General features: G+C 58.3%; 56 protein-coding genes, 3 tRNA genes, 1 pseudogene and 1 riboswitch. Of the genes and pseudogenes, 35 read left to right on the top strand and 25 right to left on the bottom strand.

Annotated features, from left to right (window positions below; translation table 11 throughout):
• The first annotated feature begins 155 nt into the window (after positions 1-155).
• Positions 156-656: a C-GCAxxG-C-C family protein gene (locus KJ624_03615; GenBank protein MBU2008925.1), complete on the top strand. Its 501-nt coding sequence runs from the start codon at positions 156-158 to the stop codon at positions 654-656.
• Positions 657-1,410: 754 nt separating this feature from the next.
• Here the strand turns inward: KJ624_03615 and KJ624_03610 are convergent.
• Positions 1,411-2,835 (bottom strand): SBBP repeat-containing protein, encoded by a 1,425-nt coding sequence (locus tag KJ624_03610; GenBank protein MBU2008924.1) that lies wholly within the window; start codon positions 2,833-2,835, stop codon positions 1,411-1,413.
• Positions 2,836-3,279: 444 nt separating this feature from the next.
• Here KJ624_03610 and KJ624_03605 point away from each other — a divergent pair, with 444 nt between their 5' ends.
• A complete protein-coding gene (locus KJ624_03605) occupies positions 3,280-3,600 on the top strand; it encodes a zinc-ribbon domain containing protein (protein ID MBU2008923.1) in 321 nt (106 codons plus the stop codon).
• 262 nt (positions 3,601-3,862) lie between these two features.
• Here KJ624_03605 and KJ624_03600 read toward each other — a convergent pair whose 3' ends face one another.
• The 7 genes from KJ624_03600 to KJ624_03570 form a co-directional block, all read right to left on the bottom strand.
• The gene (locus tag KJ624_03600) at positions 3,863-4,231 is read right to left on the bottom strand and encodes a cupin domain-containing protein (protein MBU2008922.1); all 369 of its coding nucleotides are present in this window, start codon (positions 4,229-4,231) and stop codon (positions 3,863-3,865) included.
• A 100-nt stretch (positions 4,232-4,331) separates the two neighbouring features.
• A complete protein-coding gene (locus KJ624_03595) occupies positions 4,332-5,192 on the bottom strand; it encodes an ATP-binding cassette domain-containing protein (protein ID MBU2008921.1) in 861 nt (286 codons plus the stop codon).
• Positions 5,171-6,121: an ABC transporter ATP-binding protein gene (locus KJ624_03590; GenBank protein ID MBU2008920.1), complete on the bottom strand. Its 951-nt coding sequence runs from the start codon at positions 6,119-6,121 to the stop codon at positions 5,171-5,173. The genes KJ624_03595 and KJ624_03590 overlap by 22 nt, the downstream gene beginning before the upstream one ends.
• Positions 6,122-7,540 (bottom strand): ABC transporter permease, encoded by a 1,419-nt coding sequence (locus tag KJ624_03585; protein ID MBU2008919.1) that lies wholly within the window; start codon positions 7,538-7,540, stop codon positions 6,122-6,124.
• A gap of 2 nt (positions 7,541-7,542) precedes the next feature.
• Positions 7,543-8,586, bottom strand: coding sequence for an ABC transporter permease (locus tag KJ624_03580; protein ID MBU2008918.1), 1,044 nt, complete (start codon positions 8,584-8,586; stop codon positions 7,543-7,545).
• Positions 8,587-8,611: 25 nt separating this feature from the next.
• Positions 8,612-11,182, bottom strand: coding sequence for a hypothetical protein (locus KJ624_03575; protein ID MBU2008917.1), 2,571 nt, complete (start codon positions 11,180-11,182; stop codon positions 8,612-8,614).
• Positions 11,179-13,425 (bottom strand): glycoside hydrolase, encoded by a 2,247-nt coding sequence (locus KJ624_03570; GenBank protein ID MBU2008916.1) that lies wholly within the window; start codon positions 13,423-13,425, stop codon positions 11,179-11,181. Before KJ624_03570 ends, KJ624_03575 begins: the two co-directional genes overlap by 4 nt.
• A gap of 107 nt (positions 13,426-13,532) precedes the next feature.
• Between KJ624_03570 and KJ624_03565 the strand changes: the two genes are divergently transcribed.
• Positions 13,533-15,824 (top strand): hypothetical protein, encoded by a 2,292-nt coding sequence (locus tag KJ624_03565; GenBank protein ID MBU2008915.1) that lies wholly within the window; start codon positions 13,533-13,535, stop codon positions 15,822-15,824.
• A gap of 71 nt (positions 15,825-15,895) precedes the next feature.
• Here KJ624_03565 and KJ624_03560 read toward each other — a convergent pair whose 3' ends face one another.
• The 3 genes from KJ624_03560 to KJ624_03550 all read right to left on the bottom strand — a co-directional run bounded on the left by KJ624_03560 (position 15,896) and on the right by KJ624_03550 (position 19,111).
• On the bottom strand, positions 15,896-17,134 hold the full coding sequence (locus KJ624_03560) for an ATP-binding cassette domain-containing protein (GenBank protein ID MBU2008914.1): 1,239 nt from the start codon (positions 17,132-17,134) through the stop codon (positions 15,896-15,898).
• 1 nt (position 17,135) lies between these two features.
• On the bottom strand, positions 17,136-18,137 hold the full coding sequence (locus KJ624_03555; protein ID MBU2008913.1) for an iron chelate uptake ABC transporter family permease subunit: 1,002 nt from the start codon (positions 18,135-18,137) through the stop codon (positions 17,136-17,138).
• A gap of 71 nt (positions 18,138-18,208) precedes the next feature.
• A complete protein-coding gene (locus KJ624_03550; protein ID MBU2008912.1) occupies positions 18,209-19,111 on the bottom strand; it encodes a cobalamin-binding protein in 903 nt (300 codons plus the stop codon).
• Between the two features lie 81 nt (positions 19,112-19,192).
• A riboswitch (cobalamin riboswitch) is annotated at positions 19,193-19,333 on the bottom strand.
• Between the two features lie 99 nt (positions 19,334-19,432).
• Between KJ624_03550 and KJ624_03545 the strand changes: the two genes are divergently transcribed.
• The 4 genes from KJ624_03545 to KJ624_03530 all read left to right on the top strand — a co-directional run bounded on the left by KJ624_03545 (position 19,433) and on the right by KJ624_03530 (position 20,685).
• Positions 19,433-19,514, top strand: a tRNA-Leu gene (locus KJ624_03545).
• 3 nt (positions 19,515-19,517) lie between these two features.
• Positions 19,518-19,593 (top strand) — tRNA-Arg (locus KJ624_03540).
• Positions 19,594-19,598: 5 nt separating this feature from the next.
• Positions 19,599-19,674, top strand: a tRNA-Val gene (locus KJ624_03535).
• A 147-nt stretch (positions 19,675-19,821) separates the two neighbouring features.
• A complete protein-coding gene (locus KJ624_03530) occupies positions 19,822-20,685 on the top strand; it encodes a tyrosine-type recombinase/integrase (protein ID MBU2008911.1) in 864 nt (287 codons plus the stop codon).
• A 166-nt stretch (positions 20,686-20,851) separates the two neighbouring features.
• Here the strand turns inward: KJ624_03530 and KJ624_03525 are convergent, their stop codons facing one another.
• The gene (locus KJ624_03525; protein MBU2008910.1) at positions 20,852-21,133 is read right to left on the bottom strand and encodes a hypothetical protein; all 282 of its coding nucleotides are present in this window, start codon (positions 21,131-21,133) and stop codon (positions 20,852-20,854) included.
• 572 nt (positions 21,134-21,705) lie between these two features.
• Here KJ624_03525 and KJ624_03520 point away from each other — a divergent pair.
• The 3 genes from KJ624_03520 (at position 21,706) to KJ624_03510 (ending at position 24,137) form a co-directional block, all read left to right on the top strand.
• Positions 21,706-22,029 carry a hypothetical protein gene (locus tag KJ624_03520; protein ID MBU2008909.1) on the top strand — a complete coding sequence of 108 codons (324 nt, stop codon included), beginning with the start codon at positions 21,706-21,708 and terminating at the stop codon, positions 22,027-22,029.
• Positions 22,030-22,072: 43 nt separating this feature from the next.
• Positions 22,073-22,381, top strand: a complete 309-nt coding sequence (locus KJ624_03515; protein ID MBU2008908.1) for a hypothetical protein — start codon at positions 22,073-22,075, stop codon at positions 22,379-22,381.
• Between the two features lie 88 nt (positions 22,382-22,469).
• Entirely contained in the window at positions 22,470-24,137 is a 1,668-nt protein-coding gene (locus KJ624_03510; GenBank protein ID MBU2008907.1) for a hypothetical protein, read from the top strand.
• A gap of 758 nt (positions 24,138-24,895) precedes the next feature.
• On the opposite strand, the gene KJ624_03505 is transcribed toward KJ624_03510, so the two are convergent.
• Entirely contained in the window at positions 24,896-25,588 is a 693-nt protein-coding gene (locus KJ624_03505; GenBank protein MBU2008906.1) for a methyltransferase domain-containing protein, read from the bottom strand.
• Between the two features lie 394 nt (positions 25,589-25,982).
• Between KJ624_03505 and KJ624_03500 the strand changes: the two genes are divergently transcribed.
• The 7 genes from KJ624_03500 to KJ624_03470 all read left to right on the top strand — a co-directional run bounded on the left by KJ624_03500 (position 25,983) and on the right by KJ624_03470 (position 31,764).
• Complete coding sequence (locus KJ624_03500) at positions 25,983-26,432, top strand: YIP1 family protein (protein ID MBU2008905.1); 450 nt, start codon at positions 25,983-25,985, stop codon at positions 26,430-26,432.
• A gap of 246 nt (positions 26,433-26,678) precedes the next feature.
• Complete coding sequence (locus KJ624_03495) at positions 26,679-27,002, top strand: GYD domain-containing protein (GenBank protein ID MBU2008904.1); 324 nt, start codon at positions 26,679-26,681, stop codon at positions 27,000-27,002.
• A 435-nt stretch (positions 27,003-27,437) separates the two neighbouring features.
• Positions 27,438-27,695: a hypothetical protein gene (locus tag KJ624_03490; protein MBU2008903.1), complete on the top strand. Its 258-nt coding sequence runs from the start codon at positions 27,438-27,440 to the stop codon at positions 27,693-27,695.
• A 15-nt stretch (positions 27,696-27,710) separates the two neighbouring features.
• Positions 27,711-28,961, top strand: a complete 1,251-nt coding sequence (ftsA, locus tag KJ624_03485; protein MBU2008902.1) for a cell division protein FtsA — start codon at positions 27,711-27,713, stop codon at positions 28,959-28,961.
• A gap of 34 nt (positions 28,962-28,995) precedes the next feature.
• The gene (locus KJ624_03480; GenBank protein MBU2008901.1) at positions 28,996-29,523 is read left to right on the top strand and encodes a hypothetical protein; all 528 of its coding nucleotides are present in this window, start codon (positions 28,996-28,998) and stop codon (positions 29,521-29,523) included.
• Between the two features lie 495 nt (positions 29,524-30,018).
• Complete coding sequence (locus KJ624_03475; GenBank protein ID MBU2008900.1) at positions 30,019-30,567, top strand: hypothetical protein; 549 nt, start codon at positions 30,019-30,021, stop codon at positions 30,565-30,567.
• 201 nt (positions 30,568-30,768) lie between these two features.
• Positions 30,769-31,764 carry an SDR family oxidoreductase gene (locus tag KJ624_03470; GenBank protein MBU2008899.1) on the top strand — a complete coding sequence of 332 codons (996 nt, stop codon included), beginning with the start codon at positions 30,769-30,771 and terminating at the stop codon, positions 31,762-31,764.
• Positions 31,765-31,807: 43 nt separating this feature from the next.
• Here KJ624_03470 and heR read toward each other — a convergent pair whose 3' ends face one another.
• The 10 genes and pseudogenes from heR to KJ624_03420 form a co-directional block, all read right to left on the bottom strand.
• On the bottom strand, positions 31,808-32,551 hold the full coding sequence (gene heR / locus KJ624_03465) for a heliorhodopsin HeR (protein ID MBU2008898.1): 744 nt from the start codon (positions 32,549-32,551) through the stop codon (positions 31,808-31,810).
• Between the two features lie 310 nt (positions 32,552-32,861).
• Positions 32,862-33,947: pseudogene (locus tag KJ624_03460) on the bottom strand (IS3 family transposase).
• A gap of 420 nt (positions 33,948-34,367) precedes the next feature.
• Positions 34,368-35,150 (bottom strand): hypothetical protein, encoded by a 783-nt coding sequence (locus KJ624_03455; protein MBU2008897.1) that lies wholly within the window; start codon positions 35,148-35,150, stop codon positions 34,368-34,370.
• A gap of 170 nt (positions 35,151-35,320) precedes the next feature.
• Positions 35,321-35,494, bottom strand: a complete 174-nt coding sequence (locus KJ624_03450; protein ID MBU2008896.1) for a hypothetical protein — start codon at positions 35,492-35,494, stop codon at positions 35,321-35,323.
• 361 nt (positions 35,495-35,855) lie between these two features.
• On the bottom strand, positions 35,856-39,140 hold the full coding sequence (locus KJ624_03445) for an N-6 DNA methylase (protein MBU2008895.1): 3,285 nt from the start codon (positions 39,138-39,140) through the stop codon (positions 35,856-35,858).
• 482 nt (positions 39,141-39,622) lie between these two features.
• A complete protein-coding gene (locus KJ624_03440) occupies positions 39,623-39,793 on the bottom strand; it encodes a hypothetical protein (GenBank protein MBU2008894.1) in 171 nt (56 codons plus the stop codon).
• 517 nt (positions 39,794-40,310) lie between these two features.
• Complete coding sequence (locus KJ624_03435) at positions 40,311-40,964, bottom strand: hypothetical protein (GenBank protein MBU2008893.1); 654 nt, start codon at positions 40,962-40,964, stop codon at positions 40,311-40,313.
• A 123-nt stretch (positions 40,965-41,087) separates the two neighbouring features.
• A complete protein-coding gene (locus KJ624_03430; protein ID MBU2008892.1) occupies positions 41,088-41,987 on the bottom strand; it encodes a DPP IV N-terminal domain-containing protein in 900 nt (299 codons plus the stop codon).
• A gap of 239 nt (positions 41,988-42,226) precedes the next feature.
• On the bottom strand, positions 42,227-42,880 hold the full coding sequence (locus tag KJ624_03425; GenBank protein ID MBU2008891.1) for a hypothetical protein: 654 nt from the start codon (positions 42,878-42,880) through the stop codon (positions 42,227-42,229).
• Positions 42,881-42,885: 5 nt separating this feature from the next.
• Positions 42,886-44,130 (bottom strand): hypothetical protein, encoded by a 1,245-nt coding sequence (locus tag KJ624_03420; protein MBU2008890.1) that lies wholly within the window; start codon positions 44,128-44,130, stop codon positions 42,886-42,888.
• Between the two features lie 283 nt (positions 44,131-44,413).
• On the opposite strand from KJ624_03420, the gene KJ624_03415 reads away from it, so the two are divergent.
• The 18 genes from KJ624_03415 (at position 44,414) to KJ624_03330 (ending at position 55,246) form a co-directional block, all read left to right on the top strand.
• A complete protein-coding gene (locus KJ624_03415) occupies positions 44,414-44,764 on the top strand; it encodes a metalloregulator ArsR/SmtB family transcription factor (protein ID MBU2008889.1) in 351 nt (116 codons plus the stop codon).
• A 252-nt stretch (positions 44,765-45,016) separates the two neighbouring features.
• Complete coding sequence (locus KJ624_03410) at positions 45,017-45,220, top strand: hypothetical protein (protein ID MBU2008888.1); 204 nt, start codon at positions 45,017-45,019, stop codon at positions 45,218-45,220.
• A gap of 143 nt (positions 45,221-45,363) precedes the next feature.
• A complete protein-coding gene (locus KJ624_03405; GenBank protein ID MBU2008887.1) occupies positions 45,364-45,642 on the top strand; it encodes an AbrB/MazE/SpoVT family DNA-binding domain-containing protein in 279 nt (92 codons plus the stop codon).
• Between the two features lie 20 nt (positions 45,643-45,662).
• Positions 45,663-46,493 carry an arsenite methyltransferase gene (gene arsM / locus KJ624_03400; GenBank protein ID MBU2008886.1) on the top strand — a complete coding sequence of 277 codons (831 nt, stop codon included), beginning with the start codon at positions 45,663-45,665 and terminating at the stop codon, positions 46,491-46,493.
• 198 nt (positions 46,494-46,691) lie between these two features.
• Complete coding sequence (locus KJ624_03395) at positions 46,692-47,051, top strand: metalloregulator ArsR/SmtB family transcription factor (protein MBU2008885.1); 360 nt, start codon at positions 46,692-46,694, stop codon at positions 47,049-47,051.
• Between the two features lie 55 nt (positions 47,052-47,106).
• Positions 47,107-48,162 (top strand): permease, encoded by a 1,056-nt coding sequence (locus tag KJ624_03390; GenBank protein MBU2008884.1) that lies wholly within the window; start codon positions 47,107-47,109, stop codon positions 48,160-48,162.
• Positions 48,163-48,209: 47 nt separating this feature from the next.
• Complete coding sequence (locus KJ624_03385) at positions 48,210-48,458, top strand: TM0996/MTH895 family glutaredoxin-like protein (GenBank protein ID MBU2008883.1); 249 nt, start codon at positions 48,210-48,212, stop codon at positions 48,456-48,458.
• A gap of 35 nt (positions 48,459-48,493) precedes the next feature.
• A complete protein-coding gene (locus tag KJ624_03380) occupies positions 48,494-48,931 on the top strand; it encodes a putative zinc-binding protein (protein ID MBU2008882.1) in 438 nt (145 codons plus the stop codon).
• 115 nt (positions 48,932-49,046) lie between these two features.
• Entirely contained in the window at positions 49,047-49,406 is a 360-nt protein-coding gene (locus tag KJ624_03375; protein MBU2008881.1) for a putative zinc-binding protein, read from the top strand.
• A gap of 44 nt (positions 49,407-49,450) precedes the next feature.
• Positions 49,451-49,885, top strand: a complete 435-nt coding sequence (locus KJ624_03370; GenBank protein ID MBU2008880.1) for a permease — start codon at positions 49,451-49,453, stop codon at positions 49,883-49,885.
• Complete coding sequence (locus tag KJ624_03365; GenBank protein MBU2008879.1) at positions 49,882-50,433, top strand: permease; 552 nt, start codon at positions 49,882-49,884, stop codon at positions 50,431-50,433. The genes KJ624_03370 and KJ624_03365 overlap by 4 nt, the downstream gene beginning before the upstream one ends.
• A complete protein-coding gene (locus KJ624_03360; GenBank protein ID MBU2008878.1) occupies positions 50,430-50,825 on the top strand; it encodes an arsenate reductase ArsC in 396 nt (131 codons plus the stop codon). The genes KJ624_03365 and KJ624_03360 overlap by 4 nt, the downstream gene beginning before the upstream one ends.
• Positions 50,826-51,431 (top strand): DUF169 domain-containing protein, encoded by a 606-nt coding sequence (locus KJ624_03355; protein ID MBU2008877.1) that lies wholly within the window; start codon positions 50,826-50,828, stop codon positions 51,429-51,431. It begins immediately after the preceding gene.
• A 138-nt stretch (positions 51,432-51,569) separates the two neighbouring features.
• Complete coding sequence (locus KJ624_03350; protein MBU2008876.1) at positions 51,570-52,403, top strand: tetrahydromethanopterin S-methyltransferase subunit A; 834 nt, start codon at positions 51,570-51,572, stop codon at positions 52,401-52,403.
• 71 nt (positions 52,404-52,474) lie between these two features.
• Complete coding sequence (gene arsB, locus KJ624_03345; GenBank protein ID MBU2008875.1) at positions 52,475-53,560, top strand: ACR3 family arsenite efflux transporter; 1,086 nt, start codon at positions 52,475-52,477, stop codon at positions 53,558-53,560.
• Positions 53,561-53,604: 44 nt separating this feature from the next.
• On the top strand, positions 53,605-54,477 hold the full coding sequence (locus KJ624_03340; GenBank protein MBU2008874.1) for a universal stress protein: 873 nt from the start codon (positions 53,605-53,607) through the stop codon (positions 54,475-54,477).
• 77 nt (positions 54,478-54,554) lie between these two features.
• Positions 54,555-54,728 carry a hypothetical protein gene (locus tag KJ624_03335; protein MBU2008873.1) on the top strand — a complete coding sequence of 58 codons (174 nt, stop codon included), beginning with the start codon at positions 54,555-54,557 and terminating at the stop codon, positions 54,726-54,728.
• Between the two features lie 83 nt (positions 54,729-54,811).
• Complete coding sequence (locus KJ624_03330; protein MBU2008872.1) at positions 54,812-55,246, top strand: hypothetical protein; 435 nt, start codon at positions 54,812-54,814, stop codon at positions 55,244-55,246.
• A gap of 321 nt (positions 55,247-55,567) precedes the next feature.
• On the opposite strand, the gene KJ624_03325 is transcribed toward KJ624_03330, so the two are convergent.
• Positions 55,568-55,762, bottom strand: a complete 195-nt coding sequence (locus tag KJ624_03325; GenBank protein ID MBU2008871.1) for a YwbE family protein — start codon at positions 55,760-55,762, stop codon at positions 55,568-55,570.
• Positions 55,759-56,337, bottom strand: a 579-nt coding sequence (locus KJ624_03320) for a hypothetical protein (GenBank protein MBU2008870.1), incomplete at its 5' end; no start/stop codon positions are given. The genes KJ624_03320 and KJ624_03325, both read right to left, overlap by 4 nt.

Genomic DNA, 56,337 nt, shown 5'->3' with positions numbered 1-56,337 from the left:
GTTACCCCCCGGCTTCTAGAGCAGCAGGGCCTTGTCAATTCTGCTATAAATGCGGCTACCCTGACGCAGTGATATAATTGCCCGAACTTGCGTGACCTCGGCACGGGGACTGGAGGCAGAAGATGAACATGACCGGGAGGGCATAAGGAGGGACCATGGGGGACAAGTTTCAGGCCGATGCGGTGACCCGGAGGGCCCTCGAACTCATGCACAAAGGCTTCCATTGTGGCCCCGCGGTTATGACCGTGTGTCAGGAGACCTTCAAATGGCCGGAGAAGGCCAACTGGGCGGCTATCAACTTCATGACCGGAGTCGGTGGCTACCAGTTCGCCCCCTGCGGTAGCCTGTCCGCTGCAGCGGCGGCTCTAGGAATGATGTTTGGCAAGGACACTGGCACGCGGGAGCAGGCCAGGGAGGCCAGAAGGAAGTCCCGGAGCGCTGCTCGGCGCGTCTTTGAAGACTTCCGGCGGGAATTTGGCAGTACCGTGTGCCGTGGGCTGGTCAAGGTGGACTTCGACCAACCTGGGGCCTTTGAGAAGTTCGTAGACGAGGGCGGCTTTGAGCAGAAGTGCGACCGATATGTGTCCTGGGTGGTCAACAGGCTGCTCAATGTCGCGCAGGAGGAAGGCGTACAGCCCGCTGCGACTACCACTTAACTATCTAGCTGTCCTGCTCACCGAGACAGACATCTGAAGGTCTGAAGTTGTCTGGTTCCAGACACTCAATGTATATGTTCCAGGAATAGCCGCAAAGAAACTTGTGCTGGCTCCTCCCTGCGCGTAGGCAATCTGTCCCGCAATATAGTCGTCGTTCGGGTCATACACATCAAAACCTGCAGCCTGTGCCTGCGGGAGTGCAGCGACTGCCCCCAGCCTGACGGAAATCAGGTCAAGATAGTTTGCAGCAATCGCAGACTCGTAGTATTGCCCCGCCGGCACAGTGACCGTACCCGTGACGGCAACCGGAGAACCTGACCAGGGCAGAGCTCCTCCCGTTCCTGCCGGCCCTTGGGGTCCCGGAGGGCCTGCCGGTCCTGTAGCGCCTGTAGCGCCGGCTGGCCCAGCTGGCCCCTGCGGCCCTGTAGGCCCAGCCGGTCCCCTCTCACCCTGGGGCCCCTGCGCGCCCGTCAGCCCCGCCGGGCCCTGGGTACCCGCAGGTCCCGCGCAAGCGAGAGCGCCGAACAAGAGCAACGACACTACCACGCCTACCAAAACTGACCTGTTCATCTTGGCCTCCTTCTCTCCCAGAAATCCTGCACTTCCTCTTCTCTTCCGGGCCTGTCCCTGCCGGGATGACCAGGGGTAATGGGGCCGGCAGAGGGACCGGGCCCGGGCCTTCAGGGGCAGGCCCCAGATGCCGGTACACCTGGCGAATGGGCAAGCTGCCCGCTTGAGTAGATTTGCCACCCGGTCATGAGGCAGACTGCCGGCCAAGGCAGACGACGAAGGCATCCCAATCGCCGGCGTTTGTCTGGCCGGGCAGCGTGCCCATTGTATGGCCCGCAACGACAGTGTTCCCCATCCCGTCCACCGCTACCCCCAAGGCCTCATCCGGAGCAGCGGAGCCGAACTGAAGGGTCCAGAGCTCTATGCCCTCCGGGCTGAACTTCCGCACAAAGGCGTCATCTTGGCCGATGGGGGTCCGGCCTGGCAGCGCGCCATACACCCGGCCAGCCACGATGATGTTCCCCATCCCGTCTACGGCCACCCCCAAGGCCTCGGAAGTCAGGGCTGAGCCAAACTGGCGGGTCCACAGCTCTGCTCCCTCCGGGCTGAACTTCCGCACAAAGGCATCATCGTAGCCAGCCCGGGTCTGTCCGGGCAGTGAGCCCATTGTACTGCCCGCCACGATGATGTTCCCTGCCCCGTCCACCGCCACCCTGGTGGCCACATCCGGAGCTGGAGAGCCAAACTGGCGGGTCCACAGCTCCGTTCCATCGGGGCTGTATTTCTGCACGAAGGCATCCCAGGAGCCCGCGCTGGTCTGGCCGGGCAGTGTGCCCTGTGTTCGGCCCGCCACGACGATATTTCCTGACCCGTCCAATGATACGCTCCAGACTCTGTCTGAAGCGGCGGAGCCGAACTGGCTCGTCCACAGCTCGGCGCCCTCGGGACTCAGCTTCTGCACAAAAGCATCTTCGCCGCCAGCGCTGGTCTGGCCGGGCAGTGCGCCACTGGCTGCGCCAGCCACTATAATGTTCCCCGACAAGTCCAAGGCCACCCCAAAAGCCCAATCCGAATCGGCGGAGCCGAACTGGTGCGTCCACAGCTCTACGCCGTCGGGACTAAGCCTCCGCACATATGCGTCATCCAGGCCAGCGCCGGTCTGGCCGGGCAGCTCACCCTGTACATGGCCGGCGAGGATGATGTTTCCTGCCCCGTCCACTGCCACTGCCAGAGCCCCAACCGAAACGGAGTTGGTGAACTGCAGGGTCCACATCTCTGCGCCAGTTGGGCTGAGCTTCCGCGCATAGCCATCCCAATAGCCGCCCAAAGTCTGGCCGGGCAGGGCGCCCTGTGTAGCGCCCACAACGATGATGTTCCCTTCCCCATCCACTGCCAGCGCATTGCCCCTGTCCAAAGCGGGGGAGCCGAACTGGTGAGTCCACTCTGCAACAGGGACTGCTGCAGCCGTGGGCGCAGGCCCTGGCGTGGGTGCTGGGGTCGGCACGGGTGTTGGAGTCCGTGGGGGTGTCGTAGCGGCCGTGGCTGTTGGGGAGGCAATGGGGGTAGGGTTGTGAGTGGGGGCGGTGGTGCGGGGAGTACATCCGGCCAGAGCAAGCAAGAGGAGAACCCCGGTTGCCCCGGCCAGGCGATAGCCAGCACTACTCCTCATACTTCCCCCTTCTTGCCTCTGGAAGACAAGCTATGGCCTTGAAGCTCTGTCCGTGCTTCCCTACAATGGTTTTGGAAAAGGTCGGCAGTGTTGGAAACACCTTGTGCGTCCTCAATCATAATGGCCGAATATTAAGAAGTCATTAAGATTTGAGGGGAACGTTATGGTTTTTCACCAACCCCAGCGATATGGTCAAACGCGTTCCACAAGAGTAGGGGACTCTATGGCATCGTATGAGAGGTAGTACTAGTATCCCTTCATCATTCTAATGGGCATTGGTGGGTGAGTGTTGCATTTCATTATGGTTTGACAGACCGCCAATTCCATGATACTCTATAGGCACCGGTTAGAGGTTTGCAAGTCCCAATCTGCGGAAGTTCTCACAAGCTGCCCAGGCCATGGATGACCAAACTGGAGCCGAGTCATATAGAAAGGAGGTCATCCATGAGCTTTGTTGACAAGAGCCTGACGTGTGCGGACTGCGGCACCAGTTTCAGTTTCAGTGCCTCCGAGCAGGAGTTGTTCGCTAGCAGAGGCTACACCAATGAGCCCAAGCGCTGTATGGAGTGTCGAGAGACCAGGAGACAACAGCGTGGTGGTTCGTCTGCTGCCCCGAATAGCTACGGCTACCAAAGGGTCATGCATTCTGCCGTCTGCGCGTCCTGTGGGAAAGAGGCGCAGGTACCGTTCGAGCCACGAAACGGGCGACCAGTCTACTGTAGCGACTGCTACTCCCGGGTAAGAGTCACCTCAGGCGGCCGCTAGAAGCGACGCAAAGGCAAGAGGGGCGGCCCCGCTGGGGTCGCCCCTCACTTTTTGTTGCAGGCCGACAGGCTAGTGCCAGGATACCCAACCCATAGCCGACGCGTTACGAGATAGCCAACCGCAGGAGAGTTGGGGGCAATGAGGCAATTGCGAGGAACGTCGCCTCGAGACGCTCAACTACTTCATAGCGGGAAGTGCCACAGAACCTATTGGCGTTTCCGGGCTTGAATGTGCTGCCATCTCCCCGCCGGGTCACTGTGTGCTATTTTTTGGCTGATTCCCTGGCGTAATCCACCATGCCTTGAAAGTCAACTACAACTGCGGGTTCATTGCCAACAACCCAGGCGTCATGTCCCGGTGGAAGCAAGGAAACATCACCGGCTCTTAAGTCTCTCTCTGTGCCATCGTCCATAACAACATGTAATGTTCCTGAGACGTGGTACTGGAAGTGGGGAGCCTCGCAGGACTTGGTCTTGGCTATTGGCTGGACATGCTTTGACCACTTGAATCCTGGCTGGAATACTGCTCGTCCGACTGTGGCACCGCCGATTTTCACCAGGTCCAGCTTTCCTTTTTCAAACTGTCTCACTTCATCCGGGGAGCTGAAATTTCTGACTTCCATTTTCGCCATCTTGCCCTTATCTCCTTACCTGTGTTAGCTGCATTTTATCGGTTGTCATAAAGAACATAGGCGGTCCAAGTGAAGGCGCGGTTCTCTTCTCACCATTTCCCTATTCCCTGGTGGTTTCCTGGAAGCCGACCCGGCGCTCCCGGAAGCGGTTGGAGGGGTCGGGCTGGGGCACCGCCTCGAGGAGGGCCCGGGTGTAGGGGTGCTGAGGCTGGGTGATGACCTGAGAGGTGGGGCCGGTCTCTACAATTTTTCCCCGGTACATGATGGCGATGCGGGGGGCAAACTGGCGCGCGGTGCTCAGGTCGTGGGTGATGTAGATGAAAGTCAGCTTGTGGCGGTGCTGGAGCTCCCGGAAGAGGGAGAGGAGCTCGGCCCGGCTGGAGGCATCCAGCAGGGACACGGGCTCGTCGGCCACGATGAGCCGGGACCGGAGGACCAGACACCGGGCTATGGCTACCCGCTGGCGCTGGCCGCCGGAAAGCTGATGGGGGAACTTCAAGGAAAACTCTTTCACCGGGATAAGCCGCACCTCCTCCAGCGCTTGATAGACCAGCTCCCGGCGTTTCTCTCTGTCTCCTATCCGGTGGATGATAAGGGGTTCCTCCACCGTGTCAAAGACCCGCATGAAGGGGTCCAGGCTGGAGAAGGGGTCCTGGAAGATGCCCTGGGCCTGCTGGCGGAACCATTTCAGCCGGCCCTCGGGCAGGCGGGCGATGTCTGTCCCGTCAAATAAGACCTGTCCCGAGGTGGGGCGGAGGAGGCGGAGGCTTACCCGGGCCAGGGTGGTCTTGCCACTGCCCGACTCCCCCACTATCGCCACCGTCTCCCCTTCGTCCAGGCTGAGGGAGACCCCGTCCAGGGCGGTTACGGGCACGAAGCCGAAGAGCCCCTTCCTGGCCTGATAGACCATCCTGATATCCTCCAGGGCCAGCAGGGGTTTCATCGCAGCAGAAGCCAGCACCGGGCCCGGTGCTCATTGGCGGGGAAGGGTGGAGGGGACTCCACCCGGCAGCGGTCAAAGACATATGGGCAGCGGGGGTGGAACCGGCAGCCGGGAGGGGGGTTGGTAAGGTCGGGCGGCGAACCCGAGATGAACTCCGGCTCCTTCTCCTCCATGAGCAGGGGCACTGCCGCCAGCAGTTTCTGGGTGTAGGGGTGGCCCGGCCGGAGCAAGACCCCGTCGGCTCCCCCGGTCTCCACCACCTCCCCGGCATACATCACCGCAATCCGGTCGCAGAGGTCGCTGGAGAGGGCAATATCGTGGGTGATAAAGAGGATACCCAGGCTTAGCTCCCGCTTGAGACGCTTGAGCAGGTTCATCACCTCGGCCTGGACGATGACGTCCAGGGCTGAGGTGGGCTCATCCAGGATAATGAGCTGGGGGTGGAGGACCAGGGCCATGGCGATGAGGGCCCTCTGCTTCATCCCCCCGCTCAGCTCGTGGGGATAGCGGTCAAAGGTCCGGGCCGGGAGCATCACTGCATCCAGGAGGGCCATTGACTGCTTTTCTGCTTCCTTGCGTCCCACCCTTCTCTGGAGGAGGGGCTCAATTATCTGTTCCCCCACCTTCAGGACAGGGTTGAAGGACTCCATGGCCCCCTGGAAGACCATGGCCAGCTTCTCCCACCGGAAATGTCGGCGGAACTCCCCTTCGTCCAGCCGGGAGCATTCTACCCCGTTCAGGAGCACCCGGCCGGAGAAATGGGACACATTGCGGGGCCGGAGGCGCATCAGGGCCAGGGCCACACTGCTTTTCCCCGAGCCCGATTCCCCCACCAGGCCCAGGGCGGTGCCCGCCTCCACGGAGAAGGATACCCCGTCCACTGCCCGGACCTCCCCGCTCGCCCCCTGGTAGTGGAGCTTGAGCCCCTCTACCTCCAGGAGTGGCATCTAGAACCGGCTCCTCAACCGGGGGTTGACCACGGGTTCCAGGCCGAGGACCAGGAGCATAAAGGTCATGGCGGTGAGGACGATAAGGAGCCCGGGGGGCAGGACCCACCACCAGTAGCCTACATACACCGCACCGGTGCGGAAGCCCTGCTCCAGAATCTGTCCCCAGGTAGGGATGGAGGGGTCCCCCAGCCCCAGAAAGCTGAGCCCCGCCTCGGCCAGGATAGCGGATGGGGTTATGAAGATGAGCTGGGCCAGGATGAAGGGGGCCACCTGGAAGAAGAGATGACGGAACATAATCCGCCACCGGGAGGCCCCCAGGGACTGGGTGGCCTCTACCAGTTGCCCGGAGCGGAGCTGGAGGACCATGGACCTGGTGACAATGGTCAGTCCGGGCCAGCCGAAGGCCACCAGGATGACCAGCACCAGCCACAGCTTCTGCCCCAGGATGAAGATGAGAAAGATGAGGATGGGGAGGAGTGGGATGTTCACCAGAATATCGCAGGAGCGCTGGATGAGGGTGTCCACCCGGCCCCCGCTGAAACCGCTCAGCATCCCCAGGAAGGCCCCGATGGCGGTGACCAGGAGGGCTGTGGAGAGGCCGATGATGAGGCTTACCGGGAAGCCGAACAGGAGCCCCGAGGCTATGTCCCGCCCCACGGCATCGGTGCCCATAGCACCAAAGCTGGAGCCCCCCACCACCAGCTTCACCTGGCCTACCTGGTCCCTGGGGTCTGGTGTCAGGACCTGGACGGTGATGGTGTAGTTTCCCTGAAGGGGACGGAAGCCCTCCCCCTGGGGGATGCCGAAGAGCACCCCCTCAACCTTCCCCAGGAGCTCGGGCGGGCCCACCTGGAGGCCAAACTCCTGCGAGAGGAAGCGGGAGGTGGACCGGAGGAGGCCCTCATCCCGGGAGAGGAGGAGGCGGTTGGGTGTATCCTGGAACCGGGCCATGGGGGAGACCTCCCCCGGCCTGGGCCCGGGGAGGGAATAGGAGAACAGGCCCACCTCTTTGCCATCGGGCCGGCCGAGCCGGAGGGAGAGGAGGGGCGGGTCCGTGTAGTAGAGGACATCGCCGAGGGAGAGGGAGAGGAAGGTGGGCACTTCCTGGGGGCCCAGGGAGAAGGGGAAGGTGTAGAAGCGGGCTTCCCTTTCCCCGGCGGGGGTTACAGAATCGGGGCGGGCCCTTTCCCAGACCCGATGGGGAGTTGTGTCTGTCCCCAGGAGATTGACCCAGCGGGGCGGGGCACTCTTGGGATTATCGGCCCAGTAGGCGGGGTTGTTCCAGCGGGAGAGGCCGAAGTCGTGGGGATAGGTTGCCACCACATAGAGGGAAATGGCTACCAGGGCCAGGAAGAAGGCCAGGCCCACCCTCCCCGAGCCACTGCTGAGGAGAACCTTCCAGATTTCCCTGGGCATGGTTAGCTGTACCTCACCCTGGGGTCCAGGGCTATGTAGAGGACCTCAAGTAGGAAGCGGGCCGCCACATAGATAAGGGCGAAGATGAAGGTGAGGGCGATGATGACCCCTTCGTCGGCGGCCATGACGGCATCGTAGTAGAGACGGCCCATCCCGGGCCAGTTGAAGATGGTCTCGGTGAGGATGGCCCCGCCCAGGGAACCGGCCAGCCCTAGGATAAGATTGGTGAGGATAGGGGGGGCGGCCACCCGCAGGATGTAACGGCGCTGGACTGCGCTCTCGGGCAGGCCCTTGGCACGGGCCACAGTGACAAAGAACTCCTGGGCTGTATTGAGCACCATGGTGCGCACGGTGTAGACCCAGGACCCCAGCGACACCAGCACCAGGGTCAGTACTGGCAGGGTGGCATGCCAGGCCAGGTCAAGGAGCCTGGCCCACCTCTCTTCAGGGGGGGGCAGGCTGTAAAGTCCCCCGGAGGGGAAGAACCGGAATTTGAAGGCGAAGAGCAGGATGAGCAAGATGCCCAGCCACCAGCTGGGTAGAGCGTGAGAGACCGCGGAAAGATAGGAAAGAAGGCGGTCCACCCGGCTGGTAACCCGGGTGGCTAGGCTTACGCCGATGAAGAGCCCCAGGAGGGCAGTAATAACCGTAGCGGTAGTGACCAGCGCCAGGGTAAGGGGGAGGCGTTCCCTGACGATATCAGCCACCCGGGCGCTACCGGCGAAGCTGCGCAGGGTGCGGGCTTCACCCAGGTCCAGGCTCACCACCCGCCAGGCGGTGCTGGGGAGGCGGTAATACCAGGGGCGGTCCAGCCCGTAGAAGCCGACAAGCTCTTCCCGCCGCCCCTCCAGCGCTGTCTCAAGTTGAACCGGGTCCCGGATGGTCCGGGCCAGGGACTCCCTGATGCCCTTCATCTCCTCCCGGATCACTGCCTGGAGGATACTGTCGGAAAAGCCGGTGGCCCCCAGGGTGACCACCACCAACAGCAGGACCACCACCAGCACCCCCAGGAGGGTGGCCGCCCGAGCTGCCAGGGTGAGGAGCATACCTTAGTTAGCCCCGGAGGCTACCTCAGGAAGGCTTTCTCCGCCGGATAAGGAGCAGGGCCACCACGACTACCAGCGCCCCAATAGCGATAAGCCAGGGCCAGGGTATCCGGCTGGGTGCCCCGGAAGGTGGCGGGGTAGGCGTCAGCCCGGGGGTCCCGGTGGGGGTCAGCCCCGGCGTTGCGGTGGGCGTCGCGCCCGGTGTGGGGGTGGCCTGTCTGGGGATAGCCACTTCCAACTCCACCCTCTCTTCAGTTGGGGCGGCTACCTCGGAGCTGGAGGCCAGCAGGAAAAGCTGGTAGAGGCCGACTTTCAGCGAGGAAGTCTGCTCCGGGCCCAGGGTGATGGCAAAATCCTTAGCCCCTCTCTTCTCTGCCTCCCCGGAGAGGAGGTTCTTCCGGCCCACCGGGTCATAGAGGGAATAGCGCAGGGATAGGGGTGTGGGCCCCTCCAGGCTTACCAGCACTTCGGCTTTGGCCCCGGGCGCTATTGGTTTCACATCCACTTTGGCGATGGCTACCCGGGGGATGGAGCCGTAATAACCGTCCCCGGGCTTGAAGGGGTAGGTGGGGTCCCGGAAAGCCTGCAGCTCGGCGAACTGGGCCGCAGGGTCAAAACGGACCATTTTGAAAGGGCCGTTGCTGATGACGGCCATCTGGTAGGTGTCTATCCACTGGACGGCAGCATTGTAGCGGGCCAGGGCCTCTTCCCGGGTGAGGAAGGTCTTTCCCCCTACCTGGAAGACGCTCTGAGGCACAAAGGCCTTCTCCTGGAAGTCCAGCAGGACTCGCCTTACTTGGAGGGCGTCTCTCTTCACCAGGTTGAGCCAGGGGACCCCCAGGCGCTCGGCGGCGGTATCGGAGTAGGCGGCCCGCCGGTCCTCAAAGACCAGCCTGTCCGTGGCCGCCAGGATTTCCCAGGGCATGGTCAGCCCCACCACGCTGGCATAGGAGGCAATATAGCTGGTGTCAAAGTGCCAGTTGTCAACATAGACTTCCAGCTTGTTCCCGTCAAGGCGGAAGCCCCGGAAGGTGTCCAGATAGGGCTTGCTGGTAAGGGCCAGGGCGGGCTCAATGCGGGCCTTGTTCTCGTCGTAGACAAGGTCAAAGGTCTGATAGAGGTTGTAGAGGATATCGGCGGCAGTGATGGGCTGACCGTGGTGCCAGTTGGAGCCCAGGTAGAGGGAGTAATCAAAGGTGACCACGCTTATGGCCTGCCGCCCCGCTCCTACCGGGCTGAAGGCTTTGGCCTTGGCATCCCAGAGGAAGGCATCGGAGGGCACGTCTAGTTTTCCTTGCGGCCCTGAGGTCTTTACCTGGAAGGTGGCCCGGTAGGGGAGGGGGGTCCCCTTGAAGGGATGGGTGGCCAGGGGGGGGTCAAAGATGTTCTTCCAGATGTCAACGCTATAGACATCCCCGAAGCCGCCTATGGGGTTCCAGATGCTGCGCCCCGAGTCTACCCACAGGTTGCCTATGGTCAGGGTGTCCTTCCCGGGGACATAGGCCTCTCTCAGGGTCCACAGGGACCTGGGGCCGGAGGCCACATCCTCGGTAATCCCCCTCACCTCCTCCCGGCTGGGGGTGCTGTTGACTACAGTAGCCAGCCAGACGCGGACCGACTCCTCCGTGCTGAGGCGGGCAATCTGGCGGTAGAGGTCGTCCCTCTCCTGCTGGTTGGCGAAGTCTCCTCGGAAGAGGCGCTGGCCCAGCTGGTCCAGGGTGGGGTTCTCGTACTGCCAGAAGCCAACCTCCTGCCAGCCGGGCATATTGCCGAGCCAGGGGGCGGCCATAGAGTTGGCGTTGGCGTAGTCATAGCGCTCGGCAGCCCCCTTGCCCCAGCCCTCGGTATAGAGGTGCCACTGGAAGAGCTGGGGGTCGGTGCCATAGACGGTGAGGATGGCGGGGGCGAACTGCTGGTAGCTGGTGGCAACGGAGAACCCAGCCTTTTCCAGCTCCACCCTGACCAGGTCACCCACCTCCCGGCGCTCGTCCTCTGTCCGGATGATGAACTTGACCTGAATGGGCTTGTCCCGGTAATTCCAGCGCCCATCCTTCAAGGTGGCCCCGGCTTTCTTGAGGGCGTCGGCCATCATCGCTCTGCCCCGCTCCGCATCATAGCCCAGGTCAAATTCCCGGACCAGGTCGGAGACGGTAAGGTAATCGTAATCCGTGGGGCTTACATAGGTGACCATGGGCTGGGCCAGCCCCTTGTATATCTCCTGGGAGACAAAGGCGCGGTTGACCAGGTAGTTCATCGCATAGCGGACCTCCCGGATGGAGAAGGGGTTCAATTGCCCCTCGGCGGCGGGGGCGGGGTTGAGGATAAGGGAGATGGTGGTGGCGGGGGCCTCATAGACCTTTACCCCCTGTACCCCCTTCAGGGTGGCCGCGGCCTCCTTTTTGAGGCTGTAGAGATACAGGTCCATGTCCCCCCGGCGCAGGCTGGCTGCGGCAATATCCACATCGAAGGCCTTAAACTGGAGCCGCTCGGCGGCAGGGCCGGGCTTCTGGTGAGGAGGGACATAGGCCACCTGGGCGGAGACCGCCCCGGGGATGAGCAAAAGCCAGGCCAGGGCCAAAAGACAAAGCTTCTTCATCGTGCCCCCCTTCGGGAGAGAGCCAGGAGGGCCACCAGCAGTGCCAATGCCGCCACTACCAGCGCCACCACCAGCGGCCAGGAGGAGCCCTGGCTTGCCGCTGGCGCAGGGGTCGCCGGGGCGGTGGCAGCAGGGGCTGGGGTGGGGGTGGCTGCCGCAGGGGCGGCGGTAGGCTGTGGGGCGGGCGTCTTCTGGACTATTGCGGCTATCTCGGTGACCCTGTCCTGAAGGCTGGTCACGACCTTCTGGAAGCTGTCAAAACCAAACTCCGTGAAGAAAGAAGTGGTAGCCATATTGCCGGAGGTATCCATCACGCTCATCGGAGCCGCCCCCTCCCCGGCAATTGGGATGAAGAGGGGGATGGAGAAGGTCCCGTCATCCCGGGCCCGCCCTGCAGAGATAACAACACCACCCAGCACCACATATATCTCCGTGTCCGGCTGGTAATTGTTGCCCTGGACAATGACATCCCGGCCGCTGGGCCCGGAGGGGGGGGAGAGGAAGATGGAGGGGGCGGGCATGAGCTTCTTCCGGGCGAAGGCAATCTTCTGGTTTATTCCGCCCATTTCCCCAAGGCGGCTATCGGCCCAGACCATGTAAACATCATCCTTGGTCGCCTTGATGGAAAAATAGTCCCCGATAAACCCGCCCCCGGGGAAGGCGAAGTTGGGATTGGAAGGGAAGTCGCTGACGCGGCTGTTCAGTTCCCAGGTCCTCCCCGCATCCTTGGAGGTGGAGTAGTAAATATGATAGGAAAGCTCGGAGGGGTCGTTCCTCATGTCCCCCCACATCATGTGGAGAACCCCGTTAGGGTCCACGGTCACCGAGGGGAAGAACTGGAAGCGGCGGCTAGCGTCATCGTTCACCCTTACCGACCGCTCCCAGGTCCTGCCTTTGTCCAGAGAGCGGACAAGGAACACGTCCCCCACGTCATCAGGGTTATCGGGAGGGGGAGCAGTGTAGGCGATGTAGATTTCGCCCTGGGGGCCGACTGCTATCTGGGGGAAGCAGGTGCCCCAGACGCGGAATGAGGCGGAACGGGGCAGATAGGGGCCTTCAACGAAGGTGGCCGCCAGACGGGGCGTCTGGAAGGAAGCCCCCCCGTCATAAGAAGCAGCCGCCCATATCTCCCCCCGGCCCTCGTTCATATCGTCCTCAGTGCTATCAAACCAGGCCACATAGAGGGTGCCGTCGGGGCCTGCCACCGGCTGGGACCCCTGGACTACCCGCCGCGTTTGCTGGCCCACGTTGAAGACGGCAGGACTTACCCGCACCGGCTTGCTCCAGGTCAGGCCCCCGTCCTCCGACCGGACCATCTCTATAGAGGTTGTCTCAGAGGCGATCATTATGAAGGGGACCTCATCCGACCAGGCGAGCACCCACTGGTCGGTAAACTTCGTGTAGGTGAGGTAAATAATGTCCTTGCTGGGGTCTTTGGGGTTGGGGCCTACCGTCATCCAGGGCTTATCAACAAGCCCCACCTCTATATCCGCCCGCGGCCGGCCTGTCGCGTCGGTAGAGTTCTGAACGGTAGCATACGCCGGGGCTGCAGTGAGGGTGTCTTTCCAGGTGTAGCCGCTGTCTTCTGAATGGCTCACATCCACATTGAGGACACCCACGAAGACCTGGAGCCCATCCAGCCAGAGGGTTATGAAGTCAACGGAGAGTTGGGCTGCGTAGATATTGGCCTTCCGGTCAAAGGCCAGCACGGGGTCTCCTGCCCCGGCCAATGCCTGTCGAGATACCTTGGCTATGAAGGGTCCCTCCCAGGTTGCCCCACCATCAATGCTGTTATAGGTGGCTATCCCCTGGAAGTTGTAGTCTATCGTGGCCATCACGATGTGGTTGGGGTCCTTCGGGTCAACAGCCAGATGGGGTTCGGTCTGGATGGGTGCGCGTCCCTTGTCCCGGCTGACCAGGATGTTGCGGCTGAACTTGGCCGAGGGGTCCCGATAGGGTATGAGGGCGGTGGCCGCCGCCCCGGGGGCCTGAAGCAGGACCCCTCCCCCTCCCAAGCCCGGGCCTTCCAGTTTCTCTTCCGCTTCCCTTCCCGGCAGTCCGGGTGGCACCGGGCGCAGGAGCGGGTCCTGACCGGAAAAGACCATCCCGGCCCTTCCGGAAATGGCCTGTGGCTGGGGCGGGAGAAGGACCAGCGGCTCCAGCTTCTTGGGGGAGCCTGTCTCGGCCTGGGCGAAGGGGACCATCACCAGCAGGACTGAAAACGCCGCCAAAATAGCCAGCAATCGTCTTGCTCTTAGTCTCATCGCCCTTCCCCCCTAGAGTTAATGTTGACACATTATAGAGTGAGAGCCTACAATTGTCAAAGTATAATTTCCGTTTGGAGGGGCTGGTGAAGAGAGCCATCTGGATACTTGTTCTCGTTGGGCTTGTTGCCGCTGGCCTCTTTTTTGTTTTCCGCTCGGCCCCCCCTCCGACCCCGGCCCCTACGCCAACCCCCACGCCTGTGGTCACTCCTGCCCCCGCCCCCACTCCTACTCCTGCTCCAACCCCTACCCCAACTCCTGCTCCAACCCCTACTCCAACTCCTGCTCCAACCCCTACTCCCATCCCGACACTGGTGGCTACCCCAACCCCTACTCCCATCCCGACACTGGTGGCTACCCCCACCCCTACCCCTCGGCCTACTCCGACCCCAACGCCCACGCCGACCGCTACTCCCGCTCTGACCCCCACGCCTGTCCCTTTCCCCCTCGCCCGCTATGAGAACAGCTTTCTTGGTTTCAGCCTGGCCTATCCCGTCGGCTGGGTGGTCAATGAGACAGGTATCCTGGCCCCCGTGGTCGCTGTAGGTCCCCTGGGCGAGACCTCCACTGGTCTGACCGTCTATGTGGAGTACACGAACGAGGTGCTTTCCCCCGCCAAGGCGGGTGAGCTGGTTATAGCCCAGGGCCTGAGCGTCCCCGGTGCCAGGTTGCTCTCCGAAAGGGAACTGGAAATAACCGGGGGCTCAGCCTATGAGTTAGTCATCGCCGTTGGCCGTGGGGAGGGGGAACAGCGGTGGCTGGTGCTGCTGGCCCCGCGGGGCACTCAGCTCCTTACCACTCTTCTTATGGCCCCTCTTGCCACCTTTGAGGAAAGGGCCCAGGAATACATGGCCATCCTGAGGCAGCTTCGGTTGGAGGAGGCCCGCCCCTTTGGTATCTCCCCCCGGGAAGCCCTCACTATCTACTACCCGGAGCCCTTTGCCCTGGACCCCGCCCAAGCTGTGGAGTCTTATACTGTCCAGTATGTCACCCAGGTCTTCGGTGGCTTGGTGGCCCTCTCCCCGTCCCTGGAGGTGGTAGGCGACCTGGCGGAGAGATGGGAACCTTCTGCCGGTGGCACCGTCTATACCTTTTATCTCCGACCCGATGCCCGTTTCCATGACGGAAAGCCGGTTACGGCGGCGGATGTCAAGTATTCCTGGGAGCGGGCGGCCATGATGGGGTCCATTACCGTTCCTACCTATCTGGGAGATATTGTCGGGGTGAAAGAGGTGGTGGAGAAGAGGACCAGGGAAATCAGCGGGGTGGAGGTGGTGGGGGAGAGGACGCTGCGGGTGAGGATTGATGCCCCCAAGGCCTATTTCCTGGCCAAGCTGACCCATCCTGTGGCCTATGTCGTGGACAGCAAGAACGTGGAACAGGGGCTGGAGTGGTGGAGACAGCCCAACGGCACCGGCCCCTTCCGCGTGAAGGGGTGGGAACCAGGGATGGCCATGGCCCTGGAAGCCAATAAGGCATACCACCGGTCTCCCCCCCAGCTTGCCTATGTGCTCTTCCTCTTCCTGGGGGCAAACCCCTCCAGGATGTATGAGAGCGGTGAGGTGGATGTGGCCTTCCCCTCCCTAGAGGAGGTAGATGAGATAAAGGTCTCCGCTAGCCCCCTGGCAAAAGAGCTCCAGGAGAAGGCCCAGCTCAGTATTTTCTATGTAGCTTTCAATACCGCCCGACCCCCATTTGACAACGCTGAGGTGCGCCGGGCCTTCCTCCTGGCTACTGACCGGCAGCGCCTGCTGAAGGAGGTGTACGGGGACCTGGTGGCCATGGCCCAGGGCTTCATGCCCCCCGGCCTGCCAGGCTACAACTCCCAGCTTAACCCCCTCCCCTATGACCCCGCGGAGGCCCGCCGTATCCTGGAGTCCGTCTATGGCACGGGACAACTGCCCCCCATCATCTTCACGGCCCCAGGGCCGCTTGCCCCTCCCCCTGAAGTGGGGGCCCTTGTCCAGATGTGGCGGGAGAACCTGGGGATAACGGTGCAGGTGAGACTGGTGGACCCAGGCATCTATTTCAACCTTCTGCAAAGCCAGCCGGACAACATCTTTGAGTTTGGGTGGGTGGCGGACTACCCGGACCCCGAGAACTTTCTGGACATCCTCTTCCATTCCGATTCCTACAACAATAACGGCGGATATCACAGCGAGGAGGTGGACCAGCTTCTGGAGAAGGCCCGTGTAGAGCCGGACCTCCAGGCAAGGCTCCAGCTTTACCAGAAGGCGGAGGAGACCCTGCGGAAAGACGTTGCCGCTATCCCGCTACACTTTGGCAAGGCGTATTTCCTGGTCAGCTCCCGGGTGAAGGGGTTTGCCCTCAGCCCCCAGGGGCTGATGAACCTCTGGCAGGTCTCCCTCACCCCTTAGCCCGAAAGGGGGCAATGCCCCCACCCATAAGCCTCGGAGACAGGCTGGCCTTTGGCTGAGGAAAGGCCCATCTAGTCCGGCCTCTCGCATAGCAGGCCCTTAACCGAAGGGAGAAGCCCATCGGGGTTAGTGCCAGTAGCCTGGGCCTTGAGATTGAGGTAGATGGCGGCGGCGCTGCCCCCGGTGAAATCCCGCTCCTGGATGGGCGTCTCATCCAGGAGGACCAGCCGGCGGGCCTGAGCAGCTGCCTTGAGGTTGAGGAGGTTGGCCCAGCCGAAGGGCACCTCGGCCATCACCACCACCTCGGCCTCAGCAATCAGCTCCAGGTTATGCTGGTAGCTCTTCCCGTCTATGCCGGAGAAGGCAGGGATGGCCACTGCAGGGACCCCCAGGGCCCGGGCCGCCGCCAGGTCGGTATCCCCTTCGTTCAGCACCCCGATGCTCAAGCGGTAGCCCTCGGCATGGAGGGCCTGCATTACCCTGGCGGCTTTGCCCCCGCCCCCGATGATATGGATGCGCCGTCCGGTCCTGGGCCTGCGGGGGATGGGGTCAATCACGGGATGGCCGCCGAGGAGGTGGGGATAGACAAGGGCCTCGACCCCGAAGGCTGCCTCTATGTTCTCCGGCGTGAGCACCTCTTCTGGCAGGCCCTGGGCCCGGATGGAGCCGTCTTTCAAGAGCACCAGGCGCTTGCAGAACCGGGCGGCCTGGGTGAGGTCATGCATGGCGACAAGGCTGCTGAGGCCCCGCCGGGCCAGGTCCTGCACCAGGGCTATCGTCTCCAGCTGGTGCTGGAGGTCCAGATGGGCCAGGGGCTCATCCAGCAGCAAAAGCTGGGGCTCCTGGGCCAGGGCCCGGGCGATAACCAGTCGCTGTCTTTCCCCTCCCGAAAGCTGGCCCACCGTCCGCTGGGCTAGCTGCTCCATCCCTGTCTTCTCCAGGGCCTCCCAGGCCAGGGCCAGGTCCTTCTGCCCCTCAAAGCCCAGGAAGCCCAGGTGGGGATAGCGGCCCATGAGGGCAATCTCCAGAGCGGTAAAGGCCACGGGGAGGGAGGGGTTCTGGGGCACCACCGCCACCAGGCGGGCCAGGGCCAGGCGGGACATCCTGTGGAGGCTCTGGCCGTTGAGGGCTATCTCTCCGGCCCAGGGGCGGAGCACCCCGCTGATGGCTGTGAGGAGGGTAGTCTTGCCTGAGCCGTTGGGGCCAAGTATCCCCAGGACCTGGCCCGGGCCCACCTCCAGGCTTAACTGGCGGAGGACCACCCGGCTGCCATATCCCAGGGTTAAATCCTTTATCCGAAGGGGGAGCACTCTAGAATACCGCCCTTTTCTTCTGCCTCAGCAGATAGAGGAAGAAGGGTGCCCCGACAAAAGCGGTGACCACCCCCACAGGGATTTCGGTGGGGGAAAAGATGGTGCGGGCAAAGGTGTCGGCCAGGATAAGGAAGATGGCCCCCGCCAAACAGGAGAGGGGGAGCAAGAAGCGGTGGTCCGGCCCCCAGACCAGGCGGACGGCATGGGGGACGATGATGCCCACGAAGCCAATGGTCCCCGCAAAAGAGACAGCTGTGGCGGTGACCAGGGTGGCCGCTATCAACAGGGTCACCTTCACCCGCTCCACATGGACACCTAGCTGCTGGGCCTGCTCTTCGTCCAGCTGCATCAGGTTAAGGGGTTGGCTGTAGAGGTAGATGGCCCCAGCCCCCACTATCACATAGGGAAGGAGGACCTTCACCTCGCCCCAGTGGCTCAGGGAGAAGCCGCCCATCAGCCAGAGGAGGATGCCGTGGAGCTGATGCCCGGATATGATGAGGAGGTAGGAGGTGATAGATGCCAGGAAGGCCCCCAGGGCCACCCCGGCCAGGATGAGGGTGGTCATGGGGAGGGCCCTGCCCACCTGTGCCAGGGCGTAAACGGTGGCGGCGCTCAGGAGCCCTCCGAGAAGGGCCAGGACGGGGACCAGCCCCAGCCCCATGACGGTGCCGGAGAAGGGGAGGAGGAAACCGATGGTGGCCCCCAGGGCCGACCCCTGGGCCACCCCCAGGAGATAGGGGTCGGCCAGGGGGTTGCGGAAGAGGCCCTGGTAGGTGGCCCCCGCCATGGCCAGGGCCGCCCCCACCAGCCCCCCCAGAATGACCCGGGGCAGCCTTATGTCCAGGACGATGGTGGCCAGGGTCTCCGGTGTCCGTGGGGGGTCTATCCAGGGCAGCCAGGAGAAGAGCAGACCGCCGACGGTGGCCCAGGGGATATCCACGCTGCCCACCGCGGTGGCCAGTGCCACACTAGCGCCAAGAAGGATGAAGAGCCCCAGGATGGCGTAGGCCCGCCGGCGCCTCTCGGCACGGAGGGCCAGGCCTATCTCCTTCACCTGTTCAGCTCCGGCCTTCACCTGTTCAGGTCCGGATGAAGAAGCCGGAGCATCTCTTCCAGGCCCTCCACCAGCCGGGGGCCGGGGCGGGAGACAATATCGGCGTCAATTTCATAGACCCTGCCCTTCTTGAGGGCCTCGGTCCCCTTCAGCCTGGGCTCGTCCCGGGCCCAGAGGTAGGGCGCTCTCAGCGCCTCCCCGTGCCCGCTACTGGCAATGATGACCTGGGGGTCCCTGTTCAGCACCATCTCCAGGTCCACCGTCTTGTACCCCTCCAGGTCGGGGAAGAGGTTCTGTCCCCCGGCCATGGAGATGAGCTGGTCTTCCCATGTCCCCTTCCCTGCCGTCCACAGGGGGTCATGCCAGGTGATAGAAAGCACCCGGGGCCTCTCTTGGGGGGAGAGCCCGGCAACTCTCTGGGATACGGCTCCAATTCTTATCTTCATCTCCTCCACCAGCCTCGCTGCCTCGGCCTCTGTGCCGGTCGCCCGGCCCAGGAGGACGATGGACTCCAGCACCTGGTCCATGTTTCTGGGGTCAATGACGAAGACGGGGAGGTTCCTCCGTTCCAGCTCAGGGACGACCTCTTTTTCGTGGATCTGGTCGGCAACAATAAGGTCGGGGGAGAGGGCGACCAGCTTTTCCAGGTCGGGGTTGGAGAAGCCCCCTATTCTTGGCTTGTTCAGGGCTTCTGGGGGGAAATCGCAGTAATCGGTGACCCCCACCACCCTGTCCCCCAGCCCCAGGGCAAAGAGGATTTCGGTGTTGGAGGGGGACATGGATACTATCCTCTGGGGGGGGCCATCCAGACGGACGGGCCTGCCCAGCTGGTCGGTAATCTCACCGGGGGCGGGCGCTGGCAGGGCGCAGGCAGAAAGAAGGAAGACCAGCGCGAGAACAACCAGGGCCAACTTTCTCATAGAACCTCCCTAAAAACAAAATCCCCTCACCGCTGAGGTGAGGGGCCGGGCAAAATAAACTCCTACCCCTCTCCTGCGGAGGCATGTAGGATATTCAGAGGCGGACGTTCTGGCTTGTCGCCTGGGGCGACTCACAGCGGCGCGACCGCGCCGGTATTTCACCGGCTTGCTGCCCAGTTAGGCCCTCGGTCACCCTCGGGCACCTCTGGCTATCGCTTATTCAATTGGCCTGATTATACCCTGTCCTCCGGGGAAATCAAGGGGCCTTTGGGAAGTCAAAGAGATTGACCTGGGGGCTGGGACCGGGGTAGAATTCAGTGGGCCGAGGTGGCGGAATGGCAGACGCGCTGCGTTCAGGGCGCAGTGGGCATCGCCCATGGGAGTTCAAATCTCCCCCTCGGCACTGGCGCTTGTAGCTCAGCGGATAGAGCGCAGCCCTGCGGAGGCTGAGGCCGTGGGTTCGAATCCCGCCAAGCGCGCCATTCTCGGGCGGTTAGCTCAGCGGTTAGAGCATCTGCTTTACACGCAGGAGGTCACAGGTTCAAGTCCTGTACCGCCCACCATTTGACTTGTAGGCGCACTTCCTCTAATCTGAAACTGGCGGAAAGAGGAGGTGCGTTGTGAAAACCGGCAGACCTAAATCGCATATATATGCGCCTAATGTTCAAGCTGAGCCTATCTCAAATGAAGACATAATTCGCAGCTTTCTATTGAGCCTGGGAGGCTCGGGGAGGGTGGAGCGGACACTGGAGACTTACGGGCAGGCTTTGAGGATGCTGGTGGAGTTCGCCAAGAGGGAGGGGTTGCCCGCGCTGGTGGAGATGGAGCCGGACCACCTGCGTTACTGGCTACAGAGTCTATACAAGCGAGGCAACAAGGCAAGCTCGGTTTCCGTGAGATACCGCGCTCTAAACCGCTTTTACCGCTGGGCCGTGCGCGAAGGGGAGTTGGATGAAAATCCTCTGGCCAAGGTGGACCCGCCCCGAATCCCAGACGAGATTCAACCGTGGTATCGCCCGGAGGAGGTGGAGAAGGTGCTAAGGGCGGTGGGGCGGGAGCCGGGTGTCAAAGCATTTGAGTACCGCGACACAGCGCTGATTCTCACCCTCTACGATGCTGGCCCGAGGGCGGCAGAGGTCTGCGGCATGAAGGTGTCCGACATCGACTGGAAGCACCGCACTGTTCTGGTGATGGGCAAGGCAGGGAAGCAGCGGAGAATCAGCATCGGGGCCAGGGCGGCAGAGGCCATTGACCGCTACCTCAGGAGGCGGGGGGTTAAGTCCGATATCCTGTGGCTGGCCAAGGGGACCAAGTCCTTCACCACGAACGGGCTGCGGATGATGCTGGAGCGGCGCTTCAAGATAGCCGAAGTCCAGTTCCGCGGCGCCCATGCCTTCAGGCGGGGCTTCGCCATGTCCTACTTGGCTGCCGGTGGGCAGGAAGGAGACCTCAAGGAGTTGGGTGGGTGGGAGTCTTACGCCATGGTGAGCCGCTATGCCAGAGGAAACGCAGCCGAGAGAGCTGTAGACGCCCACAAGAAGTTTAGTCCCGGCGACCGCCTGAACGTGCACTAGAAGAGCAGACCTTCTGCACCCAAGCGTCTGCGTGGCCTGATGCAGGCCCAAGTTGTGGTGCCCCGTGCCTTGGCGGCTTCCCCGTTCAGGAGGGCCGGACTAAGATGGCAGCACCGAAGGGCCGCAGGAAGATGCCCGCGGGTGGGCCTCAACGGGAGAGACCCTATCACGCCTCGCGCGGACTGCTACCAGTATTCGAGCCAGACCAGAGTTTCTCGTACCACTCACGGTGTTCCCGACCGCTCACTTTCCGGTACTTGGCCGTCGTATTGAAGCTGGCGTGCCCCAGGTGCTCTTGGAGAAGGCGGAGCCCGTCGCCGGAATCATCCACCTTCACCGCATGGACCGCAAAGGCGTCCCTAAGCCGATGGGGACTCACACCAAGAGTCCTGCCCGTTTCCGCGCTAACCAGGGGAGGCAGCCCTGCCCTCTCGGAACAGTCCCTCACGACCCTCCATGCCTGGCCATAGTGAAAACAATATTCCTATTTGCCAGAGGTTAGACCTGACGAGGGCGGGCCACCGCAGGGAGGAGGCTTAGGTGGGCCGGGCTGTCACCCAGGAAGGAGCTGAGGTAGCCAGTAGTGCGGCCCCGACGGGGATTCAACCCTTAACTGCCACAGCCTATCCAGTATCTACGCTCATACCTGACTGGAAACCATCTAGTAGAGCCCCTGCGCTAGCGACCTCTCCGGAGAGTGTCGCTGCTCTCACAGGACGCCCGGCTAGCGGAAATGGCTGCAGCAAACTAGCCGCCGAGACCGGCGTTTCCCGCAAGAGCGTACGTTCGGCAACAAGGGCAGTCTGATGTCAGCTACAGGGCCCTCCCGGTACTTAGGGCACCATGGATACCATGACGACAATGACGACCATGATGATCACTATGACAACGACTATGTCCGTGAAATGTCGCGGTGGCGGGATGGCCGCCGTGGAACTAGAGTGCCACTACTCCAACGGCCAGGCTTGAAATTGGAGTGGGAGTTGTGGGAGGGCAGACCCCATCGGGCGGAGGTTGAAAATGAGAAATCAAAGGAAATCCGAGATTCTGTCTCTTCTTGAGGACGGGGACTCGTGGACGGCCTCGGAGGTGGAGGAGGCGCTGGGCGTGAGCCCTACCGATGCCTCGGAACTGCTCAGGCGGTACCACAAATATGGACTCCTGGTCAGGCAGCGGCTCAGGGGCCCTGGGGCACCGCCGCGTGCCTACGGCTACCGCATTACGGAGAAAGGGATCTGCAGGCTAGACTGGCTAAGGAGTCACAGCAAAGCCAGCAAATGTGAGGAGATTGGCTTTCTCGAGAATGAGAGCGAAGACAACGAATGGGAGGTGGAATTTGCCTAGCGAACCATTGGCGATCATCCGCAGGACCGAGGAGGGGATTGAAGTGGAACCCCTTGAAGGAGAGGGGGCAGCCCTCATCCGGGAGGTGAAGGAGCGTGAGGGGAAGAAAAAGGTCACGATCAAGAGTGCGGTACCCGAGGGCTGCCCTATGGAGCCGGAGGTCCCGGCGGAGTTGGCTCTCTGTGCGACCCTGCAGGATCTTAGGGCGGCCCGGATGGGCAAGATGGACCTCACCTTTCTCCTCAAGCGCCTCGCTACGCGAGAAGTCCTGCGGCAGGCGTACGAGAGGGAGGGCCTGACGGAGGAAGTGTCAGATGAAATCCGGAAGTTGAGGGAGGGAGAACTGCTGTAGGCATGTCGCAAGGGGTCCCAGGCGTGCCGCAAGCGGCCCTGCAACCCGGTCCGGAGGCGTGCTGATCACAAGAAGGAGGTTAACATCGATGACACACAAGCTGTCGCCGCAGAAGGCTTCGAGGATCATGGCGTTGTATTTCCAGGGCCGTTCGCAGCCGGAGATAGCCGGTAGACTCAAAGTGGATCAAAGCACAGTCTCTCTCTACGTCACCAGGTTCAAGCACCTGGCAGAGGAGAAGGGACTGAAGGCTGCTGGAGAGGAGTTCAACATGGTGAACGAGGTTGAGGCGCTGCACAGCCTCGCGGAAGAGTTGAAAGACTGCTACCTCACGGTGGAGGAGGCAAAGGCCGGGCTCAAGATGGAGAGCCTCCTCCAGAAGTGCGGGATAGAGCCCGAGCACTACAAGGACGTGCTAAAGGCCTGCGTGAAGATGAATGCCGAGGGCTTCGTCACTGCGGCGGTGAGACTCAGCCAGCTGGAGGCCAGCACCGGCTTGGGCTACCAGGAGCTTGTTGCCCGGTGCGAAAGCGCTCACGAACAGCTGGGGAAAACCGAGGAAGACCTGCAAGCCGTCACCGCCAGGCTGGAGAAGGCAAAAGACGAACTCGCGAGCATAGAGAAGCAGAACAAATCAGCCGGTCAGAACCTGAAAGCCTACATGGACCAGGTTGGTCTTGATACGGGCCGGCTTGAGCAGGTCGAACAGCTGGCCGGCACACTCAAGAAAGCGGGGGCGTCAAACGAGGAGCTGGAAGGCTTCATCCAGCGCCAGCGGCTCCTTGCCAAGGCCGGCATTGGCCTTGATACCTTTGCGGCAATACTGCAGCAAGCGAGAGTCCTTACGTTGAAGGACAAGGGGAAGGAGCTGCTTGAGAGGCTGTCAGAGTACGGCAGCCTGACCGGGGCTCTCGAAGGGCTTCAGAGCGAAGTGCACTCACTCGGCAAGCAGGTGCAGGGCATGGAGGAGAAGACGGCACTCAAAGGCAAGCTGGATGCTGATGTCGCGAAGCTGGCCGCAGAAAAAGCCATCTTGGAGCCTTGCGTCGGGCAGCTGGCAAAGAAGCAGACGGCGCTGGATGAGATAGAAGTTCAGATAGCGGGCCTGCAGGAGAAACAAGACACCCTGGGACGGCACATCCGTGAGAAAGAGGCCAGGAGGGATCTCCTGGCCGGTGAGCTGGAAACGTTGGAGCAGAAAGCCGCCGGGCTCAGGGACGTGGACAAGCAAATAGAGGTAGCCTCCGCCCGCCTGGCAGAGATCAGGTCCGAGATACAGGGAGCCGGGGCCAGATGGGAGATCTTTGAGGGCCTCGTCGGCTTTATCGGTTCAACGTCCCTCACGTCCGCTGAAGCCTTTGTGAGTTCCGCGCCCCGGCTGTTGGACGAGACGAGAAAGGGGACCTACAACTCCGACGCTTTGAAGAGGGCTGTTCTTGACGGACTCACCGGCGGCATGCTGAAATCGCTGGTGTGTGAATCCTGCGGCGCGAGATTCGATGTGGACAAGCCGCATCGAAGGTTCTCTGATTATGAGTGCCCGGCCTGCCACCTGAGCTACTCGGTGAAGGTTGACCGCGACGCTCTTCAAATCCTGACGCCGTCGCTGGCGCCTCCACAACGCGTGATCGTGCTGAAAGCGCAGCCCCATCTGAAGGCGACGGGTCCCACCGTGGTATACCGCCTGCAGCCTTATGGGGAGTCCGGGACTGAGAACTGGAGCCCTTGCGGTCACGCAGGGGCGGAAGATTGTTAGCTGACATGTTGCCCGTGAAGGCTGCAAACGGAGGCCACGCTCTCGGACGTCGTGCAGCCACGGCATGCGACCATCCAAGAGTGCGCAGTGAATAGGACTGCCAGCCCGGCATGCTGAGCTGGAGGGGACTGCCAGGAGGGGGCTTCAATTGCGTCGCGCTGCCCCGCATGGCGGAATGGCGACCGGGGTGTAACGGCAGCGGCTGGTGAGACATTCTGTCCAAACGTCTCCTGGGTGCCTCGATTCGACCAGACTGGACTATTGCCAATCAAATGGGCCTTGAATGCATTTCAGCATGTGTTTCGAGAATGCGGTACAATAGGCTGTAATGTGGCCTTTCCGACATAAGAACACACAACGGGAATTTGAGCGTTCTGGTCCCACATGCTCAGATTGCGGGGGCAACAACACCAGATTGATAGTCTATCATGGTACGGACCAGCCCAATTGTGTCAGAATCTGGAGGGGGCATCGATCGTTGACCTATCAGGGTGATGAAAAAGTCCCGTAGAACGAGACCTTAGCTTTGGATCTGTCGGATATTTCGTATCTGCGTTTGGTTGGGCACCCCCTTTTTCAGCACCCTGATAGCCGAGCGCCTAGCTGCGTGCTCACAGCTGCTCAAACGTGCCAACTATAAATGCAACATTGGCGAGTCTCGTCATTTTGAATCCTCAATGGCCCGGCTTCCGCCGAGGCAGAGCGGAGGTCAACAATCTGAGTTCTCGTTAACTAAGATGGCCCAGAAGGCTTGGAGCCTAGCTTTCTTTCACGGCGACAACAATTTCGCCAGGTAGGCCAAACAACTTTTCTTTGTCCTTCTCTCTTATTTCATATCCAGCGTCCCGTAGGGATTGTTCCACGTAGATAGGCCTGCAATCAACATACTTAGGCCACTTTCTATGTGCCCATTCATAGAGCCTCAGTGAAAGAGATTCCCCGTTCTCTTTGGACATGCTGGCAACCCCGATCCTGCCCCCGGGCTTGAGCACTCTCTTGACCTCTTTAAGCAGCCTCGGGATCTCAGGGGTGTCAAAAAGTTCAAGGGTGAAGCTCATAAAGGCGGCGTCGAAAGTGTCGTCAGTATATGGGAGACTCAACGCATCCGCACAATGTAGCTCCACTCTTTCCATAAGCCGAGCTTTGCCTAGCCGTCTCCGTGTGACCTCCAGCATACCGGAGGAAATGTCTACACCGTAGACTCTGCCCGTCTTGCCAACCGCTTCTGCTATTCGCTTCAGACAATGCCCGGTACCAAAACCGATCTCTAGCACGGTTTCACCCTCTTTGATAGAGAGATGCTCAAGAGCCGTTTCAGCGTGCTTTCGCTCGAAGGGCTCAGCGAAGAAGTCGTACACCTTGCTTATGCGGTCATATGACCGCTTGGCTTCCTCTTTCGTTCTGGAAACAGGAAGTATGCCTGGAGCTTCTGGTCTCTTTCCCTTTTCCATCTCTCATACTCAAGTCTATCACACCTGCAGCTGGATATGGGTCCTGCACCGCCTCCCGGAATAAGTCGAACAGAACCAAGGGATTCTTGATCCCGAAGTTGCTGGACCCTTGCTGCCTCGCGACTCCTTCCTTCTGCTAGCGGCTGAAGACCCTGGTTAGCCCCGGTGTCCCCCAATGAATCAGCCGCCAGATACGCGAGATTCTGGCTCACACCTTGTTTGTAGTTTTGTCCAGGCTATATGATCAGGCCGGGTCAGCGCGGGTCGTCCAGTTCTCTATCAGTTGAGAAGGAGGTAAGAAGTGGCTTTCCCGGACCGTCTATGGCGTGCAGCCAGGCTCGAGGTCAACCTCTACGAGGAGGTTGAGGCGGACTCAAAAGCCACCAGGCAAGCGATGCTAGTGGTAATCATGGGGTCCCTGGCCACTGGCATTGGGAGCCTGACAGAAGGAGGGTGGCTGGGGCTCGTCTTCGGCATACTGGTGGGCCTGGTGGGGTGGGTGGTTTGGGCATGGCTAAACTACTTCTTGGGGGCGCGCCTCTTCAGAGAGCCCCAGACTCATGCGGACTGGGGACAACTGGCCAGAACTATGGGATTTGCTTACACGCCCAGGCTACTGGCGGTCTTAAGCCTCATCCCTATTCCTTCTCTGCTTGCCCTAGTCTTCCTTGGCGTCGCCGTGTGGAGTTGGGTCGCCATGGTGATTGCAGTGCGGCAGGCATTAGACTATAAGAGCACGACTAGGGCAGTGGGCGTTACCTTGCTTGGGTTCGTTCTGAACGTGGCTATCTTAGTAGTGGTGCAAGTGGTGCTAATTGAACCTATCGCACGCCTTGGTGGGTAGGAAAAGGACGAGGCCATCTGGCTGCGAACTCCTGACAAAGCCAACAGGTATCCCTGAGCAGGACGCGACAGAAGTCAGGATTGTTCAGCGACAGTCAGGCCCTTGCCGCAGACGACGTTGCCCTATCTCCAAACCAGCATTGTACGACTCCGTCGGCCCGATAAGAAAGTCGGTTTCCGGTGTGCTAGAATTGCCATCGCATGTGGCTATTGCCCTGACCATTTGGGCTAGCACGAGGCTGGCACCATGGCATGGCGGAGCAAGAAGGAGGTGTATCCGGTGTCGAAGTACGTCACTTTGGTCAGACTGTCAGCCCAAGGCATGGCGAGCATGGGTGACCCCAAGAAGGCTTATGATGAGATGGTAGAGGCCAGCGCGCGGATGGGGATCAACGTTATCGGAGGGTACGCCACGCTGGGGCCGTATGACCTGATGGTACTCTATGATGCCCCAAATGAGACGGCAGCCGCAGGTATGGCGATGGGCCTCTGTGCTAGGATGAACGGACAAGCAGAAACTTGGACTCTGATCCCCCCGGAGGATTTCGGCAAGCTGCCAGTCAAGAAGTAGGCAAGAGTTCACCTGGCGAGTCAGGTGGGCCCTGACTTCATTCGCAGCATCCAGGGCTGTTGTGGCATACACGTCGTTTCAGATGGTCCAACCATTCGAGCCCGATAGACAGAACGAAATGGCTTTCTGTTTCACCCTCGGGTTCCAATCCAGCTCGGGTCGCCTCTGTGGAGCGGTGAGGAAACGAGCCGGACTTAGACTATCTAGGGCGGCAAGCATCATGGCCAGGCACTCAGGGAGCTTGGCCGCACTTTCTGACTGCCCCCAGAGTGCCGGCTCCCAAAGTGTCCCACTATTGCTGACCTGCAACAAATTCTAAGTATTTTCTTAAAACAGGTCTTAAACCCTTGACAAAATGGTAACGCCTGATATGATAGTAGCCGTGATAGTAATAGGGGTAGTAACAAGACAGCGAAGGGGAGGCAGAAGTTGCCGATGAGCAGGCAGTTTACCCTCGGGGGCCGGGAGCTGGTAGTTGATGGAGGTGAAGAGGTAGTAACCCTTATGAAGGGGTTGCGGCCTAAGCCCGTAAGGCGGTATTTTGTGGATATCGACGGCGCTCGCTTCCCTGTCAAGCAGGTACTTGAGCGGCTCATGGAAGCTAAGGAGGTCGGCCTCTACGCCGCTGATGTTACCTCCAGAGATGCCAATCGGGTGCTGCGAACTCTAGGCTTTCAGGTAAAAGTAGTGTAACGAGGAGAAGGAGAGATGCTCTGGTTTCGCCGAAAACCGAGCTCGAATGGCAAGATCTACTCTGCAGTGGATGTGGGCACCACCAAGGTCTGCACTCTAATCGGTTCTATGGAAGATGACGACTACCTCCGCATATTGGGAGTTGGCATTTCCAGAAGCAAGGGCATGCGTAAGGCGGTAGTCATCGACCTAAAAGAAGTCGGGAAGTCGGTTAGGGACTCAGTAAAAAAGGCGGAGGCTGACAGCGGGCTGCGGTTGACCCCAGCCTATATTGGTATTACTGGCGGTCATGTCAGTTCCTTCAACACCCGCAGCACCCTGGCGGTGCCCGAAGGCCGCGAGGTGCAGACCAAGGAGTTGAAGCGGCTGGTCGGGCACGTGAATGATATGCGCATGTCGCGGGAGAGGGAGTTGGTCCATGCCCTGCCCCAAATGTATAGGCTGGATGGGCAGACAGGCATAAAGAACCCTGTGGGCATGCACGGCCTCAACCTGGATGCGGACGTCCATATGGTAACAGTGGCCGCCGATGCTGTTAAGAATCTGGTCAAATCAGTGCGGAAAGCAGGGGTGATTCCCGAAGACATCGTTCTGGAGCCGCTGGCCTCCGGTGAAGCGGTGTTGCGACCGGTGGAAAAGGATGTAGGTGTGGTAGTGGTGGACATCGGTGGCGGCACCACCGACATAGCAGTGTACAAGAACGGCAATATCCTGCATACCGCGGCTATCCCTGTGGCCGGCTATCAGCTGACACATGACCTGGCTGTAGGTCTGAACATCGCCTTCGAGACGGCTGAGGAGTTCAAGCTCAACCATGCCAGCCTGAACAGCAAGGCGCCTGTCTACCCGGCATCAGAAATCCCTCTTAGGGCTCGCGATGGCCAAGCGGTACCTTATCACAAAGCTATGGAGATCCTCTCCGCCAGAGTAGAGGAGTTGCTAAAGCTGATTTGGGTTGAGCTCTCCGGAGAGGACCTATCCAAATTGGCGCCAGCGGGAGTGGTCCTCACTGGGGGCACCTCCAAGTTGCCCGGCATTGCCGAGATGGCCCGGGAGGTGTTCAATGTACCCTGCCGTGTGGGTGTTCCGCGGAACATAAGTGGGATGGTGCAACACCTTCACGACCCGGCTTTCGCTACCAGCGTGGGCCTGCTTTTCTGGGGTGTTAAGTATGCCAAGCAAGAACTGAAGAAGCATCACAACCCCAGCCCACTGATGCGGCTGTGGCTTGGGGTGACGCGTCGCTGGCGAGGGACAGTTTGGTGACCTTTCCGAGGAGGGTAAAGAGGTGTCACAGCAATTGCGACTCTTAGAGGGCGAAGAGCGGATAGCCGATCTAGAGGCCACCGGAACCAGCAGCGTGGTGTTAACCAATAGGCGGGTATTCCTAACGCAACAGCAAGAAGGAGTGGAGCGAATTACTCCTCTAAAGCTGGAACATATCTCTTGTGTGGAGCTAGTGAAGGAGTCGCCGAAGTTACGTTATCTCATCGCCGCTCTGCTCGTCTGCACGGGCGGCGCTGCCTTGCTCCCCCAGCTAGTTCAGGCCTTGGGTGCCATCGTCTATTCCTCTGACAAGCTACCCGCTCTCCTCCTAGCACAGATACCTGGTCTCCTTTTAGGTGTCCTTGGACTTGTCCTAGTCGTCCTGGGGCTGCTATTGCTCAGCAAATATCTGAGATCGGCCCTGTACCCCATTTCCAGGATGGTCTTCAAGGGGACTGCGGAGGTCAGTGTGAATGTGTCCACCGAGGTAACCGACATGGCTCGGGAAATGATCTGCCTCATCCAGACAGAAAAAGGGAGCATGTCCCAGGTCATCTCCTAAAGCAAGCCTTAGTGGCGGCCCCGACGGGGAACCAACCCTCACCTGCGACCTTATTACTCCCTATCTGAGCTGATACCCGACTGGCAACCTCCCGCAAGAGAATCCTCCAAAGCCATCTCTGGCAACATAGTGCCCCGGCCTCCAAGGGCCACCACATCCGGCTATCCAGTTCGGAAGACCAAGGCTGGACTCCGGCTGAAGCAAACAAGCGAAAGATAATCTTTGGAGGTAACTGAAATGGTCACATGCGAACTCTGTGGCAAACAAGTTAAGACTGCGCAGGCGCTGAGAGGTCACAAGACCTTCGTTCATGGGATTATTGGCAGCATTACACCGCGGCCAGTTGCTGCACCAGCTACTGCGCAGCCAGTGAGTTTACTGAGGGACAGACTCCAGCAGCTCGAACGAGTTACTGGATTACGTGAGTCAGCTTCAGATTTCCCACTGAGTGACACTGAGCCACTTACTCATAGACTAGCCAATATTGCTGATCAGGTGACTAAGCTCACGGATGCAGTAAGCAATCTCAGCGACATAGTCGGTAAACTGAGCGAAGACGTAGAACTGGGCAAGGCCGATACAGTTACGGTAAGCGAATTGACTAACAGGTTGAAGGAAGCTCATTACGGCCTTTCCCGTGTGGTGAACAGCCACCGTGACATGTTCAGTCACGGCATCGCGGCCCTCGGTTCCAGAATTGACAAGGTTCAGAAGATGGCTGAAGAGTCGGGTGAAGGCCTGAGTATTGCCAGAACAAAGCTAGCTGCACATGGGCACGATGGTCTGAGTCTAATCCCACAGTTGAATAGTAGACAGCAAGAGATGGGTGAAGTGATAGCAGGGTTGCGAGAGGGGGTTGCTAAGGCTCAAGCCCTTGCTATCAGAACGCCAACCGATGACTTTGAGAAACTGGAACTGACTAACGGGTCTACGCATACTTTTCGCGTATACAAGGGCAAAAGGGGATTGTCTAACCCGCATCGAGTCAGTATAGACCCGTTTTTTGGTGATAAGTATGTGGACCTAGCCGAGCCTGAGGACTAGGCAAAGGCTACGTCAGCCTCACTGGAGCAGCCCGCGTATTTGGAAAGGGCGCAGCAACGTGTGCAGCAACGGCCACCATGAAACCGAATGTCCTCTTGTCACACCCGAGCCCTTCGGCTGCCGACGCAACGAGATGGACATTGCTAACATTGAAAACCGAGTCACTACAGACTTAAAATAACAACGGAGGGAAGCAGGGAGATGATTGTCGTCACAGGGGCGACGGGTCACATTGGCAACGTTCTCGTTCGTGAGTTAATTACACGCGGTCAAACCGTCCGTGCCCTCGTCCTGCCCGATGACGACTGCCGTCCCTTGGCTGGCCTAAACACTGAGATTGTCTATGGCGATGTTACTGACTTAAAAGGCCTGGAATCCGCATTTGTCAGTGGGGATGTCGTCTTTCACCTGGCTGGTATTGTAACCATCATGCCGGGCATGAAGAAGACGTTGGAGCGGGTAAACGTGGGCGGCGTGCGCAATGTGGCCACGGCCTGTCGCACTGCAGGTGTTCGCCGCCTTGTCTATACCAGTTCCATCCACGCCATCGCCGAGCCGCCGCATGGGACGGTAATCGATGAGTCGCAACCTTTTGATCCCGACCGAGTCTTAGGTGACTACGCCCGCAGCAAGGCACAGGCCACCATCCTTCTCCTAGATGAAGTGCACAAGGGAGGACTTGATGCAGTAATCTGCTGCCCGACAGGCGTTATCGGCCCTTGGGATTATGGGATCTCCAATATTGGCCAGTTGATACTTGATTTTGCAGGTGGGCACCTGAAGTCATATGTGCGTGGTGCCTACGATTTCGTGGACGTGCGTGATGTCGTTAACGGCCTCATCCTTGCTGCCGAAAAGGGGCAACCAGGGCGCCATTATATTTTCTCCGGTGCACAGGTGCAGGTTCCAGAACTGATGAAAGAATTGGAGCGAAATATCGGCCACCCTGCTCCGACCTATGAGATACCACCCGCAATAGCCCGCGTTGCCGGTGTGCTTGCGAGCATTTACTACCGACTAGTACGGAGGCGGCCGGTGTTTACTGCCTACTCAATTGACGTGCTTCGTAGTAACTCACAAGTGAGTTCAGCGCGGGCGCGTGAGGAACTTGGCTTTACGACCAGGCCATGGCAGGACTCTATTTGTGACCATGTCAACTGGTTTCGTTCTGAAGGTATACTGCCCACACGCGGCTAGGATGTGACATTATGGACTAGTGTTGAGCTACGGAATGGAATGGTTATGCAGGCCGCAAAGTGCCAGCAAAGACCTGCCATGCCAGGGCTGATTTCGCAACGAGACTGAGGACTATATAAGCTCGCTCTCCGTAGAGATACTCCCTCCAGGGTCCGACCTTCTTGTATTGAAGGACCATGTTGATGGCGAAGCTGTTGAAGAAGAGGAAGATAGAAACATAGATCCAGTACACGAAGCTGGGAACGCCACTACCAGCCCCGATAAGGTAAATTGCTATGGCAACCCAGGGCACCGCGCCAGCTATCACCCCGAACCAAAATGATGTCCAGTTGGTTTTTTCCGTCGCCTGGTTGTGTAGCTCCATAATCAGTCCGAATAGCATCATCATCGCGTTCAAGGCAAAGATGAGAACCAAGCTGGCAATGTCGTAGATGCCCACGAGCATAGCGATAGCGACGATCATCACTGAGGCACTAAATGCGTACTCTATCCAGCGGGCATAGTTGATGCCTCTTTTCAGGTTGCGGATATACCAGTCATAGATGCCCGGCGAAGCGATCAGGAAATGAGCAAGAGCAGACATAAAGAGAAAGGCAGCAACTAATGGTCCGATGCGAAGGTCGAATAGCGTCTCTGGAGTCGGCACAAGCCTTTTCGCGGCTGGGTCAAACCGCAAAAAGGATGCCGAGACCGGCAGCGAGAAGTCGTTGCTTAGCCACAGCATCAAGATGCCTTGGACAAAATGAACCAGCCCCATCACTCCATTGAACCACCGAAGTCGACCCATCTGTATCCCTCCTATCACTTCTTGACTCTCAAGACTGGAATGCAAGGACTGCGATTCTCTTGAGAGGCGAATAATCCTTGAACCCTTTTCGCACCAATAGTATGGCTCTCGCACCAGGTCGTCAAGGCTGCTGAGGGGCCCAAGGCAACGAGACGGTAGGGAAAGTCATAGGTTTTGAGCAATGAGCATTGCCAACTACGAGACATGTCCAGTCACCACCATAATGATGTAGCATATCGTGTCAAGAACCCCACAAACTGCACGCACCGGATATTGACTGACCTTCCCCCAGAATTAGTATCACCTGGCATTAAAGTCCAGCCGCTGTTTCAGCATACTCCACGGGAGTCCGATCGTTCAATGAGGTGTGCGGTCTGACTTCATTGTAGTCCCTCCGCCAATTCTCGATGATGTCCCGGGCATGCCTCAGGTTCATAAACCAGTTCTCATTCAGGCACTCGTCCCTGAGCCTCCCAATGAAGCTCTCGGCATAGGCATTCTCAATCGGCTTTCCCGGCCGAATGAAGTTCAGCTTCACGCCCTTACGGTATGCCCACTCGTCGAGGGCCCGTCCCGCGAATTCCGGCCCGTTGTCCGTGGTGATTACCTCGGGTAGCCAGCGCAGTTCCTCCAGCCTCTCCAGGACACTCACCACCCTGGCGCCGCCCAGGGATGTATCCACCTCGATGGCGGGGCATTCCCGGGAGTAGTCATCAACAATAGCCAGGGCTCGAAAGCGCCGCCCGGTGACTATAACTGTCGGCGACGAAGTCCATGGACCAGCGCTCATTCGGCCGCTGGGGTGACGGCATCACTACCCTCAAGCCAGCAGCGCCTTTCCTCCGCCGCTTTCTCCTCAGCGCCAAACCTTCTTCGCGGTAGATCCTCTCCGTTCGCTTATGGTTGACCACCAGGCCCTCCTTCTTGAGCATGATGTGAAGCCGGGGACTGCCAAACCGCTTCCTCTCCCCTGCCAGCTCCCGCAGGCGCTGGCGCAATGCAGCGTCACTACCCGATTTCGGCTGGTAGCGATAGAGCGAGGCTGAAATGCTGACCAGAAGGCAGGCTCTCCTTTCGCTCAGCCCAAGACTATCCCTGGCATGGGAGACCGCCAGACGTTTGGCCCTGGGCTTCAGAAGTTTTTTGAGAGGAGTTCCTTCAACGCCCGAATATCCAGGGCTTGCTCCCCCACGATCTGCTTCAGGCGACGGTTTTCCTCCTCCAGGGCTTTGAGCCTCTTGAGATCACTGACCGTGAGGCCCGCGTATTTGGCCTTCCAGTTGTAGTAGGTGGCATCGCTGATCCCGTGCTGGCGGCAGAGGCCGGAGACCTTGGCCCCGGCCTCCCCCTCCCGGAGCACCGCGATGATCTGTTCCTCGGTGTGCCTTGATTTCACTTGAGCCCTCCTTCGTTATTCTATTACTGCGGAGGACTCTAATTCAGGGTGCTACTGTTTTCGGGGGGAGGGTCAACAGGACCCACTATGCGAAAAGGAAGCTCACAAGAGTGAGGATAAACCCGAACCTTAGCTATCATTGTCGTGAAGCTTTTGTCATAGGAATCTGCACCGACAGATGGCAGGAAGGCAATATGCAGTATTGGCAACAGAAGCTACAGCATGTTGAATTCTACTCTCCGGAGGAGCTGGCTGTAGCTGGATTCCTCCACGAGTTCAGCCAGTACTTGGACCACAAGGCTGGCCGCAACACCAGGTGGAAGCAGACGAAAGCTGACAGGTTTGCTTTGGAATGTTAAGGAAGTATAGAATCGGGCAGTTCCTTCCCTGAGATATGCATTTGGTAGCAAAAGAGTCAAGTTATAGACTTTGAGGCTGGTCAGGGCGTTGCGGTGGTTGAGATTGACGCCTTTCACGGGGCTGAGGTGGACCCACCTCAACATTCATAGTCAGCGAAACTTTCGCATTCTCAAACAGCTTGGCTCCGCCAGATAGCTGTAGCTGTTGAATTGAGCGAGTGTATAGCTCCCAAACGTTGTCCCACAATTCAGAGTCCTTGTCTAATTTCTCTACGTTCAGTTTAAGAATGTCCTTGGCTTCCTGATAATCTATGACCTTTCCATGAGACCTATATTTCTCCCCGGTAGATAACCATTCTGCTACTTGTTCTGCCTGCCCCTGATCGTTCCTAAGCATGTGCCTCTTTAGCCACTTTTCAGCAAAAGACCTAGAGTCTTCTATGGCACTTTGACAGATAGCAATGACTTCGGGCCTAATTTGGGACAGCATGGGAAGATACATTTGGACCGGGTCCCCATCTTTCTTAACCTTTGTCCTTATGTTTTCCAGTCCGTCAATGAAAGAGCGTGCTGGAAGCGATGGCCCAGGGACCGATGAAATCTGAAGTTGGGGGTCTATAGGCCCAAGTTCGGCAAGATACCCCATCAAGATTTTCTCGCTGCCGAGTGCCACCATTGTACCAGCACTCTTCGCATAGTTAGGGATGATCACGAAAAAGCCTTCTGTAAAACGTTCCCTGCACATTACCAGCAGTTTCTCGGCAGCATTTGGGTCTCCACCAGGAGATGTAATCATAAGATACCCTACCTTTGAGTCGGCAGTTCTCAGGAGGTCTTCAAACAAGGGTGTGTCCTGACTCATTATAAGGGCGAACGGATGATTTTGGTTTGCAGTGTAGGTTAGCAGGCTTCCAGGAGGATCTAGCTGTTGTTGAATCTTGGTGACAAGTTGCTGTCTAAGTGCAGGACTATTGGGGTCAATTATGTCACGAAAAACTGGACGACCTGGCAAAGCTACCAGTTGCTCCTGACGCTAATTTGATAAATCTGAGGACGTTCCGCTTCCCTTCTCAACTCTTCTAGCATCCTTTGAAGCTCGGAAAGCTGGTCAAGTTCTTCTTGATTCTCAACCTTGGCTTTCTCCACGAAGGTAGCGAGAGACTCGTCTTTGGCATACGCAGTCACCATACAGAGTCCACCCCCTTTCCTTCCCCGCCTATTCATAAGGTTATCACGGTAACATGGTTTCGTCAACACACACCTCGGGCCGGTGAAAAAATACCCCTATCTTCCAGAGGCTAGACCTAGCGAGGGTGGGCCGCCGCCGGGAAGCGGCTTAGGCTGGGCCGGGCTGCCATCCAGACCTGCCCCGGTAGCAAACGAGATTCTGGGTCTTCTGTCCAACCCGGCCAGGGCGGTCCCGTCTATCCCCCTGCCACCAGCGAGGCAACCTAACCCAGCCGCGGGTTCGGGCTGGCATTGGAGGGAGCGGTGGTGTCCTGAAGGGCCGGGACCACTCTTGAGAAGGGATTCGGCTGGTGGGGCAGGGCTAACTTATTTCAGCTAGAGACCTTTGTATTTCCGTTAGCTCTGCCTTGGAGAGGCCCCAGAGTTGGGCTGCCAGGCGGTCTATCTCCGTCTCCACCTGGCGCAACTCCGCCTGCGCTGTCTTGCCTTGGCCAGCAAGCTGGTGGGCCCGCTGGGAGTGAGCGGCCAGAGACTGGTGCAGAGCGTTGGAGGGGTCGAACTTCGGGATTGCAGTATTCTTTAAGACATGTGTATCAGGGTGAACAGCAATATAGGCTCGTACTACTAAGTCGGAAAGAGAGCAATTTAGGCACGCGCATACGTAGTGAGCTTCGTCATCTGTATCAGTAGCACAGACCATGGCTTCAAAAGGGACCGTTGCCTTAGCCCCAAGCCAGGGCACGTCGTGTGGCCGCGTCACGCATGCCTGCACACTGTTTGCCACGCGTCCCCACACTACTTTGAAAGGCTTGAGATGGTAGCGTCCAAAGCCATAAAGCGCATAGAACGGCGGACGCGGCAACACCTTACTTTGACGTGCTTCGAGAGCGTCCTTGAACAATGTCAGATACTCGTACGTTAGTGGCAATTCAACGCTTAGCCACTTTTCGTCATATGCTTTTCGGCTGTCGGCATCTTGCGGCAAGATTGCATAGGTGTCACTGGCACAATGCCACCTGCCTATGTCTTTGCCTCTCACGACAGGGTAAACCAAGTCTGGTTCCACCTCACGAATAACTCTTCTCACTTGCCTGCGGCCTTCTTCTGCGGCGTTCTGAATCCTCAGTAAATTGCCTGGGCTTGCCTCTAGAATGTGGCACAGAAAGACCCCATCGGCACCGCAGGTAGTAGCTCCAGCCCGTGCTTGGTAGGCCGATGGGCCAATGACATTGCGCAGGGCTCGGAGAGCCGCTGGGCTGGCCGTGAGCCAGGGCGACGTGGGCTGTGCGCTGCCCACGGGCCTGGCCGATAACAACGTCCTGCGCGTGCGTTCCGATACCCCCTGCAGGGTGAAGTCAACCCCTATCCTGCCTGGCTTGGCCTTCTGCCACAGAATGTAGGGCACAGGGTACTGGGTAGATTCGCCTTTTTGGAGGACGACGGTGGCCGTGCGGTTGCTAGCCCCTTCAAAGGGCTGAAGCTCTACCAAGTCTTGGGCTGAGAGCACCTTCAGGTGCGGCCCTTCCTCGCCCAGGCGGAAACGACGGAAGCCGTCCCCCGCCCCCTTGGTCTTGAACACCGTCTGGGTAATCACGAAGCCCAGCTTGCCACCGTCCTTTAGATAGCTGTCCATTGCGGCGTACAGCATGAGCATGGCCACGTCCTTTTTTCCCCCGCCCAGGCGGGCGGCGTGGCCTTTCAGGGAGAACAGGCCGTACCTCTGCCACAACTCTCTGGTCGCTGCCCGGTAGTCATCGGCCAGGCTCTCCCAGTTCACCCACGGCGGGTTTCCCACTACGTAGTCGAAACGGGTAGCTGAGCGGAAGACAGGCGCAAAGGCGTTCTTGATAATGCGGGCCCAGAGGCCGTTCCGCCCCTCCTCTTTAAGCCGCCGCACCTTATCGTAAAGTTCCGCAAGCGAGCGTTCCGTAAGCAGGTCTTCCCACTTCATCTCCCGCTGTCCTAGGACCAGGAACTCCCCAGTCTGGTAATTGCCAGCTACGCATTGTTCCAACAAACGGCATAGCGCGTCCACCTGGCCCTTGTCTACCAGCTCCTCCGGGACCCAGAACTCTTTCTGGGCCGATGGGACAGGGATATCCTTCTGGTGTTCGATAGGGCGTTTCTGAGCCCGCTGGGTTTGAGGCGTTAGGATGGAGTCGCACAAATATACAGGGATGTCCTTACCTGCCAGATGACGGGCCAGAGAGCCCAGAGCGAGGAGATAGTTGGTGCGGGCAGCGATGACGGCTAGGGGGTTTAGGTCAAAGCCAACGACGTTTTCCAGGATTTGAGCCACCAACTCACGCTCGCGCGTGCGCCAGGCCAGGGAGTCTTTGACGTCGAGAGCACGATGGATGGCTAGCACCAAGAACGTGCCCGAGCCGCAAGCGGGGTCTAACAGCCGCTCCGTCGGTTGTCCGGTATAGCCGACATCGTTAAGCACCAGCTCGGCCAGCCAGTCGGGCGTGTAGTATTCGCCCAGGTCGTGGCGCAGCTCCCTGGGCACCAAGTACTGGTACAGCTTCTTCAGTAGGTCTCTGGTAGCTTCTGGGTTAAGGGTAGCAGTGGCCGGCTCATACTCTGCCAGGGCCCTGGCGAAGCTGCGAACGGCCTCCTCTATATCTGCACTCCAAGCTCCGACATACCAGCCAAAGAAGTCCGCCTCCAGGAGGTTACGGATGCCCTGGGACTCGAACCACGACCCCTTCTCGAGCTCTCCCAAATGGCCTCGGAGTTGTTCTCCAGGTAAGGCCGGAAGTTGTTCCACTACGGACGCCATGAGTGCGCCCTGCTGCAAAGAAAGGAGCTCTGCTGCCAATAGCTTCATGAGCAATGCATAGTACGTGTGAACTGCAAAAAGTAGTGGCTTAAGGTCGGTAGATTCCATGACGTGGTACAGCCGTGCCAGGGCGTTAGCATCGCGCCGGGCCTTCACCAACTCCTGTCCGTAGACGATACCAAAAATGCGCTTCCATTCCTCATACAGCGTCTTCACCTGAGGAAACGCATCCCCTGGCGCTGTCAGGCATTCTTCCAGGCGGTTGTAGAGGGCGTTGACCATCTTATGCGCCACATTGTCTACGGGCCCGGGGCCGAACTCTTTGGCAAGGTCTTCCGCGGCCAAAGGACGGCGGCGCAATGCCCGCAGGTGGAGCAAGAAATGGCTGATGCTTTCCTCAGTGACGGCGTACGGCCCGATAAGCGAAAAACTGCCCTTGGTGGCTTCCTCCACTAACAATGGCAGTTGGGTGGACTGCGCCTTCGGCACCGCTTCTTCTACTGGGGGCTTATCGCCACGGTAGCGGAGAAAGAAGATGCTGCGGCCATCAAGGCCGATGCCGGCCATGCGACGCAGGGCAACCTCGCGCTGGCTACCCGACCCTGCTAGCCCTAGCAGATAGCCTTCAAGTTGCCTGCGTGTGGAGGCCAGACCTCTCGCGGTGGTGAGTTTGCCAGGGGGTTCGTATTCAATAACTGCCTGGCCGTAGAGTGCATCAGCCCGCCCAGGGGCTGTCAGGGTCGTACGCAGGACGCGCCTCTCATAGTGCGGATGGGCCTCAATGCCCAACTGTTGTAGGGCAGGTTCGAGGAGCTTCTCTACGCCGATTCGCAAGTCCTCCTCGGTCTGTGCGTGGTCAGCCACGCTACGAATGTCTTGGGCAAGACTCGCGGCCAATGAGTTTGTCTGGCTGTCGGTCAATTCGGTCCCCTTGGACGCATCGCCCTCTCCAAATTCGCCCGGCTCGGCTATATGTTGCTTCCTATCTTACCTTTTCCCTTCTTCTGCTGTTTCTTTGGCTTCTTGGCCTCCTTCTCGTCCATATCTGCCTCCATTTTACCCTAATCTGGCAGTCAACACTTCCCCTTTTTCTACCACCACCTTCATGCTCTTGTGACAAGAAGGGCAGGAAACCATTCCACTGTAGTTCTCAGGAGTAGAAATGGGTTTCCCACAGCCCAGACAGACCACTCCCTTGGGAGCTTGCTTTTGCTCCTGATGCGAACGCTTGTGTTTGGCATATTCGGCCACATCCGTGAATTCAGCCCCGCAGGAACATCTATAAGGCATTTTTATCTACCCCCATTCGGTCCCTTCAAGAACCCCTCTATGCTTCCTTTCTCGGCTCAAATCCCTATCTCGTGCTTCAAATCTTTCCAAAGCCCCCTGAGCTCCTTCAACGGCTCCGTAACCTCCTTCAAGGCGCCGGAAAAATCCTTTTCCATACTCTTGCCTCCCGTCTTGCCCTTTCGGGTCTTCCGCTGGTTCTTTAGCTTCTCTGTCTCCTTCTTATCCACGTCCTCCTCCAAATCCGCCTGGCTTCGCTTCATTGTCTCCTAGCTTCTCACCTTTGGGATAGAATGAACCGTCTTATTGAACGGTCATAGGTTCTCTCAACCTGGGAGGGAAACAAACAGCCGGGCACTTCTCCCCTTTGGCGATGATAGAACATACATTCGCAACAGATACCCTTACGGTCGCACGGCTCGTAGGTGCAGGTGCACGCCACTTTGTTCTCATCCAATTGACATTCCCTTGCCATCTTTCCACCCTCTCCCAATCCGCCTGGCTGGGCTACTTCCGTTAGACATATTATAGCGTCGCTTCACTGACTATCAATGGCCCTGCTTCTCGGGGTTCCTGCGATTCAGGCAATGGGGATTGCACATTCCGCCCGAATGTCACGCGCGCCTGCGAGAACACGGAGTCTTGTTGAAAGCACTGGAAAGAAGGCATTCAGGGAGGCACCCGGCTTAGACCAGGCTCGATGGTGCCCTCAACAAGAAACCAGACCAGGCACACAAAGCAAGAGCCTCAGGAAATCGGGGGAACAATATCCAGGTACCAGAAGATGACGACTAAAATAGGACAGCCTTTTCCTTGCCATGTGGTAATGGTGCGGGTAGTCAGGTCCAAAGGCTGCGTCAGGGGGCGCTTGACCCACTTTTCCCCCTCTGCCCACCAGCCTGCTACGTCAGGCCTGTTCGGGTCTATCCACGGGTTGGCTGGCGGTGGGTCATACTTGATGATGATCTTCGCTGCCGGGTCTATCTTCGGCTCCTCCTTCTCCGATGCCCCCTGGAAATCCTCCGATGCCCCCTGGAACCACCGGAACTCATAGGCCAGCCCAACTACCACTCCGTCCCTGGACTCTGCTGGCACATATAGGACGCAGGATATGGACTTGGCGGGCTGCCCCTGCTCGTCGAGGACGAGGGTTCCCTTTTTCAGCGTCATCTGGGCCCGGCCATCAGAGGAGGCTACTACGACCTCCTCCAAGAGGACACCGCTGGCGTCAGTCTTACCCTCCAGGTCCACGGTAACAGGTGGGAAGAGCACCAGGGTTGGGGAAGGCACAGGTGCTGAGGTGGGTGCATATGGGGGGGTAGGCCCAGGCACGATGCAGGCCGCCTGTAGAAGAAGCGGAACCAGCACGCTGATAAGAAGCCAAACAGACCGGGCGGGCACAATTTTGCCTTCTCTACTTCTGCTCAGCATAGGTATTCGTGAGCCGAGTTGTGTACTCCTATTTCGGCAGCCACAGCAACACCTCCCGCACGGAGCCTCAACGGCTGTCGCCGCGCCGCTGGCTCACAGCCGGGACCACGCCGGGTATTCGTCCTGGGCGGGGTTGCTGGTCAGACGGGTCTGGCCGGTGCCATCGGCGTTCATCACATAGATTTCAAGGTTGCCATCCCGGCTGGACACGAAGGCTATCCTTGTGCCATCGGGCGACCACGCCGGGGACCAGTCGCCGGCGGGGTTGCTGGTAAGGTTGGTCTGCTCGGTGCCATCGGCGTTCATTACGTAGATTTCCCAGTTCCCATCCCGGTTGGACTCAAAGGCAATCCTTGTGCCATCGGGTGACCACGCCGGGGCTGCGTCATTGGCATAGTTGTTGGTCAGGCGGGTCTCCCCGCTGCCATCGGCATTCATCACATAGATTTCACCGTTCCCTTCATGCTCGGGGCCGAAGTCTTCGTCGCGCACAAACGCTATCCTGGTGCCATCGGGTGACCACGCCGGGGCTCCGTCAGGGGTGGGGTGGTTGTCGGTCAGGCGGGTGTGCCCGGTGCCATCGGCGTTCATTACATAGATTTCATAGTTAAGGTCCCGGTTGGACTCAAAGGCTATCCTGGTGCCATCGGGTGACCACGCCGGGGCTCCTTCATTGGCGGGGTTGTTGGTCAGGCGGGTCTGTCCGGAGCCATCGACGTTCATCACGTAGATTTCCCAGTTACCATCCCGGTTGGACAGGAAGGCTATCCTGGTGCCGCCGGGCGACCACGACGGGACTCCTTCATTGGCGGGGTTGTTGGTCAGGCGGGTCTGTCCGGAGCCATCGACGTTCATCACGTAGATTTCATAGTTACCATCCCGGTTGGAGTCGAAGGCGATGCGCCCGCCACCAGCCGGGGTAGGTGTGAGCCTTGGCGTGGGTGTCGGTGCAGGCGTGGGTGTCGGTGCAGGCGTGGGTGTTGGTGCAGGCATGAGTGTTGGTGTAGGCATGGGTGTTGGGGCAGTGGTGGGGGCAGGTGTGGGTGTGGGCGCTGCGGTGGGTGAAGGGATAATCCCTGGCGTGGGGGTCTGTGTGGCTACCGGGGTTAGGGCTGCGGTGGTAGTGGGGGTAGGGGTAGGGATACCTGCGACACAGCTCGATAGCAGGGAAGAGAGGACAAGGACTGGCACCGCGAAATAGACCAGTCTATTCATCGACAACGCCACAGACTCTATGGCCCCAGCCAGATGATGAAGTTCCACCCCTTCCTCAGGAGGTAGTAATTAGTCCCCCAGAGAATGGTGACATCCTCTCTGGCCTTGATCCAGTAGCCGTGTCCCGTCACCAGGGCCATCAGGTCGCTGATGGCAGCGTAGGCCGGGTCGTAGAGCTCCCAGGTCTGGGTGGCGGGGTCAAAGCCCCACACCTCCTCATACTTCCCGTCAATCGGCGCCAGGATATGGCCGACCACGCCCCAGTGAGGGTTGCGTTTTACCGGGCCCTCCGTCACGGTGAAGGTCTCAAAGTCGTGGGTTGTCCCGATACCGTTAGGAACGTTGACCAAATAGTCCTCCGGCGGCACATCGGGGACGACAATGGTGAATTCGCCCTCCTTATACGTCCCCACTTTATGGGTCGTAGGAAAGCCCCCAAAGGTGACGCTGTTCGGACGTACGCCGGCATTCAAAGGGCCCAATTCCACTTCCCCGGCGTGTTGGTGGGCATTGAAGTAGAAAATGGTGACCTCGGTGCCCACCGGACCTGAGCTGGGGTAGATATCGATTGCGATGCAGGCCTGGGCTGGGGTGGCCATGATGGGGACCAGCCCCACCACCAGGGCCAGGGCCATTACCAGCTTAAAAGGCTTTGAGTATCTCCCTTTCATCTCATCTACCCTCCTTGTGGCATGTGCTCTTGAACATCCCTCCCTGAGGCCGACGCAGGTGGCTGACCGGCTGGCGGAGCTGTAAGAAAGGTCCCAACCGGAGGAGTGGTGTCCACGTACCAGAAGATGACGGCGACAGGTAGGAAATTCCCCTGTAACGACGTAAGGGTGCGACTGGCCTGGCCCACGGTAACGGGGAAGGGACTCTTGACCCACTGGTTTTTCTCTGGCCACCAGACTGCTATGTCAGGCTTGCTCGGGTCGATTCTCGGGTCGGCAGGTGGCGGGGCATACGTTATAGTGAGCGTTGCCGGCGGGTTAATCGTTCCCCCGGCGGCCAGCCCGCCGAAGTAATAGGCCTGGCCGACCACCACACCTTCCTTCGACTCCGGGGGCTCATACGAGATGCAGGTTATGGACTCTGCGGGCTGGCCGCCGGCATCCAGGACTTTTGCCCCCTTCGGCAACGTGAGCGTCGCCTGGCCGTCGGAGGAGACTACCTGGACGGCCTCCAGCAGGGCCCCCCGGCTGTCAATCTTACCAGATAGGTCAACAGTAACGGCTCGTCTTCGGGCCGGACGGTCGGCCGGACCCGGGAGAACCTTAACGTCTGTGTACCAGAAGATTACGACTACAGGTATGAAGTTTGCCATTGGCGAGGTAATGATGTGGTTAACCGGGTCCACAGTAGGAATGGCCCCGCGCTCCTTCCACATGCCTTCCGATTCCCACCAGCATGGCAAGTCAGGGCGGCTCAGGTCGATTCTCGGGTTAGCAGGTGGCGGGTCATAGGTTATGGAGACCGTTGCCACCGGCATTATCGTTCCATGATGACCTAGCTCACCAGCGGCCTCGCCTGTGGCCCATTCATAACCCAGGCCCACCACCAGACCCTCCTTGGACTCCGGAGGCTGAAATGGGGTGCAGGTTACAGACTTGGCAGGCTGCCTGTTGTCATCCATGACTAGCGCTCCCTTCGGCAGCGTGAGCTTCGCCCGGCCGTCGGAGGAGACTACCTGGACGGTCTCCAGCATGAACCCCAGGCCGCTAATCTTACCCGATAGGCCCACGGTAACAGGTGGGGGGAGGGCGGCCGATGCCGGAGTGCTCGTAGGAGCAGGTGTAACCGAAGACGTCGGGGTGGCTACAGGCACAAGACAGGCCTCCAGCAACAGAAGTGAAGCCAGCACGCTCATAAGAAGCCAGCCCGGCCGGGCTGCCCTGCTCCTGCCTTCCCCTGGAATCAACATCCTATTATCCTCCCTCGCCGAATTGCCCCCAATCCTGTTTAGAATTATAGCATAACCGAGAGTCATTTGCAAGATTGCGCAGACACGCACTCCGCGTAGGGGCGTCACCACCCCGGCGAGAGGCGGTAAGCGGCTGGACCAACGTCCGTGGTCTTCGCACGACGGGTATCATAGGCATAAGATGCCTTGAGCGGATGACCGTCCGGGCATTCAAGAGCCTTATACCCCGTATTTGGCAGGTGCAAGGTATGCATGATTGTGATAAAATGCAATCAGACTCAACATGCGAGAACTAGTACGGGTATCAAAGGCCCTCTCGGATGAGAACAGGATCAGGATGTTGAAGCTACTCCTGGAAAAGGACATCTGTGTCTGCGAAATGCAGGAGATCTTCCCCTTATCTCCGTCCCAGGTATCCAGAAGCCTGAAAGCACTTATGGATGCCGGTTTTCTCAAGCGCTGGCGCGAGGGGAAATGCGTGGTCTACGTTGCTGACAGGGACGGTAGCAGCAAATATTGCCGCGCACTGCTTGATGTGCTGGCCGACTCTTTCAACGATGGTGAAGCGGTATCGAGGGACAGAGAGAGGCTGCACCAGGTAATTGCGGAGCAGGTGAGGGAGAGGAAGAAGTAAAGCCCTTTTCTATTTCGGCAAGCGCGTGGTTGTGCATACGTTGAACTAGTATCTGTAGACCGTCAGCGATAATGGGACACAAAGCAGGGCAGTAACACCGAACAGTTCAGGGGGTAGTGTGAGCTCCTGGTGAGGTAGTAGACTAATCTACCGACAGAAAGGAGCTGAGGTGTCCCAGAACGCCAAGGACAAAGCCAACGCTGCGGAGGCCAGAACCCACTGGCCCTGGTTCTTCTGGGGCTTGTTGGAGCTATGCTCTTCTTCCTGGCCGTCAAGGAGCCCGGGCTCCGGGACAGAATCCTGACCCTCCTCGGCCTCCGGGGGACCCTGGGGGTCCAGTACTACTTCAGGAAGGGGCCGGGAGGGGTGAGCCGAGACCCCGCCCCTGCTTGGTTGCTCAAGGAGATAGGGTATCTGAAGAGCTGGGTGGTACGTCTGCTGCTGAAGTCCTTCTAGCGTGCCTTTGGAGGCGCGGTGAATCACCTAACGATCCTCAATTCTGTTTCGCCAATTACTTGACAATTCCCTGTCTCATGGCCTATAATTCAGCGCAGTCTGATTATTCAGAATTCTCTGTTTTATGGCAGGAGGGGACAAATATGAGGCGGGCCAACAGGAACAGGTGCTCCTACTCACCAAAGAAAGCAGGAATTGGCTGCTGCCGGGTTGAGGCCCTGGTGAGCATTGATGAGCGCGGTCAGATGGTTCTCCCGAAAGAAACAAGGCAGAAGGCAAACATTGGTGCCGGTGATAAGCTAGCCCTGGTCACCTTTGAAAGGGAGGGGCGTGTGTGCTGCATTTCTCTAATCAAGGTAGAAGAGGTCACCGACATGGTGAAGAGCATGCTCGGGCCGATGACGAAAGAAATACTAGGATAGGATAGGAAAGGAGTGTTGAAATGGAAAAGGCAGATAAAAAGAGAATTGTGAGGGAAGGTTATGGCAGAATCGCAAGACAGGGTGGTTCCTGCTGCAGTTCTGGCAGCCCGTGTTCTTGCGGTCCCAGTCCAGCAAAGGCAGTGAGCAAGAGGATAGGCTATTCCGACGAAGAGCTTGAAGCGGTTCCTGAAGGAGCAAATCTGGGTCTGGGATGTGGTAATCCTGTGGCCATCGCCTCCTTAAGGAAGGGTGACATCGTTCTCGATCTTGGTTCAGGGGCAGGCTTTGACTGTTTTCTTGCTGCAAAGAAGGTTGGGAAGAGCGGCAGGGTCATCGGCGTGGATATGACCCCAGAGATGGTGGAAAAGGCACAACAGAATGCCCAAGAAGGTAATTTCGGCAATGTGGAGTTTAGGCAAGGGGATATTGAAGACCTGCCAGTCCATGATAGTTCCGTCGATGTAGTCGTCTCCAACTGCGTCATTAATCTTTCGCCTGACAAACCGAAGGTTTTTTCGGAAGCATTTCGCGTGCTAAGACCAGGCGGGAGGCTCCTAGTCTCGGACATAGTTCTACTAAAGCCGCTCCCCAAACCCCTCTTGCATTCGATTGAAGCATATGTTGGCTGTATTGCCGGAGCAGCAATCAAGGATGAATACCTGGAAGCCATGAGAGCCGCAGGCTTCCGCGACGTCGCGATTATTGATGAGGCTTTGTTCTCCTTCAACCACATAGTCAGCGAACCGCTTGCTCAGGGAATCGCCACTAATCTGAAAGTATCGCCAGAAACTTTGGGGGAGGTTGCAGACTCAGTCCTGAGCATGAAGGTTTCCGCCACCAAGCCAGGTTAGGGGACAAGAACTCATTCTGTTGAAGCCTCTGAGCACAATTCTCGCTTTCGTCAATGGGCTGCGTCATGTGCAATATGTGACTTGCGGCATGCTCCGCACACTTCGGCTGCGCAGGCCTCTTAGGCTTAACGGTTGACTGAACTCCTCGAGCATGGTAAGCTATAGGTGTGGATGCGCATATAGAGGAACAAGGCGTCGATGCGTGAGCTGGTGAAAGCCTTCAAGGCCCTCTCGGATGAGACCAGGCTCAGGATACTAAACCTGCTCCTAGAGAGAGAATGTTGCGTCTGTGAAGTTATGCAGGCTCTGGACATCTCGCAGACGAGGGCTTCCAGGAACCTTAGTGCTTTGTATGACGCTGGCCTCTTGAAGCTGAGGAAGGATGGCCTGTGGTCGCTGTACTCAATAGATCGGGAGGGAATGAAAGAGCACTTCTCCGACTTGGTGGAGGCGGTGAGGAAGGCGCTGGAAGGGAACGAGGTGGTGACCCTGGATAGGGAGCGCCTTAAGATGGTTGAGCGCGTTGGGCCTGGTTGTGTCCGACAGATGGCAAGGTAACGCCTCTCTTTTTTTGCGCAGGCTGTCTGCGTTGGTGCGCATATAGGGGTATGGCGTGTCCATTGTTGATGATCTCTTCCAGGGTGGTGTAGGTACTCTCCAGGACTATCTACTCGTCCACTTGCCTTTTGTCGTGCCTGCCTTCTTCTTAGCGGGCGCGCTCTATGCCCTGTTTCCCAAGGAGAAGGTCCTGCGCTACCTCGGGCCTCACTCACCCAAACATGTTGCCTACCCGATGGCCATCGTTGGTGGACTGTGTCTGGCCGTTTGCTCCTGTACTGTCCTGCCGCTTTTTGCCGGGGTACGAAAGAGCGGGGCTGGTCTGGGACCCGCCATCGCGTTTCTCTATACGGCCCCGGCTACCAACATACTGGCCATCACTTACACGTCATCACTGATTGGGCCTGACATCGCCCTCGCCCGAATCGTCCTGTCTATTACGTTCGCCATTATCATCGGGGCCACTATGACCGCCTTTTTCCCTGACAAATCTAGCGACGCGCCTAATGCTGCAACTCAACGGGCGTTCTCTGCGGCGGGGAACCGCAGCAGCTCCAGATGGCTCTGGCTATTCTTCAGCCTCCTTCTGGCTATCTTGCTCTGGGGGGCTTCGCCTTTGCTACGTGTTCCGGTGAAACTGGCCGGGCTTGCGCCGCTCCTCGCCGCTCTTGTGTTCGTGGTCAGGCGCGGATTGACCTGGAGCGACACTAGGAGCTGGATGAGAGAGACCTGGTTCTTTGTCCGCACCATTGTCCCCCTGCTCCTTATCGGTGTCTTTGTGGCCGGAATGCTCAGAGTGGTGATACCGGCCGAGTTCGTTCAGCAGCATTTCGGAAGCGCCTCTTTGCCTGCGACGCTGGCGGCAGTGCTGTTTGGGGTGGTGGCATACTTCCCAACCCTGGTAGAAGTACCAATGGCACGGCTCTTCCTCGATGTGGGCGTGGGTAGGGGGCCGCTGCTGGCCTACCTGCTGGCCGACCCGGTTGTGTCCGTGCCCAGCTTACTGGTCGTCCGGCAGATGATTGGCAACAGAAGACTCTTCTGGTATGTAGGCTTAATCATCGTCTGCTGTACTGCCGCAGGATTGATATATGGCTTTGTCGCCGGTTAGCATCTGAACCTAGAACGACTTTGGAGTAGGCGAAAGGAGGCAAGGGAATGGTGATCAAGGTGCTCGGACCCGGTTGTGCCAGGTGCCATCAGATAGAACAGACGGCCAAAGAAGTGGTGAAGGAGCTGGGAATAGAGGCCACCATCGAGGAGGTCAAAGACATCAAGAAGATAATGGCGTATCCCATTCTGACCACCCCGGGTCTTGTCGTGAACGAGCAGCTGGTCTGCTCTGGGCGGGTGCCTACCAAGGCAGAGGTTATCACGTTCATCACCACGGCTCTCGCCAAAGAATAGGGGAAGCCAATAACGAGAGTACAGGAGAGGTCAAAATGGCGGAAGAACAACAATGGCGGGCAGGAGTAAATACCCACGAGAACGTGATATTTTCCTGTTTCGGCGGGGCATCCAACACTGGCATCACGAGCGCGCTTGCCTGTCTGGAAGCCGTGAAAGAACTGGGACTGGAAAAAGCGGCTATCATGTGCCTGGGGGGATTACCGACCAACGTGAAGCCGGTCTTGGGCAAGACCACAGCGGCAAAGAAGGTTGTCACAGTGGATGGCTGTCCTTTTGAGTGCAGTCGCAAGATACTGGAACAGGCCGGATTCAAGCCAGTCAGCATTGTGCTTACCCGTGATATAGGCATGAAAAAGAAATCTCTCAGTGAGGACATCGGCAAAGAGATCAAGGGTGTGATGGATTATATCTCTGACGATGAGGTTAAGAAGGCTAAAGAGCTGATCGTAAAGACCGTATTGGAGGAGTGAAGAAGTCCATTTACCATGACGCTAATTGACAATGGGAGGATGCGCGATGGTGGAGAGTGAGCCTCAAGCAGACGGTGCTCTTACATGCGAATGCAGTGCGGAGGAGACTACCTTTTTGCCCTGCTCCGGAGGCTCCAACTGCGGGCAGATCACCAACCAGGTGGCTATCAGGTTGGATGAGGAAGGAGTGGGCCATATCTACTGCCTAGCTGGCATTGCTGCACATATCGACGGCATGGTGGAGTCGGCCAGAGGAGCCAAGAGAATTGTGGCCCTGGACGGCTGCCAGGTGGCCTGCGACAGGAAAGCAATTGAACATGCTGGGCTGAAAGCAACCGACTGGATTTGTGTCACCGAGGAGGGAGTTGCCAAGAATCACCAGTTCAAGCTAGCCCCAGAGGAGATTGACCTTATTGCCCGGCGCACCAGGGAATCGCTGGCCAGACCCATTCAAGGGACACAGGAGCCAGTTTGAGTAGTAACGCCATTACTTTCATAACGCTGTGCGCCGTGCTATCGATGGTATCTATTGCCCTTGACCGGAAGAAGACCCTGGAGGGGGTCAAGAGGGGATGGAGGATGTTCAGGAACGTTCTGCTCCCTTTTCTGAATATCCTGATTCTAATCAGTGTGGTGCTATATTTCGTTCCTCCCAGTGTTATCAGCCATTACCTCGGCGCCAATTCTGGGGTGTTGGGCTTCTCTATAGCGGCGCTGGTCGGTTCCATCACCCTGATTCCCGGGTTTATTTCCTATCCCATCGCTGCCGGGCTTATTCAACAGGGGGCTTCCTACGCAGTGGTTGCCACATTCATGACCACCTTGATGATGGTGGGAGTGGTCACGCTACCGTTGGAGATTAGGTACTTTGGAAAAAGAGTGGCTATCGCTCGAAATGCCCTGAATTTCGTGGCTGCAGTGATTACCGGGTTGCTCGTGGGGCTAGTATTATGAAGGGATTTCTCAAAGAGCACCGCAATTACATATGGGTTACGGCTTACGTCATCCTAACCATATTGTCTCTTATCCTGGGATTCAATCCCGGCAGAGCCGTCTTCACCAATTTCACACAGTCTTTCGTCGAGATGATCACCTTTGTGCCGTTTCTGTTTGTCATCGTCGGCTTGTTTGATGTCTGGGTGCCCAAAGAGAAGATTCAGAAGCATATTGGGCAGAAATCGGGAATCAAAGGTATGATGCTCGTGGTGCTGCTTGCCATGCTCCAGGCAGGGCCGTTATATGGAGCTTTTCCGGTAGCCTTTCTACTCTATAGAAAAGGCGCGAGCATACGGAATATCTTCATTTACCTAGGTGCATTTTCGTCAATGAAAATTCCCATGCTGGGCATAGAGATAGGCTACCTGGGCGTCAGGTTCTCATTGGCCCGCACTCTGGTGTCCTTGCCCCTTTTCATCGGCATCGGCTACCTGATGGAACGTTGTCTGAAGGGGAGGCATTTCGAAGTCCTCGACGGCAGCAAGAAGATGGAGGTTCAGCGTTGAAAACAGTGCTCTTCGTCTGTGTCCACAACTCCGGCCGCAGTCAGATGGCCGAAGCGTTCTTCAATCGGCTCGCCCAGGGCAAAGCGATGGCGCTTTCGGCAGGCACCGATCCCGATGAAGCCGTTGACCCTGCGGTCGTCAAGGTGATGCAGGAGGTAGGCATAGACCTATCCGCCAAAAAGCCGAGGGCCCTCACCCCGGAGATGGTTGGCCAGGCGGACAAGATGGTGACCATGGGCTGTGGGGTGGAGGCGTTGTGCCCAGCCACCTGGGTCGAAACCGAGGACTGGGAGTTGGAGGACCCCAAAGGCAAAACTATTGAGGAGGTCAGGGGAATAAGGGATGAGATCAAGGCCAGGGTTGTGAGGATGCTGGGCGAGGCGGTGCATTAGGTGGAAGCAAGAATGACGGAGTGGCAGGAACAGGCGACTATCATGAAGAACTTCTTGGGCCTGCCCTCCGAGCCGATAGCGGTGAAGTTCATTGACGAGCGAATCAGCTTGCCAGGTTTTGAACTCCCCAGTGAGCGACGCTATTGCCAGGTTCTGATGGGTGCCAGGGAGGGCAAGAGGTTTCTCCTCACTGCGGATAATACCTCGTGCCCGGCGGCGGCCTGGGCCCTGGGCTTCAAAGAGCCGCCGGCCAAGCTCTTGTCAGGAGAGATGCCCGCCGGTATGGGCATATTTGGAAGCCCGGCGGCTGCGAGGCACACCCTGGACACCATGCCTCGCCTTGAGATGGGCAAATACAAGATGGTAGCCTGCTGTCCGCTGGCCGAAGCACCCTTCGAGCCCGATGTAGTGGTCCTGGAGTCCGCCCCTGAGCACCTCATGTGGGTAGCCCTGGCCCTGGTCTTCGAAACCGGGGGAAGGCTTGAGTTCAGCACGGGTATCCTGCAGGCCACCTGCGTTGATGTAACCATCATGCCGTTTCTGACCAAGAAGGTCAACACCTCCCCGGGGCTGCTACGGATGTCGCGAGGCGACAAACCTGGATGAAAGCGAGTGTGTGCTCGGGTTTCCCGTCAAAGACCTTGAGGCTGTCGTGACTTCGCTGCGGAAGTTGAACGAGAGAGCAATCCCAAGGGTGAGAGAGAAAGCGGTGTACAAGGCACTGCTGAGCAGGGGTCAAACGTAATGCTGAAGGTGAAACCGGCAGACGGGTACCCTCCAGAGCAGGGGCGCTATGCCAGGGGCAACGACTTCTCACCGGTGGCCGTGTGCGTCATCCTGGACACCTTCGACTTTAAAATTCCGATGGAGCTGACCGAGCTGGTAGTGGCGGGGATGGATTCGGGTGCGGCCCTTGCCGGGACGCTCCAGACCGAAAACGTTGGCATGGAGAAGATGATCTGCAATATCGTGGCCAATCCGAATATCCGCTACATCGTACTCTGCGGGAGGGAATCGGTGGGCCATTTGCCGGGGGAGTCCCTCCTGGCACTGAAGCAAAACGGGGTTGACGAGAACAGGCAGATAATAGGAACGAAGGCTCCCACCCCTTATCTGTACAATCTGCCCCCCGAGATGATCGAGAGATTCAGCAAGCAGGTCATTGCCGTTGTCAACCTGCTGTGCAAACCGGGAGAAAGAGACCTGGAGGTCCCCGGATTGAGTCCCGAAATCGTAGAGAGAGCGGTCCGGAGCTGCTACCAGGAAGAGCCAGTGGAGTTCATGAATTACTCGCTTTATGACCTTGGGGCATACCCAGAGCCGCCGATATGTCACAAGATGGTGTGGCGAGTCACCGAGCCCGGGGGTCTTCTCGGCAGAGCGGAGAGATCCAAAGTTGGGGCTCTCTCCCTGTATAAGCTTCTGCCGAGGACAAACTGCAAGAAATGTGGCCTGCCCACCTGCTTCGCCTTTGCCTTTTCCCTCAACCAGGGGAAGAAGAGCCTGGAGGAGTGTCTTCCGCTTTCACAACCTGAATTTTCTGAAGACCGTGAAGCTCTAGCCAGGCTTCTGGAATGATGCCGTTGATGCCTGAATTGGCCGAAGGGATGTAGGAGTAAACTATGAGCAACGCAGAGCCGGGGAGCGTAATCCGCCGGCTATCAATTCTGGATCGTTTTCTTACCCTCTGGATATTCCTGGGGATGGGCCTCGGGGTGGGGCTGGGCTACTTCCTTCCGCAAGTGGGCCAAGCTGTCACCCGGCTCTCTGTCGGCACCACTTCAATCCCTATAGCCGTGGGCCTCATTCTGATGATGTACCCGCCGTTGGCCAAAGTGAAATACGAAGAGCTGGGAAAAGTCTTCCGCGATTGGCGGGTGCTGGGGCTATCCTTATTCCAGAACTATGTCATTGGACCAATAATCATGTTCCTCGTTGCCATCCTTTTTCTCGGCTTCATCTGGCCGTATCCTGAGTATATGGTAGGCTTGATTATGATAGGCTTGGCCCGCTGTATTGCCATGGTTATCGTCTGGAATCAGCTGGCAAAGGGAGATACCGAGTATGCCGCCGGACTGGTAGCATTGAACTCTATTTTCCAGATAGTCTTCTACTCCATCTACGCCTACGTCTTCATAACGGTTCTGCCTACCTGGTTCGGTTTAGAGGGCTCGGTGGTCGAGGTCACTATCGGCCAGATAGCTCAGAGCGTGTTTATCTATCTAGGCATCCCGTTCTTTGGCGGAATGCTCACCCGCTTCCTGCTTATCAGAGCAAAGGGGCGTGCCTGGTATGAAAACAAGTTCATCCCCAGGATAAGCCCCATCACCCTGGCAGCCCTGCTTTTCACCATAGTGGTAATGTTCTCCCTGAAGGGTGAGCTTATCGTGCAGATTCCGCTGGACGTGGTGAAGATAGCCGTACCGCTGCTCATCTACTTTGTGGTCATGTTCCTGGTCTCTTTTTACATGGGTAAGAAGATTGGAGCCGACTACTCCAGGACAGCCAGTATCGCCTTCACTGCCGCCAGCAACAACTTCGAGCTGGCCATCGCTGTAGCGGTAGCCGTATTTGGCATCGGTTCCGGGCAGGCTTTCGCTGCCGTTATCGGCCCCCTGGTCGAGGTGCCGGTGCTTATCAGCCTGGTGAACCTGTCGCTCTACTTCCAGAGGAGGTATTTTGCCGGGAAGCCTGTGATGGCTGTGGCGTCGAACCCGAAAGACAAGGGTAGCTAGAGGACAATGCAAGGGATTGAAACAACAAAAAGGAGGATTGAAAAATGTTCAGCAAAATCTTGGTAGCCACTGATTTATCGGAAGCGTCTGACCGCGTGATTTCATGCTTACAGGGGTTGCGCCGACTGGGAGCAGAGAAGGCTATTCTCATTCATGCTCTCGGGCTCAAGCATATTGAGGACTTAGCGCGCTTGCTGACTCCTATGGTTGAGCCGAAATTACTGGCTCAAAAGGCTATGATCGAAAGTCAGGGTTTTGAGGCCACAATTGAAATCGCCCCCGGCATTCCCGAATTGGAAATCAACAGGATAGCAAAGGAGAAGGGAGTATCTTTAACCATTGTCGGGTCTCATGGCGCTAGCCTGATGAAAGAGATTACGCTGGGCAGCGTTGCCTTCAAAATTATCCGCAATGCTGTCACACCTGTGCTGGTAGTGCGTCTCGAGATTAAAGAGGAAGGCAGCGAAAAGCGATGCGAAGTGGCGTGCAGCGATTTACTAAATAATATTCTCTACCCTACAGACTTCTCAGATACATCCGAGCGGGCATTTGCCTACGTGGGGAGAATCGTAGAAGGTGGCGCAAAACGCGTTACTCTGCTTCATGTCCAGGATAAAGCGAGAATTGCCAAGCATCTGGAGGACCGGCTGGAAGAGTTTAACCGGATTGACCAGGAGCGTTTCGCCAGGCTTAAAGCGAAACTGATAGAGAAAGGCGCCACCGACGTTCGTATTGAAATTCCTTACGGGTCACCTATACAGGAGATTTTGAGAAGGACCAAATCCGAGGATTTTTCCCTGGTTGTCATGGGAAGCCAAGGGAGGGGGTTCATTCCCGAGATTCTTATTGGGAGTGTCAGTCACAATGTCGTTCATCAAGCTCCCATCCCGGTCTTGTTGGTTCCCGCTTTGCGGTAGAGCCAGATCTTCGGAGGCAGCAGACTACTTATGCGATAGGGGGCTAAGGATTCGGACGTGCATGACACGGAGGCGACATGAAGAAGTCCATCATCGTGACGCTGAGCGACGAGGAACTGATGGAGCTTGAGAGGATCCTGCTGGATGACGACGGGGAGCATGCGCTGCGTTTCCTGAAGAGCCACCTGGCCAAGAAGGTGAAAGCAACGATTTCAGGTGAAGGCCACTGCAAGCCATGGTTCGAGATCTGAATGTCGGAGTGCCGGGATGCCGGGGAACGGCTCAGAGTCATCCGCATCGACCGCGGCATTGAGCAGGGTCAGAGGAGGCGACCATGAAGTCAAGGGACGAAGAATCGCTCCCACCCGGGCTAGGGGCACGAGGTGTGGCTATGGACTTTCTTCAGGCCGAACTAGAAGCCATTGACGACAGGCTCTCTGATCGCGCCGCTCATCTGTCGCAGTCGTATCCTGGCGGCGAGCATCTCCCACCGGGAGAAGAGGAGATGACAGCGATTCTTCTGCAGCAAAAGGGCCTGATTTGCCAGCTAATACAGGAGTGTAGCGCGAAACGATGTAAACAGGTCATCTATCCGGAGGTGCTTCGCCAACGTCTGGCGAAGGTTGAAGAGCGCCTTGCCCAGCTGGACAGACATGCCATGAGCACAGAAGATTACCGTTCCAAACACTGGCAAACTCGCGTGGAGAGAGAGGTCCTCGCTCAACTGCTTGGAAAGTGGCTGGTCTGGCTCAAGGAGCGTGGACTCTGACCAAACCAAACCTATTGGGAGAGAGAAGAGAGGTACCGTGGCATATGCTGGGCTCTCCTGCCTTCCTCCTCCATCATACGGAGCTCTGACTTGTGGACCACCGCTACCCGTAGCCCGGTTGCCCTTGGCGCGTTGACACTGGCGACGCCAGAGCGAGAGATACATGAAACCACAGGACATTTCGTCGCGCCGCTGACCCCATCAGCCATCAAGGGCTCGGGGGACGGTCGGGCAAAGCCCTCCACAGACTACTTCTTGCGGGCATTTTTAAAGCAGGCCCTAGCCTTGTTGGGCTAGACAGACGTTCAGGGAGTCTCCGACTCAAATTCTTATCTCTTTAACTCGACCGACTTGACCGCTTTCCAAGCGGACCTTGATGCCATGGGGGTGAGTAGAGGATTTCGTCAGAATGTCTTTGACTACCCCTTCGGTTAACCTTCCGGATCGCTGGTCTTTCTTCAGTATTATTGATACCTTCAGCCCTGGTTTGATATTGACACGATCTGTGCCGTTCATCCCGGGGCTTTGGAGCTCAAGCCTGTCCGGGCAGGGCTGTACCCTGCATGAGTCTCATCTTCCGAGATAGGGGGGCATTCCCTGCACATACCTGGGATGGTTCGCAAACCGGCAAAGCGGTCCAAGGTGGACCGTAGCGATGCGCTGAGTATGTCTAGCTCTTTCTTCTCTGCAACGACACCACGAGCAATGGACAACTTGCTGTAGTATTTCATGAGCCTCTGGTGAATGCTTTGTAGCCTGTTCAGCTCGTCGTTTTTGAGCCAGGAGAGGTTATCTCCTTGCCATGACAGCAAGCAAAGGTCGTCGTGCTTACTCACTACCTTGTATCCTGCCCCACTGGCATCAACTCCAGAGAGTGCCCGAGAATAGATTGTCCAGCAGAAGCCGTCAAGTAAACCTCTTCGCGGTCTTCGCTTTCCAGCAAGCAGCATAATCTCCAAGTCTGTCTCTCTCTTGGCTTCTTCCACAATGTGCGCCTGCAGCCTGTGGCAATCTTCAATACACTTACCACCAATACTCTGCCACTGCTCTAGCCTCTTCAGGATGGAGGTTCGCCGTGAAGACCGCAGGTG

It is taken from the genome of Chloroflexota bacterium (genome assembly GCA_018825785.1).
Taxonomy (GTDB): Bacteria; Chloroflexota; Dehalococcoidia; order JACVQG01; family JAHKAY01; genus JAHKAY01.
This window is presented reverse-complemented; position numbering and strand designations above follow the sequence as displayed.

What these genes read in the sequence shown, in the direction of transcription:
- KJ624_03495 (MBU2008904.1), top strand. Translation starts at nt 26,679, where the DNA reads ATGGCATGGCGGAGCAAGAAGGAGGTGTATCCGGTGTCGAAGTACGTC.
- KJ624_03325 (MBU2008871.1), bottom strand. Translation starts at nt 55,762, where the DNA reads ATGAACGGCACAGATCGTGTCAATATCAAACCAGGGCTGAAGGTATCA.
- KJ624_03425 (MBU2008891.1), bottom strand. Translation starts at nt 42,880, where the DNA reads ATGAAAGGGAGATACTCAAAGCCTTTTAAGCTGGTAATGGCCCTGGCC.
- KJ624_03520 (MBU2008909.1), top strand. Translation starts at nt 21,706, where the DNA reads ATGAGAAATCAAAGGAAATCCGAGATTCTGTCTCTTCTTGAGGACGGG.
- KJ624_03605 (MBU2008923.1), top strand. Translation starts at nt 3,280, where the DNA reads ATGAGCTTTGTTGACAAGAGCCTGACGTGTGCGGACTGCGGCACCAGT.
- heR (MBU2008898.1), bottom strand. Translation starts at nt 32,551, where the DNA reads ATGGGTCGACTTCGGTGGTTCAATGGAGTGATGGGGCTGGTTCATTTT.
- KJ624_03490 (MBU2008903.1), top strand. Translation starts at nt 27,438, where the DNA reads ATGAGCAGGCAGTTTACCCTCGGGGGCCGGGAGCTGGTAGTTGATGGA.
- KJ624_03585 (MBU2008919.1), bottom strand. Translation starts at nt 7,540, where the DNA reads ATGCCCAGGGAAATCTGGAAGGTTCTCCTCAGCAGTGGCTCGGGGAGG.
- KJ624_03365 (MBU2008879.1), top strand. Translation starts at nt 49,882, where the DNA reads ATGAAGGGATTTCTCAAAGAGCACCGCAATTACATATGGGTTACGGCT.
- KJ624_03575 (MBU2008917.1), bottom strand. Translation starts at nt 11,182, where the DNA reads ATGAAGAAGCTTTGTCTTTTGGCCCTGGCCTGGCTTTTGCTCATCCCC.
- KJ624_03615 (MBU2008925.1), top strand. Translation starts at nt 156, where the DNA reads ATGGGGGACAAGTTTCAGGCCGATGCGGTGACCCGGAGGGCCCTCGAA.
- KJ624_03500 (MBU2008905.1), top strand. Translation starts at nt 25,983, where the DNA reads ATGCTAGTGGTAATCATGGGGTCCCTGGCCACTGGCATTGGGAGCCTG.
- KJ624_03370 (MBU2008880.1), top strand. Translation starts at nt 49,451, where the DNA reads ATGGTATCTATTGCCCTTGACCGGAAGAAGACCCTGGAGGGGGTCAAG.
- KJ624_03330 (MBU2008872.1), top strand. Translation starts at nt 54,812, where the DNA reads ATGAAGTCAAGGGACGAAGAATCGCTCCCACCCGGGCTAGGGGCACGA.
- KJ624_03380 (MBU2008882.1), top strand. Translation starts at nt 48,494, where the DNA reads ATGGCGGAAGAACAACAATGGCGGGCAGGAGTAAATACCCACGAGAAC.
- KJ624_03610 (MBU2008924.1), bottom strand. Translation starts at nt 2,835, where the DNA reads ATGAGGAGTAGTGCTGGCTATCGCCTGGCCGGGGCAACCGGGGTTCTC.
- KJ624_03340 (MBU2008874.1), top strand. Translation starts at nt 53,605, where the DNA reads ATGTTCAGCAAAATCTTGGTAGCCACTGATTTATCGGAAGCGTCTGAC.
- KJ624_03510 (MBU2008907.1), top strand. Translation starts at nt 22,470, where the DNA reads ATGACACACAAGCTGTCGCCGCAGAAGGCTTCGAGGATCATGGCGTTG.
- KJ624_03590 (MBU2008920.1), bottom strand. Translation starts at nt 6,121, where the DNA reads ATGCCACTCCTGGAGGTAGAGGGGCTCAAGCTCCACTACCAGGGGGCG.
- KJ624_03395 (MBU2008885.1), top strand. Translation starts at nt 46,692, where the DNA reads ATGCGTGAGCTGGTGAAAGCCTTCAAGGCCCTCTCGGATGAGACCAGG.
- KJ624_03430 (MBU2008892.1), bottom strand. Translation starts at nt 41,987, where the DNA reads ATGCCTGCACCAACACCCACGCCTGCACCGACACCCACGCCTGCACCG.
- KJ624_03415 (MBU2008889.1), top strand. Translation starts at nt 44,414, where the DNA reads ATGCGAGAACTAGTACGGGTATCAAAGGCCCTCTCGGATGAGAACAGG.
- KJ624_03600 (MBU2008922.1), bottom strand. Translation starts at nt 4,231, where the DNA reads ATGGCGAAAATGGAAGTCAGAAATTTCAGCTCCCCGGATGAAGTGAGA.
- KJ624_03405 (MBU2008887.1), top strand. Translation starts at nt 45,364, where the DNA reads ATGAGGCGGGCCAACAGGAACAGGTGCTCCTACTCACCAAAGAAAGCA.
- KJ624_03420 (MBU2008890.1), bottom strand. Translation starts at nt 44,130, where the DNA reads ATGTTGATTCCAGGGGAAGGCAGGAGCAGGGCAGCCCGGCCGGGCTGG.
- ftsA (MBU2008902.1), top strand. Translation starts at nt 27,711, where the DNA reads ATGCTCTGGTTTCGCCGAAAACCGAGCTCGAATGGCAAGATCTACTCT.
- KJ624_03470 (MBU2008899.1), top strand. Translation starts at nt 30,769, where the DNA reads ATGATTGTCGTCACAGGGGCGACGGGTCACATTGGCAACGTTCTCGTT.
- KJ624_03580 (MBU2008918.1), bottom strand. Translation starts at nt 8,586, where the DNA reads ATGCTCCTCACCCTGGCAGCTCGGGCGGCCACCCTCCTGGGGGTGCTG.
- KJ624_03385 (MBU2008883.1), top strand. Translation starts at nt 48,210, where the DNA reads ATGGTGATCAAGGTGCTCGGACCCGGTTGTGCCAGGTGCCATCAGATA.
- KJ624_03550 (MBU2008912.1), bottom strand. Translation starts at nt 19,111, where the DNA reads ATGAGAAAGTTGGCCCTGGTTGTTCTCGCGCTGGTCTTCCTTCTTTCT.
- KJ624_03450 (MBU2008896.1), bottom strand. Translation starts at nt 35,494, where the DNA reads ATGGTGACTGCGTATGCCAAAGACGAGTCTCTCGCTACCTTCGTGGAG.
- KJ624_03505 (MBU2008906.1), bottom strand. Translation starts at nt 25,588, where the DNA reads ATGGAAAAGGGAAAGAGACCAGAAGCTCCAGGCATACTTCCTGTTTCC.
- KJ624_03410 (MBU2008888.1), top strand. Translation starts at nt 45,017, where the DNA reads ATGCTCTTCTTCCTGGCCGTCAAGGAGCCCGGGCTCCGGGACAGAATC.
- KJ624_03350 (MBU2008876.1), top strand. Translation starts at nt 51,570, where the DNA reads ATGCTGAAGGTGAAACCGGCAGACGGGTACCCTCCAGAGCAGGGGCGC.
- KJ624_03335 (MBU2008873.1), top strand. Translation starts at nt 54,555, where the DNA reads ATGAAGAAGTCCATCATCGTGACGCTGAGCGACGAGGAACTGATGGAG.
- arsM (MBU2008886.1), top strand. Translation starts at nt 45,663, where the DNA reads ATGGAAAAGGCAGATAAAAAGAGAATTGTGAGGGAAGGTTATGGCAGA.